Source organism: Pseudomonas sp. ICMP22404, assembly GCF_006227205.1.
Taxonomy (GTDB): domain Bacteria; phylum Pseudomonadota; class Gammaproteobacteria; order Pseudomonadales; family Pseudomonadaceae; genus Aquipseudomonas.
This window is the reverse complement of sequence record NZ_VCNG01000022.1, coordinates 1-57,671: the sequence shown is the minus strand read 5'-3', so window position 1 is coordinate 57,671 and position 57,671 is coordinate 1. Positions and strand designations below refer to the sequence as shown.

Annotated in this window: 44 protein-coding genes (1 of these 44 running past the window's edge); 20 read left to right on the top strand and 24 right to left on the bottom strand. The window is 62.3% G+C overall.

The features are described from left to right. On the bottom strand, nt 1-613 hold the 5' end (the start) of the coding sequence (locus FGE05_RS27630) for an efflux transporter outer membrane subunit (protein WP_139649958.1). Its footprint begins 857 nt before the window's first position; the window shows 613 of its 1,470 coding nt (coding positions 1-613); it begins with the start codon at nt 611-613; the stop codon falls past the left edge of the window. 143 nt (nt 614-756) lie between these two features. Continuing rightward, the gene (locus FGE05_RS27625; protein ID WP_139649956.1) at nt 757-1,146 is read right to left on the bottom strand and encodes a response regulator transcription factor; all 390 of its coding nucleotides are present in this window, start codon (nt 1,144-1,146) and stop codon (nt 757-759) included. 271 nt (nt 1,147-1,417) lie between these two features. Here FGE05_RS27625 and FGE05_RS27620 point away from each other — a divergent pair, with 271 nt between their 5' ends. The 6 genes from FGE05_RS27620 (at nt 1,418) to FGE05_RS27595 (ending at nt 12,466) form a co-directional block, all read left to right on the top strand. Beyond that, on the top strand, nt 1,418-6,889 hold the full coding sequence (locus FGE05_RS27620) for an ATP-binding sensor histidine kinase (RefSeq protein WP_139649954.1): 5,472 nt from the start codon (nt 1,418-1,420) through the stop codon (nt 6,887-6,889). A 126-nt stretch (nt 6,890-7,015) separates the two neighbouring features. Then, nucleotides 7,016-7,624 carry a lecithin retinol acyltransferase family protein gene (locus FGE05_RS27615; protein ID WP_257225735.1) on the top strand — a complete coding sequence of 203 codons (609 nt, stop codon included), beginning with the start codon at nt 7,016-7,018 and terminating at the stop codon, nt 7,622-7,624. A gap of 43 nt (nt 7,625-7,667) precedes the next feature. Further along, the gene (locus FGE05_RS27610; RefSeq protein WP_139649953.1) at nt 7,668-8,318 is read left to right on the top strand and encodes a response regulator transcription factor; all 651 of its coding nucleotides are present in this window, start codon (nt 7,668-7,670) and stop codon (nt 8,316-8,318) included. Between the two features lie 291 nt (nt 8,319-8,609). Then, nucleotides 8,610-9,872 (top strand): serine hydrolase, encoded by a 1,263-nt coding sequence (locus tag FGE05_RS27605; RefSeq protein WP_139649951.1) that lies wholly within the window; start codon nt 8,610-8,612, stop codon nt 9,870-9,872. A gap of 117 nt (nt 9,873-9,989) precedes the next feature. Beyond that, nucleotides 9,990-11,324: an alginate export family protein gene (locus FGE05_RS27600; protein ID WP_139649949.1), complete on the top strand. Its 1,335-nt coding sequence runs from the start codon at nt 9,990-9,992 to the stop codon at nt 11,322-11,324. Nucleotides 11,325-11,362: 38 nt separating this feature from the next. Further along, nucleotides 11,363-12,466 carry a polyamine ABC transporter substrate-binding protein gene (locus FGE05_RS27595; RefSeq protein ID WP_139649946.1) on the top strand — a complete coding sequence of 368 codons (1,104 nt, stop codon included), beginning with the start codon at nt 11,363-11,365 and terminating at the stop codon, nt 12,464-12,466. A 537-nt stretch (nt 12,467-13,003) separates the two neighbouring features. Here the strand turns inward: FGE05_RS27595 and FGE05_RS27590 are convergent. Next, entirely contained in the window at nt 13,004-13,615 is a 612-nt protein-coding gene (locus FGE05_RS27590) for a TetR/AcrR family transcriptional regulator (protein ID WP_047703285.1), read from the bottom strand. 301 nt (nt 13,616-13,916) lie between these two features. Here FGE05_RS27590 and gabP point away from each other — a divergent pair, with 301 nt between their 5' ends. The 8 genes from gabP to FGE05_RS30180 all read left to right on the top strand — a co-directional run bounded on the left by gabP (nt 13,917) and on the right by FGE05_RS30180 (nt 22,516). Beyond that, nucleotides 13,917-15,317: a GABA permease gene (gabP, locus tag FGE05_RS27585; RefSeq protein ID WP_139649944.1), complete on the top strand. Its 1,401-nt coding sequence runs from the start codon at nt 13,917-13,919 to the stop codon at nt 15,315-15,317. 422 nt (nt 15,318-15,739) lie between these two features. Then, nucleotides 15,740-17,461 carry a type I secretion system permease/ATPase gene (locus FGE05_RS27580; RefSeq protein WP_139649943.1) on the top strand — a complete coding sequence of 574 codons (1,722 nt, stop codon included), beginning with the start codon at nt 15,740-15,742 and terminating at the stop codon, nt 17,459-17,461. After that, nucleotides 17,454-18,824, top strand: a complete 1,371-nt coding sequence (locus tag FGE05_RS27575) for an HlyD family type I secretion periplasmic adaptor subunit (RefSeq protein WP_139649941.1) — start codon at nt 17,454-17,456, stop codon at nt 18,822-18,824. The genes FGE05_RS27580 and FGE05_RS27575 overlap by 8 nt, the downstream gene beginning before the upstream one ends. A gap of 2 nt (nt 18,825-18,826) precedes the next feature. Then, on the top strand, nt 18,827-20,176 hold the full coding sequence (locus FGE05_RS27570; protein WP_139649939.1) for a TolC family outer membrane protein: 1,350 nt from the start codon (nt 18,827-18,829) through the stop codon (nt 20,174-20,176). Nucleotides 20,177-20,412: 236 nt separating this feature from the next. Next, a complete protein-coding gene (locus FGE05_RS27560; protein ID WP_139649935.1) occupies nt 20,413-20,709 on the top strand; it encodes a DUF5629 family protein in 297 nt (98 codons plus the stop codon). Continuing rightward, nucleotides 20,702-21,871: a lactonase family protein gene (locus FGE05_RS27555; RefSeq protein WP_176563040.1), complete on the top strand. Its 1,170-nt coding sequence runs from the start codon at nt 20,702-20,704 to the stop codon at nt 21,869-21,871. The genes FGE05_RS27560 and FGE05_RS27555 overlap by 8 nt, the downstream gene beginning before the upstream one ends. A gap of 156 nt (nt 21,872-22,027) precedes the next feature. Continuing rightward, complete coding sequence (locus FGE05_RS27550; RefSeq protein WP_024779691.1) at nt 22,028-22,207, top strand: hypothetical protein; 180 nt, start codon at nt 22,028-22,030, stop codon at nt 22,205-22,207. Nucleotides 22,208-22,390: 183 nt separating this feature from the next. Continuing rightward, entirely contained in the window at nt 22,391-22,516 is a 126-nt protein-coding gene (locus FGE05_RS30180) for a hypothetical protein (RefSeq protein WP_257225734.1), read from the top strand. Nucleotides 22,517-22,702: 186 nt separating this feature from the next. On the opposite strand, the gene FGE05_RS27545 is transcribed toward FGE05_RS30180, so the two are convergent. The 14 genes from FGE05_RS27545 to FGE05_RS27480 form a co-directional block, all read right to left on the bottom strand. Further along, nucleotides 22,703-26,344 (bottom strand): AAA family ATPase, encoded by a 3,642-nt coding sequence (locus FGE05_RS27545; RefSeq protein WP_139649931.1) that lies wholly within the window; start codon nt 26,342-26,344, stop codon nt 22,703-22,705. Further along, entirely contained in the window at nt 26,341-27,585 is a 1,245-nt protein-coding gene (locus FGE05_RS27540; RefSeq protein WP_139649929.1) for an exonuclease SbcCD subunit D C-terminal domain-containing protein, read from the bottom strand. The genes FGE05_RS27545 and FGE05_RS27540 overlap by 4 nt, the downstream gene beginning before the upstream one ends. A 225-nt stretch (nt 27,586-27,810) precedes the next feature. Continuing rightward, a complete protein-coding gene (locus tag FGE05_RS27535; protein ID WP_139649927.1) occupies nt 27,811-29,448 on the bottom strand; it encodes a BatD family protein in 1,638 nt (545 codons plus the stop codon). Continuing rightward, the gene (locus tag FGE05_RS27530; protein ID WP_139649924.1) at nt 29,445-31,178 is read right to left on the bottom strand and encodes a VWA domain-containing protein; all 1,734 of its coding nucleotides are present in this window, start codon (nt 31,176-31,178) and stop codon (nt 29,445-29,447) included. The genes FGE05_RS27535 and FGE05_RS27530 overlap by 4 nt, the downstream gene beginning before the upstream one ends. Further along, entirely contained in the window at nt 31,175-32,254 is a 1,080-nt protein-coding gene (locus FGE05_RS27525; RefSeq protein ID WP_139649922.1) for a VWA domain-containing protein, read from the bottom strand. Before FGE05_RS27525 ends, FGE05_RS27530 begins: the two co-directional genes overlap by 4 nt. Next, a complete protein-coding gene (locus FGE05_RS27520) occupies nt 32,247-32,741 on the bottom strand; it encodes a DUF4381 domain-containing protein (RefSeq protein ID WP_041024973.1) in 495 nt (164 codons plus the stop codon). Before FGE05_RS27520 ends, FGE05_RS27525 begins: the two co-directional genes overlap by 8 nt. Next, complete coding sequence (locus FGE05_RS27515; protein ID WP_139649920.1) at nt 32,738-33,682, bottom strand: DUF58 domain-containing protein; 945 nt, start codon at nt 33,680-33,682, stop codon at nt 32,738-32,740. The genes FGE05_RS27520 and FGE05_RS27515 overlap by 4 nt, the downstream gene beginning before the upstream one ends. Before the next feature lie 9 nt (nt 33,683-33,691). Further along, nucleotides 33,692-34,651, bottom strand: a complete 960-nt coding sequence (locus FGE05_RS27510) for a MoxR family ATPase (protein ID WP_024779683.1) — start codon at nt 34,649-34,651, stop codon at nt 33,692-33,694. Nucleotides 34,652-35,136: 485 nt separating this feature from the next. Continuing rightward, nucleotides 35,137-36,114, bottom strand: coding sequence for a D-glycerate dehydrogenase (locus FGE05_RS27505; RefSeq protein ID WP_139649918.1), 978 nt, complete (start codon nt 36,112-36,114; stop codon nt 35,137-35,139). A gap of 15 nt (nt 36,115-36,129) precedes the next feature. After that, the gene (locus FGE05_RS27500) at nt 36,130-37,428 is read right to left on the bottom strand and encodes an MFS transporter (RefSeq protein ID WP_139649917.1); all 1,299 of its coding nucleotides are present in this window, start codon (nt 37,426-37,428) and stop codon (nt 36,130-36,132) included. 93 nt (nt 37,429-37,521) lie between these two features. After that, a complete protein-coding gene (locus FGE05_RS27495) occupies nt 37,522-38,502 on the bottom strand; it encodes a sugar kinase (protein WP_139649916.1) in 981 nt (326 codons plus the stop codon). Then, a complete protein-coding gene (locus tag FGE05_RS27490) occupies nt 38,495-39,277 on the bottom strand; it encodes a sugar phosphate isomerase/epimerase (protein WP_139649914.1) in 783 nt (260 codons plus the stop codon). Before FGE05_RS27490 ends, FGE05_RS27495 begins: the two co-directional genes overlap by 8 nt. A 237-nt stretch (nt 39,278-39,514) precedes the next feature. Next, nucleotides 39,515-40,540 (bottom strand): LacI family DNA-binding transcriptional regulator, encoded by a 1,026-nt coding sequence (locus tag FGE05_RS27485; RefSeq protein WP_139649912.1) that lies wholly within the window; start codon nt 40,538-40,540, stop codon nt 39,515-39,517. A 393-nt stretch (nt 40,541-40,933) separates the two neighbouring features. Beyond that, complete coding sequence (locus tag FGE05_RS27480) at nt 40,934-41,287, bottom strand: hypothetical protein (RefSeq protein WP_139649910.1); 354 nt, start codon at nt 41,285-41,287, stop codon at nt 40,934-40,936. A gap of 419 nt (nt 41,288-41,706) precedes the next feature. Here FGE05_RS27480 and FGE05_RS27475 point away from each other — a divergent pair, with 419 nt between their 5' ends. Next, nucleotides 41,707-46,575, top strand: coding sequence for an NAD-glutamate dehydrogenase (locus FGE05_RS27475; protein WP_139649907.1), 4,869 nt, complete (start codon nt 41,707-41,709; stop codon nt 46,573-46,575). A 190-nt stretch (nt 46,576-46,765) separates the two neighbouring features. Here the strand turns inward: FGE05_RS27475 and FGE05_RS27470 are convergent, their stop codons facing one another. The 3 genes from FGE05_RS27470 to FGE05_RS27460 all read right to left on the bottom strand — a co-directional run bounded on the left by FGE05_RS27470 (nt 46,766) and on the right by FGE05_RS27460 (nt 49,327). Beyond that, nucleotides 46,766-47,170, bottom strand: coding sequence for a cupin domain-containing protein (locus tag FGE05_RS27470; protein ID WP_139649905.1), 405 nt, complete (start codon nt 47,168-47,170; stop codon nt 46,766-46,768). A gap of 309 nt (nt 47,171-47,479) precedes the next feature. Next, entirely contained in the window at nt 47,480-47,773 is a 294-nt protein-coding gene (locus FGE05_RS27465; RefSeq protein ID WP_139649903.1) for an antibiotic biosynthesis monooxygenase family protein, read from the bottom strand. 120 nt (nt 47,774-47,893) lie between these two features. Beyond that, entirely contained in the window at nt 47,894-49,327 is a 1,434-nt protein-coding gene (locus tag FGE05_RS27460; RefSeq protein WP_139649901.1) for a PLP-dependent aminotransferase family protein, read from the bottom strand. Nucleotides 49,328-49,529: 202 nt separating this feature from the next. Here FGE05_RS27460 and FGE05_RS27455 point away from each other — a divergent pair, with 202 nt between their 5' ends. After that, the gene (locus tag FGE05_RS27455; RefSeq protein ID WP_139649899.1) at nt 49,530-49,970 is read left to right on the top strand and encodes a carboxymuconolactone decarboxylase family protein; all 441 of its coding nucleotides are present in this window, start codon (nt 49,530-49,532) and stop codon (nt 49,968-49,970) included. A gap of 283 nt (nt 49,971-50,253) precedes the next feature. Here FGE05_RS27455 and FGE05_RS27450 read toward each other — a convergent pair whose 3' ends face one another. Then, complete coding sequence (locus FGE05_RS27450; protein ID WP_139649897.1) at nt 50,254-50,547, bottom strand: phage infection protein; 294 nt, start codon at nt 50,545-50,547, stop codon at nt 50,254-50,256. Nucleotides 50,548-51,035: 488 nt separating this feature from the next. On the opposite strand from FGE05_RS27450, the gene FGE05_RS27445 reads away from it, so the two are divergent. Genes FGE05_RS27445 through FGE05_RS27435 form a run of 3 tightly spaced genes read left to right on the top strand, consistent with a single transcriptional unit; the run spans nt 51,036 to nt 53,937 of the window. Further along, on the top strand, nt 51,036-51,584 hold the full coding sequence (locus tag FGE05_RS27445; RefSeq protein WP_139649895.1) for a TRAP transporter small permease: 549 nt from the start codon (nt 51,036-51,038) through the stop codon (nt 51,582-51,584). After that, nucleotides 51,581-52,861 carry a TRAP transporter large permease subunit gene (locus FGE05_RS27440; protein WP_139649892.1) on the top strand — a complete coding sequence of 427 codons (1,281 nt, stop codon included), beginning with the start codon at nt 51,581-51,583 and terminating at the stop codon, nt 52,859-52,861. Before FGE05_RS27445 ends, FGE05_RS27440 begins: the two co-directional genes overlap by 4 nt. A gap of 56 nt (nt 52,862-52,917) precedes the next feature. After that, nucleotides 52,918-53,937: a TRAP transporter substrate-binding protein gene (locus tag FGE05_RS27435; protein ID WP_139649890.1), complete on the top strand. Its 1,020-nt coding sequence runs from the start codon at nt 52,918-52,920 to the stop codon at nt 53,935-53,937. A gap of 174 nt (nt 53,938-54,111) precedes the next feature. On the opposite strand, the gene FGE05_RS27430 is transcribed toward FGE05_RS27435, so the two are convergent. From FGE05_RS27430 to FGE05_RS27420, 3 genes are all read right to left on the bottom strand, one after another. Continuing rightward, nucleotides 54,112-54,903: a transporter substrate-binding domain-containing protein gene (locus tag FGE05_RS27430; RefSeq protein WP_139649888.1), complete on the bottom strand. Its 792-nt coding sequence runs from the start codon at nt 54,901-54,903 to the stop codon at nt 54,112-54,114. A 155-nt stretch (nt 54,904-55,058) separates the two neighbouring features. Continuing rightward, on the bottom strand, nt 55,059-55,691 hold the full coding sequence (locus FGE05_RS27425) for a response regulator transcription factor (RefSeq protein ID WP_139649886.1): 633 nt from the start codon (nt 55,689-55,691) through the stop codon (nt 55,059-55,061). A gap of 31 nt (nt 55,692-55,722) precedes the next feature. After that, entirely contained in the window at nt 55,723-57,084 is a 1,362-nt protein-coding gene (locus FGE05_RS27420) for a cache domain-containing protein (RefSeq protein ID WP_139649884.1), read from the bottom strand. A 374-nt stretch (nt 57,085-57,458) separates the two neighbouring features. Between FGE05_RS27420 and FGE05_RS27415 the strand changes: the two genes are divergently transcribed. Continuing rightward, the coding region (locus FGE05_RS27415) for a carbon starvation CstA family protein (RefSeq protein ID WP_272972540.1) at nt 57,459-57,671 on the top strand (213 nt) is incomplete at its 3' end.

Here is a 57,671-nt window from a genome sequence, read left to right as displayed (position 1 = left end):
GCGCCTGGGTTCCACGCAACTGCAGATAGGTGCGGGCCACTTCGGCGGACAAGGCCACGCGGGCGGCTTCGCGGTCATACACGCTGGCTTCCAGGGCAGCCGCAGCGCCTTCACGGGCACGTCGGGCCCGGCCCCATAGATCGATTTCCCAACTGGCGTCGAAGCCCAGCTGCCAGAAATTGGTGGCGTCGGTAGGCGCTCCCAGGGCGGCGAACTTGCCGTTTTCGCTGTTGGCCTCGCGGGTGTAGCTGGCGTAGGCGCCCACGTTGGGTTGCAACTGCGATGCGGTGATGCCCAATTGCGCGCGGCTCTGTTCTATGCGCTCGGAGGCCATCTGCAGATCGAGGTTGCCGGCCTGGGCTCGTGATTGCAGTTGGGTGAGGACCGCGTCGTTGAACAGGCGCCACCATTGGGATGGAACGGCGGCGCTGGACATGGAGGTGGTGTTGGCATGCTCGGGCCGGGGCGTGAGTTGCAGGGCGTCGAGATTGTTGCCGGGTTTCATGAAGTCGGGACCGACCATGCAGCCCGCCAGGGTCATTGCTCCCACGGCTATAAAGCCAATTCTGAAGCGTCCCAGGATACGTTGGGGTGACTCGAAAAATACCGACATGACCAGTCCCCGCAGGATTCACGGGCGCGTTGCCCGCCGTGAGCCCATGCTATTGAGGGCCGCTTGCGGGCGCACTTCTACATCGGTTCAGAAAAACCATACGTCAGTGGTGGCGGACTATACGAAGGTATGAGCGGGGGGGATCAGTGCCGTTGGGCGAGGGCGGTTTCGATACACGCCAGCAGCCGGTCGGCTTCACATGGTTTGGGCAGGCAGGCAACCAGCCCGGGGGCGTTAGCCGCCAGATGGGAGGCTTTTCCGGGGTAGGCGGTGATGAAAATGGTGGGTATCCTGAAACCCATCGCGCCGAGTCGCTCGTGCAGCTCCACGCCACTCATGCCCGGCATCTGGATATCGGACACCAGGCAGTTCGTCCCGGCGGGGCCAGCGGCGTCGAGAAAGTCCAGGGCGCTGCCATAGGTGCGGACGTCGTAGCCGCTGGAGCGCAACAGGCTTTTGAGGGCTGCCCGAACGGCTTCGTCATCATCGACGACTGCAATGGTTTGCCTGCTGCGTATCTGGGTATCGTCCATAAGGGTCGCTCGTGACAGCGCCTGTCGTGAATCACACGATACGCGGTCTCGCAGGGCACAGAAGTATACCTACGTATAACCTGTTAAGACCAAAGGGTCGTTTCGTTCTGCTCGATGAACCGGCCCAATGCGGCTCAACGGAAATCGCTGTGAAGGGCTTTCGCGGGACGTTAATCTACAGGCTGGTGACACGACTCGTTCCGTTCCCGCCGACAGCTTGCAGCAGCCCGGATAACCAACGATTCACTGTTCCGTGCCGATGGAAAACAACATGCAAATATTATGGGACGATGGTGAGCGTACCTTCTGTCGGCAACTGCGTTCGGGCGCAGACGGCACGTATTCGGTACTGGTTGCCCGGCCTGCGGGGGAACAACCTCCCCCTGGCTGCCTGGGCCGTCTCGCCCATGAATTTGGCCTGAAGGATGAGCTGGAGAGCACCTGGTCGGTGCGCCCGCTGGAGATGCTGCGCGAAGGCGCCCAGATGCAGCTGGTGCTCGAGGACCCGGGCGGCGTACCGCTCATGCAACTGTTGATCGCGCCCATGGAGATTGCCACGTTCCTGCGATTGGCCGTGGGCATTACCGTGGCCCTGGGCAAGCTGCATCAACAGGGCCTCGTCCATAAGGACATCAAGCCCAGCCATATTCTGGTGAACTGCACCGACGGCCAGGCCCGGCTCACCGGATTCGGCCTTGCCTCGCGCTTGCCCAGGGAACGACAGGCGCCCGAGACCTTGGCTGGTACGCTCGCCTACATGGCCCCCGAACAGACCGGTCGAATGAATCGCTCGATCGATTCGCGCAGCGACCTTTATTCCTTCGGCGTCACCCTCTATCAGATGTTGACCGGCTCGCTGCCGTTCACCGCGTCCGACCCGATCGAGTGGGTGCACTGCCATATTGCCAGGAAAACCCTGGCCCCCAGCGAACGGGTCGCAACCGTTCCGGAGATGCTTTCCCAGATCGTCATGAAGCTGCTCGCCAAGACCGCCGAGGAGCGTTACCAGACGGCTGCCAGCGTCGAGCACGACTTGCGCCGATGCCTGGCGGACTGGCAGCAACTGGGCCGCATCAATGCCTTTGCGCTGGGCGAGCACGGCGCGTCGGATCGGCTGCTGATTCCCGAGAAGCTCTATGGCCGTGAACAAGAGGTCGACACCCTGATTGCCGCGTTCTCGCGGATCGTCAACAGCAGCTCACCGGAACTGGTGCTGGTCACCGGTTACTCGGGCATCGGCAAGTCCTCGGTGGTCAATGAACTGCACAAGGCGCTGGTGCCGCCTCGAGGGCTCTTTGCCAGTGGCAAGTTCGATCAGTACCGGCGCGATATTCCCTACTCGACGCTGGTACAGGCATTCCAGAGCCTGGTGCGTACACTGCTGGGCAAGCGTGACGCGGAACTGGCGACGTGGCGTGACGCCTTGCAGGAGGCACTGGACGCGAACGCGCGTCTCATGACCGACCTGATTCCCGAACTCAAACTGATCATCGGCGAGCCGCCACCGGTCACGACCCTTGATCCGCAACAGGAGCAACGCCGTTTCCTGCTGGTGTTCCGGCGCTTTATCGGGGTGTTCGCCCGCGAAGACCATCCACTCGCGTTGTTTCTCGATGATTTGCAATGGCTCGACGCGGCGACCCTCGACCTGTTGGAGGACTTGCTGACCAGCTCCGATGTGCGACACCTGATGCTCGTCGGTGCCTACCGCAGCAACGAAGTGGATGCCGCGCACCCGCTGACCGCCAAGCTCCAGGCCATTCGCAGCGCCGGTGGCAAGGTCAGTGAGATCACGTTGACGCCGTTGGCCAAGGCGCATGTCGAGCAGTTGATCACCGAGGCGCTGCAGGACGAACCCTCACGTATCGAGCCCTTGGCGCAACTGGTGCTGGATAAAACCGCCGGCAATCCATTCTTCGTGATCCAGTTCCTGCACGCGCTGGCCGAGGAACATCTACTGACCTATGACCATGAGGCGCGGCAATGGTGGTGGGACCCGGATCGTATCCATGCCAAAGGTTATACCGACAATATCGTCGACCTGATGGTCGGCAAGCTGGTCCGTCTGCCGGAGGACACCCAGTTGGCGCTGCAGCAACTGGCGTGCCTGGGCAACGTGGCCGGCTTCAAGACGCTTTCGACCGCCCTGGGCATCCCCGAGAAGACACTCAGGGCCGTGTTGTGGGAGGCGATTCGCCAGGAACTGGTCGAACGATTGGACGGCGCCTATCGGTTTGTTCATGACCGCATCCATGAAGCGGCCTATTCGCTGATTGCCAAGGACGCACGTGCCGAGGCCCACCTGCGCATTGGACGTCTGCTTGCCGCTCAGACGTCCGAACAAGAGCGGGATGAGGCGATCTTCGAAATCGTCGGCCAGCTCAACCGCGGCGCCGCGCTGATCACCGATCAGGGTGAGCGCGAGCAACTGGCGCAATTCAACCTGATTGCCGGTCAGCGGGCCAAGGCGTCGACCGCCTATTCATCGGCGCTTAATTATTTCAGTACCGGGATGCAGTTGCTGGACGAGGAGTGCTGGACTCGTCGTCATGGGCTGATGTTCGCATTGGCGTTGAGCCGGGCCGAGTGCGAGCTGCTGACTGGACGGCTGGAGGTCGCGGACGCGTGCCTGACCGCCCTGGCGGATCGCGCCACTACGGTGATCGAGCGGGCCAGCGTCGCTTGCCTGCTGATGGATGTCTACCTGCTGCTGGATCGCAGTGACGGCGCGGTTGCGGTCTGCCTGGCCTACCTGCGACATGTGGGCATCGAGTGGTCTGCCCATCCGAGCGACGCCCAGGTCCGTGAGGAGTACGAGTGCATCGGGGCGTTGCTCGGCGAGCGGGTCATCGAGGACCTTATCGATTTGCCGCTCATGGAGGATCCGACGTCCCTCATGACCCTCAACGCGCTGGGCAAACTCTTCGCGCCGGCCCTGCAGAGCGATGGCAACCTGGCGGATCTGCTGATCTGCAAAGCGGTCAACCTGAGCCTGGAACGGGGCAACTGCGATGCGTCCTGTGTGCTCTACGCCAATTTCTTCCGGGTCGCCGGCCGGCGTTTCGGTGACTACCAAATGGGGTTCCGATTCGGCCAGCTCGGTTGCGCACTCGTCGAACGACGGGGCCTGACGCGATTCGAGGCCAGCACCTACCTGTGCTTCTCCTGTTTTGCCGTGCGCTGGATGAGGCCGGTGGGGGAGTGTCGCGATCTGCTGCGCCGTTCCTTTGCAGCGGCGAACCGGATCGGCGATCTGCCCTACGGTGCCTATGCCGGCAACAACCTCGTCGCCGACCTGCTGTTCGCCGGCGAGCCGTTGCATGACGTGCAAGGTGAGTCCGAACGAGGCCTGGCGTATGCAAGGAAGGTGGGGTTCGGATTGGTGACCGATTTCATCGTCACGCAACTGACGCTGATCCGAGTGCTCCGTGGCGAAACAACTGCATTCGGTCGCCTGGACGACGGTGAGTTGAACGAGTCCGCAACCGAAGCTCATTTGTCCAGTAACCCGGACCTGGTGTTGGCCGAGTGCTTGTATTGGGTTCGCAAACTACAGGCACGTTACCTGGCCGACGATGCCGAGGCAGCCGTTGAGGCGGCCGGCAAGGCCCACCAGTTGCTCTGGGTTTGCCAGGCTTTCTTCGAGGAAGCCGAATATCACTTCTACAGCGCACTGGCCCGGGCCGCCCGCTGCGACAGCGTCTCGGTAGACGAGCAGACGCAGCACTTGATCGCCATGGCGGTCGATCACCAGTGGCTCGAGGCCTGGGCCCGGCAATGTCCGGAGAATTTCGCCAGCCGCGCCGCCTTGGTCGGTGCCGAGATCGCCCGGGTCGAGGGGCGGGTGATCGAGGCAGAGCGGCTCTACGAACAGGCCCTGCAAACCGCTCAGGCCAGCGGTTTTATCCATATCGAGGCGCTTGCCAATGAGTTGGCTTCGCGTTTCTATCGGGCGCGAGGGCTCGGCAAGATCGCCCGTGTCTATTTGCAGGATGCCCGTTACGGTTACCTGCGTTGGGGCGCCGACGGCAAGGTGCGGCAGCTCGAGGCCAAGTACCCCTCGCTCAGGGCAGAAGAACCTGCGCCCGGTCCGACCACTACGATGGCCACACTGGTCGAGCACCTTGACCTGGCCACCGTCCTCAAGGTTTCCCAGGCCGTGTCGGGCGAAATCGTTCTGGAAAAATTGATCGACATGATCATGGCCACGGCTATCGAGCAGGCCGGTGCCGAACGCGGGCTGCTGGTTCTGTGGCAGGACGGTGAGCAGCGGATCGCGGCGCAAGTGACGGCCGGCGGCGCCACCACTCAACTGAGAAATGCGCCCGTGAGTGCGGCATCGTTGCCGGAGTCGGTTCTTTATCATGTCCTGCGCACCCGCGAGAGTGTGGTGCTGGACGATGCCCTGGTCGAAGCGCCGTTCGCCACGGATCCCTATATCCGTCAGCAGCGCGCCCGTTCGATCCTGTGCCTGCCGCTGACGAACCAGGCCAAGCTCGTCGGTGCGCTCTATCTGGAAAACAATCTGGCGGCCCATGTATTCAGTCCTGGCCGGATCGCCGTGTTGAAGCTGGTGGCTTCACAGGCCGCTGTTTCCCTGGAGAATGCCCGCCTGTACCGCGAGGTCGCCGAGCGCGAAGCGAAGATCCGCCGCCTGGTGGATGCCAACATCATCGGGATTCTCGTCTGGCACGCCGATGGACACATCATCGAGGCCAATGATGCGTTCCTGCGCATGTTGGGTTACGAGCGCACAGACCTTGCCGCCGGGGGGCTGCGCTGGAGGGACCTGACCGTACCGGAGTTTCGCGAACTCAGCGACCGCTCGCTGGCGCAGGCGTTGTTGACCGGGCACACCCGGCCTTACGAGAAGGAATACTTCAGGAAGGACGGCAGTCGCTTGCCGGTCATTGTCGGCCTGGCCTTGTTCGAAGCGGGTAGCAACGAGGGCGTCGCCTTTGTCGTGGACCTGACCGAGCGCAGGCAGGCGGAAGAAAAAATCCGTGAAAGTGAACGCCGCTATCGCGAGGTGCAAGCCGAACTGGCCCATGCCAACCGTGTGGCGACCATGGGGCAATTGGTGGCCTCGATCGCCCACGAGGTCAATCAGCCGATCGCCGCGGCCATCCTCAATGCCAATGCGGCGTTACGCTGGTTGAACGCCGAACCACCGGAAATCGAAGAGGTCCGCCCGGTACTGGAACGCCTCATCCTCGATGCCAATCGGGCGGCGGACGTGCTTGGCCGGATCCGTGGACATATCCGCAAGGCGCCGCCACAGAAGGGGCCGGTGGACATCAACGCAGCCATCGAGGAAATGATCGAGTTTACCCGCGGCCAGATCATCAAGAGCGGTGCCTCGATACAGACGCAACTCATGGACGGTTTGCCCCTGATTGAAGGTGACCGCGTGGAGCTGCAGCAGGTGCTGCTCAACCTGATCATGAATGCATTGGAGGCCATGGGCAGTGTCAGTGCCGGCGAGCGGCGGTTGGGGATCTGCGCGACGTTGGTGGAGGCAGATTGCGTACTTGTCAGTGTGAGCGATACCGGCCCGGGGTTCGCCTCACAAAGCACTGACCTGGTGTTCACCTCGTTCTACACCACCAAGCCCGCCGGCCTGGGGTTGGGACTGTCGATCTGTCGCTCGATCATCGAGGCCCATGGCGGGTGTCTGAGTGCCGTCGCCAACCCGCCGCGTGGCGCCACTGTGCAATTCACGCTGCCCATCGCGCGCCCTTGAGGGCGCCGGTTTAATACTTAGGTTTAGGGGCTGTATATCAATCGGTCACCCGAACCAACCCACGTACAACTGAAACGCGATAACCCCGGCGATATATTCCCCATCAAGGACTGCGGAGAATGTGTCGTGAACAACTTGACCGCCAGAGCAGCAGAGCAACTGTCATCCCTTCGTTCGATCGCGCTGATTTGCATGGCGCTCATCACGACGAGCGCTTTCTACCGCTTGAGCATGCCAGTCGCCGAGGGTCACAGGCTCGCCGAACCAGGTCACTGCAAGCCGAGTGCGGCGCGCCTGGTGGATGTTTCGTTACGACCGGTCGATATCGAAAAACCTGCGGATCACCTGCCGATAGGCGCGCACCTGATCAGCCCGCGCCGGTTCTACCTGCACCATGGGATCTACCTGGGTGGGGCAGACGTTGCCCATTACTCGGGGTTCAGCGGTTCGCTCCGGCCGGGGCCCATCGAGGTGACCAATCTTGAGCATTTTGCCAATGGCAAACCGGTCTGGATGCTTCATGAACTCTGCAAATACTCCAGCGACGAAATCGCTGATCGGGCGCGTTCGAGATTGGGTGAAAAGCAGTACCGGGTATTCTTCAACAATTGCGAGCACTTCTGCAGTTGGTGCGTCAGCGGGGAAAGCTACAGCGCCCAGGTCTACGCCTGCTTCCATCGCCCCCATGATCTGTTCGCTATGATTTCGGCGCTGGAACCCCGCTGGGTGGCCTAGTGGCCTGTGCTAGAATTTTTCCGTCCACCCAAGAGGATCGTGCATGAACGGTAGTCCCTCGTCCCATGAGCCGGGCAGCAAGGATTCCATGGTGTTTGTGGTGGATGACGATGCCTCCATTCGCAACGCATTGAGCAATCTGTTGCGCTCGGTCGGGATCCGCGTCGAGACGTTTGCGTCCACCGCGGAGTTTCTCCAGCAACCGAAGGCGGATTGCGCCAGTTGCCTGGTCCTCGATGTGCGACTGCAGGGGAGCAGTGGCCTGGACTTCCAGCGCTGGTTGGCGGAGTCGGATTCGAATATTCCCATCATCTTCATCACCGGCCATGGCGACATCGAAATGTCGGTCAAGGCCATGAAAGCCGGTGCCGTGGATTTCCTGGCCAAACCCTTCCGCGAACAGGATCTGCTGGATGCGGTGACCGCCGCACTCCAGGCAGACACCCAGCGTCGCGAAATCCGGCGGCAATCTGCCGACCTCCGTGCCCACTACCAGACCCTGACCGCCCGCGAAAAAGAGGTGATGGCTTTTGCGGTCAAGGGCTTGATGAACAAGCAGATCGCCGGGCAGATGAACCTGAGCGAAATCACCGTGAAAATCCACCGCGCCCATGCGATGAAGAAAATGCACGCCAAATCTTTCGCCGACCTGGTTCGAATGGCTGAGTCGCTGAGCGCCGGGCCGAGTCGCTGAACCCCGATTTTCGCACCTTCCCAGATATCCTGAATACCCGAATAACCCTGTGGGAGCCGAGCTTGCTCGCGATAGCGGTAGGTCAGCTTGCGTCCATGCTGAATGTGCCGCCGCCATCGCGAGCAAGCTCGGCTCCCACAGGTTCGATGTATTCCCGGAGGTGGTGATGGGGTCGCGTCCCCCACAGCAAAAAAGTAATCGCTGTAAAAACATTTATTGACTAAAGAATATCATCGGGTAATTATTTCCCTGCATCTGCTGTCACGCAGAGTCATTTCCAGGGGCAACCCGATGAATCAGAACACCGTGCCTTCACTGGCCTGTCTTTATGTCGAGACGCATGAGTCGTCATCCGGCACACGCTTTACCTCTTCGCTCATGCAAGGCTTTCCGGCCGAACCTCATCGTCGCGTCACTTGGCACAACTGGATGCGTCCGCCCTTCAATCGATGGGGCTTCCGCAATCTGGCGCGCCTGCGGCCTTCTATCGATGTGCAGGCGGGGGCAGGGCCGGTCAGCGTCTTGAAGCAGGCGCCACTCGCACTGGATGAGCTGCACTTCAACAGCGAGTGCGGCTTGAGCATCAGTGTGTTCGAGCACCTGGTGGCCAGCCAGACCGACGCATTCCTGGTCATGCAGGGCGACACCGTGCTGTTCGAGCGCTACTTCAACGGTCAGGCGCCCCAGGACCGACACGTGATGTTTTCGGTGACCAAATCGCTGATCGGCACCCTCGGTGAACAGCTGGTCAGTGACGGTGTGCTGGATCCAGCGCTGCCCGCCGCCCACTACGTGCCGGAATTCGAAGGCAGTGCATACGCCGACGCGACCGTGCGCCAGTTGTTCGACATGGCCGTGGGCATCCACTACAGCGAAGTGTACGAAGACCCGGACTCGGAGAGTTCCCAGTACGGCTATGCCTGCGGTTTCCAACCGGCACCCGCGCAGTACGCCCAGTTCGAGTCGCTGTACCAATTCCTGCCGTCGCTCCGCAAGCAAGGCGAGCACGGCGGTTTCTTTCACTACGTCACGGCCACCACCGAGGCCTTGGCCTGGGTCATGGAGCGCGCCAGCGGCAAGGCCTGCCATCGCTTGCTGGAAGAGATCTGGAGCCAGTTGGGGTGCGAGCGCGACGGCTACTTCATGGCCGACCCCTGGGGGCGTAGCGTGGCCGGTGCCGGTTTCAACGCCACCTTGCGCGACATGGCGCGCTTTGGTCGCCTGTTGGCCAATGACGGTTGTCACGACGGGCGCCAGTTGCTGTCGCCCGAAACGGTCGCGCGCATCGTCGCCGGCGCCGACCCGGCGATCTACGCCACATCCCCCGACTTTGAGGCCTGGACCCCGGGCGCTTCCTACCGCAGCCAGTGGTACGTCTTCAACGACCACAGCCAGGCGCTCATGGCCGGTGGCATCCATGGCCAGTACCTGTTCGTCGACAAGCCATCCGGCGTGGTGATCGTCAAGCAATCGTCCCTGAACGAGGCCGTCAGCCCGTTCGATGGGGACAGCGTGCGCATGTTGCGCGCCATTGCGGCGCACCTCGGCGACTGACCACGCATCCCGATTACAAGAATCACGTTCCATTCACCTGGCCTCGCCAGGTGTTGGCGACGTTCTGCGCCGCCATTCACTGCCCTGTAACAACAATAAATCACACAGGAGCTTCACATGGTTTCCACGACGCGTTTCTCTCGAACGCTCTTAGCGCTCGGGTTACCCCTGAGCGCCCAGGTCGCACTGGCGGGCTACACCTTCGAGGATGGCAACCTCAAGGGTGAGGTCAACGTCACCGCCGGTGGTGCAGCCATTTTCACCCGCAACGTCAACTTCGGCGCTGGCCGTGTCGACATGCGCAGCCGCAAGAATGGCGGCAGTAAAATCGATTGGCAGGAGTTCTACGTCAAGCCGGGCGTCAAACTGGAGTACGCCTTGCAGCCGGACTTCAGCCTGCTGGCCGGTGGCTCGCTGGTCGGGGCGACGACCTTCGGCGATGGCGATGCCGGCGGCTTCACCCGCAGTTCCGATGGCGAGGTGGCCACCGAAGAACTCTACGGTGGGTTCCGGGCCGGGGAGTGGACGTTCACCGCCGGCCGCCAGAACTACATGATCGGCACCGGCTTCATCGTCATGGACGGTAACCTGGATCAGCTCAAGGACGGCGCCTACTGGCTCGCACCCAGGAGCGCTTTCAAGGATTCGGCGGTGCTGGCCTGGGATCACGGCGCCTTGAAAACCCAGGCGTTCACCTTGCGCACCGACGATGACCTGGGTGACTTCCGGATGACCGGGGCCAACCTCGATTACAACCTCGACGATCAAGTGACGCTCGGGGCCATGGCCATGAAGCTCAACGCCCTCGGCCCCAAAGGCGCCACGCCGCTGCGCCGGGACGGCATGCAGGTGTATAACCTGCGGGCGCTCAATGCCAAGGTCCCGGGCTTGCCGGCCTTGACCCTCAACGCCGAGTACGCGTTGGAACGCGGCAACGGCGAAGGCGTCGAGTATGATGCCAAGGCCTGGTATGGCCAGGCGGACTATGCCTTCGATACCTTGCCGCTGACGCCGGTCGTGGGTTACCGCTACGCGAGTTTTTCCGGCGATGACAACCTGACGGACAACCGCCAGGAATCCTGGGATCCGCTCAGCAAGGGCTATGTCGATTGGGGCACCTGGCTGGTAGGAGATGTTGTCGGCAACTACCTGCTGTTCAACAGCAACGAAAAGGTTCAGCAGTTCTCGATCAAGACCCACCTCAACGAAACCCTCAACCTGGGGGCCATCCACTACCAGTTCTGGCTGGACGAAAAGAACTACATGGGCACGGCCGTCAGTGACCGGCGTTTTGCCGACGAAAGCGTTGTCTTCCTGGATTGGGCGCCGTCGAAGGCGTTGGTTTCTTCGCTGTCCTATAACTGGGTCAAGCCGATGGCCGCGGCCAAGCAGGTGTTCGGCAACGACCGGAAATTCAGCGCGCTGGAATTATCGTTCACCTATCGCTATTGATGCCGCGAGCCTTCGCGGCCGCGCTGGAGTGTTTTGCCATGAACAAGTCTTTGCGTAACACGGTGTTGGGTGCTCTCGTTTCGTTACTGGCCAGCGGTGCATGCATGGCTGAGGAGCGGACGGTGCGAATCTATAACTGGATCGAGTACCTGCCGCCGGAAATCCTCAAGAGTTTTCAGGAAGAGACCGGAATCCGCCCGATCTATGACGTGTTCGACAGTGTCGAGACCCTGGAGTCCAAGCTGCTGACTGGCAACTCCGGGTATGACGTGGTGTACCCGGGCAGTTCCAACGTCAGTCACTTGATCGCCGCCGGCGCCGTCCAGCCCCTGGACCGCAGCCAACTGCCAAGCTGGCAGCAACTGGACCCGGAGTTCATGAAAGGCCTGGAAGCCGTGGGTGACCCGGGCAACCGCTATGCGGCGCCATACCTGTGGGGCACCACGCTGATTGGCTATAACGTCGACAAGGTTCGGCAGGCGCTGGGAGCCGATGTGCCGATAGACACCTGGGACATCATCTTCAAGGAAGAAAACCTGGCCAAACTGGCGAGTTGCGGGGTCGGTTTTCTCGATGCCGCCAACGAGATCGTGCCCATCGCCTTGCATTACAAGGGATTGGACCCCAACAGCCAGAAACGTGAGGACTACCCGCAGGCGCAGGCGGCGATGGTCAAGATCCGGCCGTTCATCTCCTACTTCAATTCGTCACGCTACGGCATGGACCTGGCCAATGGCGACGTCTGCATCGCCGTAGGCTGGTCGGGCGGCGTGGCGCTCGCCAAGCGTCTGGCCGATGCCGCTGGCAAGGGTGTCAAAGTGGCAATGGCGCTGCCCAAGGAAGGTGCACCGATGTGGTCGGACGTGATGATGATTCCCACCAACGCTCCCCATACCCAGGAGGCCCATGCGTTCATCAACTACATCATGCGGGCCGACGTCATCGCCCGTATCAGCAATAAGATCGGTTACCCCAACCCGAACAAGGACGCCACCGCGCTGGTGAACCCCGAGATCCGTGACAACCCCGCGATGTACATCCCGGACGACGCACGCAAGACGCTGTTCGCCCTGGAGCCCGTGCCGGCGGCAATCGAGCGGATCCGCACACGGACCTGGACGGCGATCAAGACCAACCGCTGATCCGGGCTATACGAACTGTGGGAGCGAGCTTGCTCGCGAAGGCGGTTGATCAGTCGACTCAGCAGTGACTGATCCACCGCCTTCGCGAGCAGGCTCGCTCCCACATTGGTTTTTCAGTGAACACACATTCTGCGTCCGACGCCGATCCCCTGTGGGAGCGGGCTTGCTCGCGAAAGCGGTTAATCAGTCGACTCTGCAGTGGCTGATCCACCGCCCTCGCGAGCAGGCTCGCTCCCACATTGGTTTTTCAGTGAACACACATTCTGCGTCCGACGCCAATCCCCTGTGGGAGCGGGCTTGCTCGCGAAAGCGGTTAATCAGTCGACTCAGCAGTGACTGATCCACCGCCATCGCGAGCAGGCTCGCTCCCACATTGGTTTTTCAGTGAACACACACTCTGCGTCCGGCGCCAATCCCCTGTGGGAGCGAGCTTGCTCGCTCCCACATTGGTTTTTCAGTGAACACACATTCTGCGTCCGGCGCCGATCCCCTGTGGGAGCGGGCTTGCTCGCGATGGCGATCTGTCAGTGTCCTCCTTCAGGCACGCATGCCCTGGAACAGTAGCGCGGTAATCCGCTTGACCTGGGCGGAGTGCGCCTCGATATCCGGTTGTTCCTGGTTGACCAGCCTGAACAGCTGCAAGTGTGAATAGTCGTTCAGCAGAAAGGCGGCGAGCTCGACGTCGAGGTCGGCGCGCAGCTTGCCGGCCTGCTGCAGTTCCTTGATCAAGCCGCTGATTTCAGCCCTGAGCGCATCGTTCATGGCGCGATAACCATCCGGCAGCCCGCCGTCGCCGCCAAACAGAATCAAGGGCAGCAATTCACGCCAGAGGCTGGGGTGCATGACTTCCAGCGCGTAGCCCGTCAGCAGCCGTTCCAGGTAACACAGCGCCTCGACTGGATCCTCTATTTCAGGGACCTGCAACCGAGTGTCCTTGAGCGCGCGCTGGTCGGCCTCGTGGAGGATTTCCAGGATGATCTCCTGCTTGTTGCCGAAGTACTTGAACACGGTAGGGGCTGACACGCCGGCCTGGCCAGCGATCTGCTCGATGGTGGTGTTCTGGAAGCCCTGGCGCTCGAACAGTTCGATCGCTGCCTTGCTGATGGCTTGGCGTCGTTCGGCTTTTTGACGTTCACGCAGTCCGCTCACGGGAGGTCCTTTGTCACTGGAAAAGAGGGCATACAGTGCCCGGGATTCATGCAAAATACTTAACTCGATAAAATATTTAAAGCGTTTATTTAGATACTGGCTTTTTAGTGCGAACGCTCTGCAATGCCCCTTGGATGAAGAGTGCATGGCTAAATGCTACGTAATTTATGACGAGATCAGGCACAAAAGGAGCGCTTACAGATAATTCAGCGAGCAAGTGAGACGGGTAACGTGGCGCACCGTTTCTTCGTAGCGTCTGTTCCTCGGTACGTTCAATGTCGATTAAAAAGAGAACAAGAAAATGACCAGCCCCAGTTTCAAGGATTCGAACGGCCATCTGGCACAGGGCTTCAAGCCTCGTCACGTCACCATGCTATCCATTGCCGGAATCATCGGTGCAGGCTTGTTCGTGGGGTCGGGGCATGCCATTGCGGCAGCGGGCCCGGCAGTGCTGCTGGCTTATCTGTTCTCCGGCCTGTTGGTAGTACTGGTCATGCGCATGCTTGGTGAAATGGCGGTGGCCCGCCCGGACACCGGCTCGTTCTCCACCTATGCCGACCAGGCCATCGGGCGCTGGGCCGGCTTCACCATCGGTTGGCTGTACTGGTGGTTCTGGGTACTGGTGATTCCCATTGAGGCACTGGCCGCCGGGCATGTGTTGAACCAGTGGTTTCCGTCTGTTGATGCCTGGCTGTTTGCTTCGGTATCGATCGTGGCCCTGGCCGTGACGAACCTGTTCAGCGTCTCCAAGTACGGCGAGTTCGAGTTCTGGTTCGCGATGGCCAAGGTCGTCGCGATCATTGGTTTCATTTCCCTGGGATTCGCGGTCCTGATGGGCTGGATTCCCGAGCGGGAAGCCAGCGGACTGAGCCGCCTGATGGACGAACATGGCGGTTTCGCCCCCAACGGTTTGTCGGCGGTGGTCGGGGCCTTCATCACCATCATGTTCAGCTTCATCGGAACCGAGGCGGTGACGATTGCGGCGGCCGAATCCGATAACCCCGCGCAGAACATTGCCAAGGCGACGCGTTCGGTGATCTGGCGCATTGGCGTGTTCTATCTGTTGTCGATCTTCGTGGTCATCTCCGTGGTGCCATGGAACGATCCGCAGTTGGCTTCGGTGGGCTCCTACCAACGAGCGCTGGAACTGATGAACATTCCCCATGCCAAGTTCCTGGTGGATGCCGTGGTACTGATCGCGGTGGCCAGTTGCATGAACTCCTCGATCTACATCGCCTCGCGCATGCTCTATTCGCTGGGGCGGCGCGGTGATGCGCCAAAGGCCCTGAAGGTGACGTCGGGGGACGGCGTCCCGCGCACAGCGGTGATTGCCAGTACCGTGTTGGGCGCGGGTATCACGCTGTTCAGCTACTTCATGCCCGCCGGGCTGTTCCAGTTCCTGCTCGCCAGTTCCGGCGCCATCGCGTTGCTGGTGTACCTGGCGATTGCCATTTCCCAACTGCGCATGCGCCGGTTGCTGCGTCAGCAGAACGTCGAGCTGACCTTTCGCATGTGGCTGTTTCCCTGGCTGACCTGGCTGGTCATCGTGTTCATCTGCGCGGCGCTGGCGGTGATGATGGTGACGCCGGAGCACCGTAGTGAAGTCAGTTCGACCCTTGGCCTGGCGCTGATCATTTCCTTTATCGGACTGGTCACGTCGCGGCAGCAGCCGCAGGGGGAGAGGGCGGCTTCCCTGGGATAGCCCCAGGGAGAGCTAGATGAAACACTTGTGGCGAGGGGATTTATCTGTGGCGAGGGGATTTATCCCCGCTGGGCTGCGCAGCAGCCCTCATGCAGAGCATTCATTTGCCGGCGATTTTAAATTGTCTGGTTTGGGGCTGCTTCGCAGCCCAGCGGGGATAAATCCTCTCGCCACAAGAGGCGTTCCATTCCCGATCTGTTTCACCCCTGAAACACCCTCCTGAAGTCAGACCCTCCGCCTGTCACCCTGCCTGCAAACCCTTTCTGCCGATCTGGCACTAACCCGTTCGAGCGTTGTCATTAATTGGCGCCTTGGCGGCGTCACGTCAGCTGTATCGATGGACTTATCGAAACGCCTTCGGGCAAAAAAACTCGCGATGGATTGCGTCCTGGACCGACTATATTTTTGCGGGTTGCCATTCTATGGGGCTGCTTCTCGATCCTCGTCACGACATCGATGCTGCGTTATTGAGCTATCGCCGGGTGTTCTGGTCCCTGGCGCTGTTCAGCGGCGTAATCAATCTATTGGTGCTGGTGCCCTCGCTCTACATGATGCAGGTGTACGACCGGGTGCTGACCAGTCGCAACGAAACCACTCTGTTCATGCTGACCCTGATCGCCCTGGGGCTGTTCATGTTCAGCGCGTTGATCGAGTGGGTGCGCGGCGAGGTGATGATTCGCATGAGCGCCGGGCTGGACGAGGCCTTGGGCGAGCGGATTTTCGATGCCGCTTTTGCCCGCAGCCTGCGCGAGCACAACGCCAACCCGGCGCAGGTGCTCAGCGATCTGGCGACACTACGGCAGTTGATTACCGGGCAGGGGCTGATCGCTTTGCTCGATGCGCCGTGGCTGCCGATCTTCCTATTGGTGGCATTCATTTTTCATCACTGGTTCGGGGTGTTGACCCTGGTACTCGCCCTGGTGCTGGTCGGCCTGGCGCTGTGGGGCGAACTGGCGACCCGCACGCGCCTGGGCGAAGCCAACCGCCTGGGCGTGCAATCGGCAGCCTACGTCAACAGCACGCTGCACAACGCCGAAGTCATTCAGGCGCTGGGCATGCTCGGGCCGTTGCGCCAACGTTGGAGCCTGCTGCAGCAGCGCATCATTGCTGCCCAGGCCCATGCCAGTGATCGCGGTGCCCGTATCAGCTCGATGACACGGTTTGTACGCATTTCGGGCCAGTCGCTGTCGTTGGGGCTGGGGGCGTTGCTGGTACTGGAAGGCCAGTTGTCGGCGGGCATGATGATCGCCATGTCGCTCCTGCTGGGCCGGGCCCTGGCACCCGTGGAGATCGCCATCGGTTCGTGGAAGCAATTCAATGCCGGGCGCCAGAGCTATCAGCGTCTGAGCCTGCTCCTTGCCCAGCATCCCCGTGATCGCCTGCGCATGCCTTTGCCGCCGCCCACCGGTGCGGTGCGCCTGGAGCAGCTGTACGTCGGCCCACCCGGCGCTTCACAGCCGATTCTGCGGGGGATCAATTTCCATCTGGACAAAGGGGAGGTGCTCGCGGTCGTGGGCCCCAGCGCCAGTGGCAAGTCAACCCTCGCCAGGGCGTTGGTCGGTGTATGGCCCCCCCTGGGCGGATCGGTGCGCCTGGACAACGCCGAGATCAGCCAGTGGTCCCATGATGCCCTGGGCCCCCACCTTGGGTATCTGCCCCAGGACATCGAGTTATTCGACGGCAGCGTGGCCGACAACATCGCCCGCTTCGGCGAGCAGGATGCCGACAAGATCATCGCCGCCAGCCGTCACGCCGGCATCCACGAAATGATCCTGAGGTTTCCCAAGGGCTATGACACGCCACTGGGGCCTGGAGGGCTCGGTTTGTCCGGCGGACAGAAGCAACGCCTCGGCCTGGCCCGCGCGCTCTATGGGCGCCCGGCGCTGATCGTGCTCGATGAACCCAATTCCAACCTCGATGAAGCCGGTGAGCTGGCCCTGGTGCAGGCCATCGCCGTGCTCAAGGCCGCCGGCAGCACGGTGGTGCTGATTACCCACCGGCCCAGTGTGCTGGCGATGGTCGATCACATCCTTGTGCTCAAGGACGGAACCCAACAGGCATTCGGTCCCCGCGACCGGGTACTCAAGGCGCTGATGCCGGGGCCGCGAGCGGCTGCGGTGAGGGAGGCTGGCGAAGATGCATGATCTGACTCCAAGTCCACACGCGTATAGCGAGCCGGGGAGGAGCCTGCGCAGCGTCAGCCCGTTGCCTGGCGCCAGTACCGATGCCGGCGGTGCGGCGCGTTATGGTGTGGGTTTCCTGGTGCTGGCGTTGGGCGGCGCATTGCTCTGGGCCTGCCTGGCGCCGCTGGATCAGGGGGTTGTCGGCAGCGGCACCGTGGTGGTGGCGGGCGAGCGCAAGGCGGTGCAGTCGCTGGTGGGAGGCGTGGTGGAAAAGCTGCTGGTCAGTGATGGCGATCGCGTCAGCCAGGGGCAGTTGCTGGTGCAGCTCAATACCGTGCAGGCGCAATCGCAGCTGGACGTGACCCTGGGCAAGTTGCTCAACGACCGCAGCATCGAGGCCCGCCTGATTGCCGAGCGTCTGGGCAGCACCGAGATCCAGTGGCCGGAGGACCTGCTGGCCCGTGCTGACGAGCCACGGGTCAAGGCTGCCATGGCATTGCAGAGCCAGTTGTTCCAGAGCCGTCGTGCCGAGTTGGGCAGCCGCTTGCAGATCATCGAGCACGAAGTGGCGGCGCTGGAGCAGCAACTGCTCGGCTACGAGGGAGTCAAGCGCAACTACGACGAGCAGATGCGCTTCCAGCGCCAAGAGTTGGAGGGATTGCGGGACCTGGCGCGTGAAGGCTATGTCCCGCGCAACAAACTTTTCGAGGCCGAGCGCAACGCCGCTCAACTGGCCGGTCAGATTGCTTCCGGGATCGGCGATGTCGGCAGAACCCGTCAGTCGATCAACGAAAGCCGGCTCAAGGCCTTGCAGGCGCAGCAGGAGTTCCGCCGCGATGCCGAGACCCAACTCAGCGAAGTGTCCGCCGAGGCGGCGGGTTACGCCGATCAGATCCGCGCCTTGCAATTCGAAGTCGACAACGGCGCCATCCGCGCACCGGCGTCCGGGCAGGTCATGGACGTGAACATTCACACCGTCGGTGGCGTCGTCCAGGCCAGTCAGACCCTGATGCAAGTGGTCCCGCTGGATGCGCCGATGGCGATCACGGCGCGGTTCGAGCCGCTGATGGCCAACAAGCTGCGGCCGGGGCTGCCGGTGCACGTGCATTTCACGGCGCTGCAGCGTGTGGATACACCGACGGTCACGGGCACGGTCAGTACGGTGTCGGCGGATCAGTTGATCAATGAGCAGACGCACCAGCCGTACTTCTCCGCCAAGGTCGAAATTCCCGCCGACACTGTTGCCTCGCTGCAGGCCGCCGGCTTGTGGGTACGTCCCGGCATGTTGGCGGATGTCACGGTGGTAACCGGCGAACGGACCTTGATGAATTACCTGATGAAACCTTTGCGCGAACGCTTGCTGGCTGCCTTCAAGGAGGAATGAGCATGACTGACCGGCGCCTCTATCGCTCCCGCGTCCTGCTGAGTCTGTATACCGGTTGGGTGGCGATCAGCCCCGCATGGGCTGCCGAGGGTGGCCTGAGCCTGACCGCCGCGTACGATGCCTCACGCCTGAATGATCCGACCCTGCAATCGGCCACCCATGCCTTCGATGCTTCCCGGAACGAAGAGGCCATTGGTCGCGGTGGCTTATATCCGCAGGTATCCCTGACGTCGCGCTACGGTTACGGCGGACGTACCGACGGCGGCGACGACAGGAACTACGTCAACAGCAACGACTACCAGGCGAACAGCGTCACCCTCGCGGCGCAGCAACCACTTTATGACAAGGCTCGCTGGGCGGCCTATCAGGAGGGCAAGGCTCGCGGGCAATTGGGCAGCCAGCAGTTCGATGTCGCCGGCCAGGCCTTGTTCGACCGGGTTGCCAAAGGGTATTTCGACGTGGCCCGGGCCGAGAACGAAATCAAGTTGATCGCCCAACAAAAGGCGGCCATCAATGGGTTGGTCATCCAGAGCAAGAAGCTTTACCAGGGCGGCCAGGGGGCGATCACCGACATCGACGAGGCCCAGGCGCGGCTCGATCTGGTCGAGGCCCAGGAAACGGAGGCCCAGGCCCGCCGGGTAGCAGCATTGCGAGCCCTGTCCGGCCGGGCCAGCGTGCCCATCGACGACATCCAGCCGATGCGCGAGGAACTGCCCCCCGGCAGTCCGATTCCGTCGGAACAGGACCTGGGTTACTGGACGGCCATCGCCCGTGACGCCAGCCCCGAGCTGGCGGCCCGTCTGGCGGCGGTGAAAGTGGCCGAGGCCCAGGCCGACAGCCAGCGTGCCGGGCACTATCCGAGCCTGTCGCTGACCACTCAGTTGACCCGCCGCGAAACCCGTCAATATCAGGAGCTCGATCCGCGCCAGGACACCTATTACGTGGGGGTGCAACTGGATATCCCGTTGTATCGCGGCGGTGCGGTGCGTGCTTCGGTGGCCAAGGCCGAAGCGCAACTGGCCGGTGCCCAGTCGGACTATGACGTGCAGCGTCAACAGTTGGCCGAGAACATCGAAACCGATTACCTCGGCGTGGTGGCCGGGTTCGCCAAGAGCAAGGCGATGCAGCGCGCGGTGGAGTCCAACCAGCGCGCGCTGACATCGACGGAGAAAGGCTTCCAGGGCGGCGTGCGCTCCACGGTGGACATCCTCGATGCCCAGCAGCGGGTGTTCCAGGCCCGTCGGGATCTGCTCAATACCAAGCTCGACATGCTGCAAAGCTATGTCAGCCTGCACACCCACACCGGCCAGATGAACCGCGCGGTGCTGGAGCAGGTGCAGCGGTTGTTCTGATGTTCCGGGTGGGCAGGTTTGTCGAAGGTGCCTGGGTTGCCGTCATCGCGAGCAGGCTCGCTCCCACAAGGGTTCCGGGGTGGCCGCGAGACTCATGCCCACCGCCAATCCCCTGTGGGAGCGAGCCTGCTCGCGATGACGATCTGCCGGTCAGCACCGCTTCCGGACTTGATAGCCCAAGGCCAACCCGGACATTGAGCTATGATGCACACTTTCCCAGCGACCGACCGATTCCCATGACTGCCGTAACCGACACCCTGCTGCACGCCCTCGACACCTGCGACATGCTGATCATCGACGGGCTGCACGCATTCGATTTTTCCCTCGACGAGCAGGACCAGTTGCACGTCGAGTGCATGAACGGCCGCACCCTCGCGCATTGGCGCTTTACGCCTGCGCAGATGCAGGCCGCGACATTCGACCCGGCGTCGAAACACTGGATCATTTCCAGCGATTCGGGCGACCACCACCTGGAGTGCGTGGAAGCGACCAGCGGCCACGACGATGAGGACGACGAACATGAAGATGCGTAGCCTCTGGCCATTGTTGATGGCCGGCAGCGTGGGCGCCATGGGCATGCAGGCCAACGCCGATGAGCACTACCAATTGCTGGTGGGTTCCTACACGGCGGGCCAGAGCCAGGGCGTCTACCGGCTGCAGTTCGACAGCCGTACCGGCCAGCTCGATGCCAAGCCGTTGCAGGTGATCAAGACGGACAACCCTTCGTGGTTGACCCTTTCCCCCGACATGAGCCGCCTGTTCGTGGTCAACGAAAACGGGCCAGGGCAGAAGGATCCGGTGGGCAAGGTCAGCAGTTACGCCATCGACCCGGCTACCCACGCCCTGAACTTGATCAATCAGGTGCAATCCCTGGGCAATGAGCCGACCCATTCCAGCCTCAGCGGCGATGGCCGGCATCTGCTGGTCAGCAACTATTCGGTGGTGGAAGATCCGGGCGGTACGCTTGCGGTATTGCCCGTGGGGTCCGATGGCAAGCTGTCGTCCGTCGTGCAATTGAGCAGTCACCAGCCGAGCCGGGTCAATCCCGAGCGGCAGATGTCGGCCCATGTGCATTCGGCGGTGTCGTCGCCCGATGGCAAGTACGTGTTCGCCAACGACCTGGGGGCGGACAAGGTGTTCGTCTACCACTACGACCCCAAGGCCAATCCCGAGCTGCCGCTGACCGCCGCCGCCCCGGCATTCGTGCAACTGCCCCCCGGCAGCGGACCGCGTCACCTGCTGTTCAGCGCCGACGGCAAGCACGCCTGGCTGACCCTGGAAATGACCGCGCAAGTGGCGGTGTTCGATTACCAGGACGGTCGCCTGGTCCAGCGCCAACTGGTTGACCTGGCGGCGGGCAAGCCTCAGCCGGCGAGGGCGGCTGCGGCATTGCACGCCTCGAAGGACGGCAAGTTCCTGTACGTCAGTAACCGTGGCACTAGCAACGAAGTGCTGGTATTTGCCATCGATCCGGCGGCCGGCACGCTGAAAGAACTGCAACGCCGCTCCGTGGAAGGCGACCATCCGCGGGAATTCAGCCTCGATCCGAGCGGGAAGTTCCTGTTGGTTGCCAACCAGAAGAGTAATCAGATCGTGGTGTTCGAACGTGATCCAAAGACCGGCCTGCTGGGTAAATCGGTACAGAAACTGCCGATGGATGCGCCGAGCGATGTGAAGTTCATCCAGCGTCAATAGGTCGCAGGCCCCGTTTTTCGGGGCCTGCGCGTTTATATCAACGGGAGTGATATTCGCTAGCATTGCAAAGCATTTCTAGACGAGACGCCTCGGCGCGTAAGTTTGCTTCACGGCCCAACCGGGCAAGCCAGCCAACTGAATCCGAGGAATACCGCCATGAACCTGAACCTCTTCTCCATTATCGCCGCTTCCGCCATCTCTGCCACCGTGGCACTGCCGGCCAATGCCAGCATCGAGATCAGCGACAAGAAGAATCGTACCCAGAGCTACACCGAGAAATACCTGCAACAGAGCGCCAACTTCTACGCCGCTCTGGATCACAAGACCCAGCACTGAGCGCGCCGGAACGACTGAAGCCTGCGATCTTTTCGTCTCGACAGGGAGAGAAAAGATCGCAGGCTTCGTCATTTTCATCAGGCGCTTCAGCGTGTTCTGAAAATCCCACTGTAATATCACATAGCCATGTGTTTAAATTTGACGCTGAAAAATTGACTCCTTTCTTCCATAAGGATCGACACCATGGCGATGCGTCTGGCGATGATGCTGCTGTTTCTCTATTCCACCCCGATCGTCTCGGCTGCCCAGCCGGTCCCCGACGAGCCGGAAGCGGCGCGTGAGCGACTGCTGAGTTTGCTTCAAGACTGATCGGGTCAGCAAACCACCGACCCCTGTGGGAGCAAAGCTTGCTCGCGATTGCGGTAAGTCTGCCAGCCACAATATTGACTGGCCCACCGCTATCGCGAGCAAGCTTCGCTCCCACAGGTTTTGCGTCGTCTGATCGTTAACTGACTGGCGTTAGAGCAAACCTTGCTCCTGCAGAGATCACTTGTTTCATTTCACCTCCACCGTACTCAACCCATTCCCCTGACGCTGGACCCGAATCTGCACCGGGATCCGTTCGTGCATTTCCTGCACATGGGAGATCACCGCGACCTTGCGGCCCTGGGCCTGCAAGCCGTCGAGGGCGTCCATCGCCAGTTGCAGGGACTCGGGGTCGAGGCTGCCAAAGCCCTCGTCGATGAACAGCGACTCGATCCTCAGGGTACTGGACGCCATTGAGGCCAGGCCCAGCGCCAGGGCGAGCGAAACCAGGAAGGTTTCACCCCCTGACAAGGAATGCACCGAACGCAGTTCATCGCCCATTTCCGTATCCAGCACCAGGAGCCCGAGCATGCTGCCGCCGCGCTTGAGCCGGTAGCGCCGCACCAGTTGCCGCAACTGGACGTTCGCGTGGTGCACCAGCAAGTCGAGGTTGTAGGCCTGGGCCAATTTGCGGAAGCGATCGCCGGTGGCCGAACCGATCAGTGCATCCAACCGGGCCCAGCGTTGGTACTCGGCATAGGCCTGCTCGATTTGCAGGGCCAGAGCCTGGTTGGCGCTTTGCCGGCGTTGGTCTTCAGCCTGTTCGGCGCGCAGTTCGGCACAGCGTTGTTCGCTGGCGGAAAATTGCTGTTGCAGTTGGGTGAGGGCCTTGGTCAGTTGTTCGGGCGACAGGTTGCCGTTGTGCTGGGCCTGATGATTCTGCAGGCGCTTTTCCCGTTCGGTCAGCAGTACGCGGGCCTGTTCGATGGCTTTTTCGCTATTGAGCAATCGCTGGCGCAACTGGCCGACCTGTTGCTCATCGAGAGCGAGCAGAGCTTCAAGGGAGGCGTCGTCCAGTTCGGGATGGGAAGTGCGCCATTGGGCGATACCGGCGGCCAGTGCCTGATGTTCAGCTTCCAGGGACTGTGCCTGCTCTTGTCGGGCTTTGAGTTCGGCGGCCAGTTGCACCAGGCTGTTGCGTAACTCGTGCAATTGCTGATTGGCCGTTGCCTCGGCAGTGCGCGCCTGTTCCAGGGCCTGGTCGAGTTGTTGCTGCCACTGTTCGGCGCTGCGGTGTTCGCCGAGTAATTGCGTGAGGGTCTGCTGGCAAGCCTGTTGTTGTTCGGTCAGGCCCTTGAGTTGTTGTTGCGCCGACTCCAGTTGCTGGGCGCGAGTCTGTTGGCGGTCCTGCTCCTTTTCCAGGGTCTGCTGACGCTGGAGCTGTTCGCTGAGCTCGTCGCGCTGCTGTTCCAGTTGTTCCAGGCGCTGGGCAATCTGCTGGTCGAGCTGCATGAATGTCGCGGCCGGCTCGGTGCGCAGGGCTTGCAAGGTGTCGGCCGGCAACAGGCTGCTGAAGTGGCTCAGTTCGTCGTCCAGGCGTCGGCGATCCCGGTCCAGTTCTTGTTGCTGATTGCTCAAGTGCAGTGACGCCTGTTGGCTCGCCGTTTCAGCATTGCGCAGGTGCTGGGTCAGGCGGGCTGCGTCCTGCTGCAGGGTCATTAGGGCGGTTTGTCGCTGCTCGTCCTGGGTGATGCGCTGGTGCAGTTGGGTGTTTTGCTGGATCAGCCAGGCATCGCGCTTGACAGCGTCCTGCGCCAGCAGTTGCGCGGACAGTGGATGGGCTTCCAGGCTGGGGGCCAGGTCCTGTTGCTGGGCTGCCAGTTGTTCCTGTTGCTGTTTCAGCTCCTTGAGCTGGGCCATGACACCGCTGTACTGCGCACGTAGGTCGATGACTTTTTCATTGAGCAGGTCGACGGTTTTGCGGGCGCTGGCCTCTTCGTGTTCATCGTGGCGGCCGAGGCTTTGCAGCAGTGCTTCAGGCTGATGATAGGGATGCTCGACGCTGCCGCACACCGGGCAAGGCTGGTCGTCCTGTAGCTGTGCACGCAATTGCTCGACGCTTTCGCTACGGGCCAGTCGTTGGCGCGCCAGCAGTTCGCGGGTCACGGTCAGGGTCTGTTCGGCAACCGCCAGCTCGGCCTTGGCTTCGCCGCCTTCGCGCACCAGTCGGTCGCGCTCTTGCAACGCCTGCTGTTGGCGTTGTTCAAGCTCGGCGCCACGTTTGTCCAGCGCTTGCTGGCTGGACCACAACCGCGTGAGGTCCTCGAAGGCCCGTTGTTGCTTGCGATTATCTTGCAGCAGAGTGCCGAGCAGTTGGATCTGTTCGGCCACGGCTTCGGGTTCGGCGCCGGCTTCCTTGTAAAGCACCTCGAGCTCTTGCCGACGGGCCACCAGTTCCTCGGCGGCGCGGGTGGCATTGTGTTCCAGCGCAGCGAGTTCGGCCTGGCCCTTGTTCAGGCGATTGCCGATCAGCATCAACTGTTGGAGGCGATCACGGTAGGCGTTCCAGGCATCGCTCAGTGGCGCGAGGTGGGTGCTCTGCTCAAGCTCGCCGGCGATGCGTTGCAAGCGCGCGGCCACTTGGTTTTGCTGTTCGAGCAGGGTGTCGATCGTACGCTGGCCATCCGTGCAGGCCAGTTGTGCCTGCGTCTGGCGCTCGGCGGCCTGATTGGCCTCCTTGATCAGGCGGGCGAGGGTGTTCTGTTCCTCAAAGGCCTGGCGCAGCAACGGCGCGTTGTCCGTGCTTTGTTGACGGGCTGCGGCCAGCGCCTGTTGTGCTGCGGCCAGGCATTTTTCCAGTTGCGCCTGCTGTTCATTCAGGTCGATCTGCTGCTGGTCGAGCTGTTGGATCTGGATCGTCAGCGGCGCCAGGAGCCGGGTCAGTTCCGACTGGCGAATGAACTGATGACGCTGGGGAGCCAGTTGCTCCAGACGGGTCAGCTTCAGGCGCTCGTCCGCCAGGGCGTTCCAGTCGGCCTCGGCTTGCTGCAGTTGTTCGGCGGCGCTGGCGTGCTCTTCCTGCAACTGTCGCAGGTCCTTGAGCCAGGTGTGTTGCAACTCCAGTTGCTTGAGTTGTGCCTGTTGGGTCTTGAGCTGTTGCTGGGCTTCGTCGAAGCGCGCGTCCAACTCGGCCCGGGCCTCGGGGGACAGCGGCGTGACGCCGGTGGCCTGGTCCTGCAACTGCTTGTGGCTTTCCTTGGCCTGCTTGGCCTTGTCGAATGCGCGGCGGCCGAGGCGGGTATACAGAGCGGTGTCGGTGAGTTTTTCCAGCAGTTCGCTGCGGTCGTTGTCGTCGGCCTTGAGGAATGCGCTGAACTCACTCTGGGCCAATAACACGGCGCGGGTGAACTGTTCGAAGTTCAGGCCCAACGCAGCTTCGAGCTGAGCCTTGTACTCGCCTTTCTGACTCGCCAACAACTGGTCGTTGTCCAGGTCCCGCAGGCTCTGGCGACTGGCCTGTAACTTGCCACCGGCCTTTTCCCGGGCGCGATTGGCTTCCCAGCGGGCGCGATAACGGCGCCCGTCTATGCCGCGGAAATCCACTTCCGCGTAACCATCGCCGGTGCCGCGGCGCAACAACGTGCGGGGGTCACCGGTGGCGATTTCACCGTCGGCGTCCGGCACCTTGGCATCGCGCCCGGTGTTGTTCAGGCGCGGCACGGCACCGAACAACGCCAGGCACAGGGCATCGAGCAAGGTGCTTTTGCCGGCGCCAGTGGGGCCGGTGATGGCGAACAGGCCGGCGCTGGCCAGGGGCTCGGCGGTGAAGTCGATGTCGAAAGGACCGGCCAGGGAGGCGAGGTTCTTGAGGCGGATCGCGAGGATCTTCATGGTTGCTCGCTCTCCATCTGGACGTCTTGCAGCAGCACGGCAAAATCCTTGAGGGTCTGCTCATCCACTTCGTCGCCATAGGTGTCCTGCCAGGCCCGGCTGAACAGTTCCTGTGGGCTCAGTTGATCCAGCTCGATCAAGGCCGCGTCGTCATCGGCACTCGCAGCACTGCCGTGGCCCGCGTATTCGGCGGCGATCCGCACCAGCCGCACCGCCTTGCCTTGCAGCGCGGTTTCCACCTGATTGCGCAGGTCCGGCTGGGGTTCGTCGAGGCGCACCCGGACTTCCAGCCAGGGTTGCCGCTGGACGTCGGCCAGCAGGTCGACGTCCGGCAGGTCCTTGAGTTGCCCGAGGATCTCGGCCAGTGGTGCCGGGCCCAGGCGTTGCAGGTTGACGGCCCGGGGAATCAGTCGCGGCTCGACCTTGACCAGGGTGTCGCCGTCCAGGGTGACGTCGAGGATCTGATGCGGGTAGCCGATTTCCGAGAACGACAGCGGAATCGGCGAGCCGCTGTAGCGGATGCGTTCCTCGCCGTTGACCTTCTGCGGCTTGTGCAGGTGGCCGAGGGCGACGTAGCTGATGCTCGGACCGAAGAGACTGGCGGGCAGGGCTTCGGCATTGCCGATGATCAGGCTGCGCTCCGAGTCTTCGGACACCGAACCGCCGGCCATGTGCGCATGGCTGACGGCGATCAGCGCCTGGCCCTTCTTGCGCTTGCCGTTGGCGGCGGCGATCAGCCATTCGTGGACCTGGCCGATGCCCCGCAGATAGTCGTCGCCCAGTTGCGCGCCGGTCACTTCGGCGGGGCGCAGAAACGGCAGGGCGAGGCACCACGCCTTGATCTTGCCCTTGGCATCGGGCAAGGGCAGCAGCAGGCGTTCGACGTCCAGTTGCCCGTCGTCCAGCCACAACACCCGGCCGAGGGCGTGGGTACGCAGCCGTCGCATCAGTGGCGCGGGCAGCTCGATCCTCGAGCCGGAATCGTGGTTGCCGGCGATCATCACGATGGTCAGGTCGGGGTGCTGTTCATGGGCGCTGACGATGAAGTCGTACAGCCGCTCCTGGGCTTTGACCGGCGGGTTGACCGTGTCGAAGATATCGCCGGCGATCAGCAGGACATCGGGCTTTTCGCTGGCCAACTGGCGCAGCAGCCATTCGAGGAAGCACGCGTGTTCGAAATCGCGCTCCTGGCCATGCAGGCTTTGCCCCAGGTGCCAGTCGGAGGTGTGGAACAGACGCAAGGCAAACTCCAGAAAACAGGTGATGGCCGCGGGTGAAGACGGCGGCTGGAAAAGTACAGAGTTTACTGGGAAGAACCGATCCTGTGGCGAGGGGATTTATCCCCGCTGGGCTGCAAAGCAGCCCCAGAACAGGCGACTCAATCTGTCTGGTACATCCAGGCGTAAGTATTTAGGGCCGCTTCGCAGCCCAGCGGGGATAAATCCCCTCGCCACAAGGGCCGGTGATTATTTCGGGTAGAGCGGTGGCAACCCACTGTCACCCAATGGGTCCTGGGAGCGCTCGGCGGCGGGAATGGCCCGAATGGCGCGCCACAGGTCTTCGCCTTGCCAGTGCTGGCCGGTCTCGCTGTAGAGTGCGCCGTTGAGGCCATCCAGGGCGTCGGACAGCGGCACGAAGCGCGCCGCCATGTCGGCCAGGGTTTCCGGCTGCTGGCGGGCCCAGGCGTCGAGTGCCTGGCGGGTGGCGTGGGGGTCGTTGGCCAGGCAGGTACGCTTGAGGTCGTCCAGCAGGGTGCGTGGGCTCGGTCCGGCCTGGGCCGCGCGCAGGATCGCCGGCTGCGAGCGGGCGCGCCACCAGAGACCGAAGCCGAGCAGCGTGGTGCAGGCCAGGAGAAACGAGCTCAGTTGCCAGTACCACAAGGTTTCGTTGTCGACAGTGGTCACGATCTGCGGCGTGCCCGTTGGTGTATCCACCATCAGGCTCGGGTTGTTTGCCACTTGCAGGGTTCGCGCCGGGAGGCTGGTGCGGTCCAGGTGATTTTCCAGGGTGTTCCACCAGATCACTTCAACGGGCGGCAGCTCGATGGTGCCGCTGCGGTTCGGCACCAATGCCTCGCGGTCTTCACGGCTGCCCACCAGCCCGCGTTCGCTGCTGCGGCTGCTCAGCACCGGCTGGTCGGGATAGCGCCGCAGGCCGTTGATTTCCGTGGCCGGCAGGGGGGGGAGTTGGGCGCTGGCCAGGCCTTCGGCTTCAAGGGTCAGGCTGCGGGTCAGGGAATCACCGACCTGGCTGTGGGTCGGCTCCGGGCTCCAGCTCTCGCTCAAGGACAGGCTGCGCGCCGGCAGCCATGGCACATTGGCCGGGTAGCTGGCCGGCTTGGGGTCGACGGTCAGCCGCAGTTGTGTCGAGCTGACGCGCATCAACTGGCCGGGCTTCGGCCCCGACGGCGCCGAGTCCTGGGTCACGGGCTCGACCAGGGTGGCGCTGAACGTCTGGGCCGGGATCGTCAGTTCGCCGCTGCGTTGCGGATAGATGCCGTAACGCAGTTCGATCACGCCGTGGCGCACGTCGTTGATGACTTTTTCATAGGTGCGGGACTCGCCCAACTGTTCGGCGCGTGCATCGGGAATGTGCAAGGGCGTCAGGCTGCTGTCGTCGTACAGCGACACCGAATGGTAGATGCGCAGGGTCAGGATCGCCTGGGCCTGTACATACACGTGACTCTGGTCGAGGCTGGCCTCGATGAATATCGGTGCCAGGGTTCCGGCCGCGTTGCGGGTCTCGCTTTCGATCACTTGCAGGGTGATCGGCTGGCTGGACACTTCGCCCAGATGCACGGCGGGAATCACCACGGTGCCGCTCTGGCGTGGCAACAGGGTCACGATCCAGCGCGTGGTTGCGCGGTTTTCGCCGTCCAGGGTGGTCAACTGGTTGACCTGGCGGGTGCCGCGCACATCGAACAGCGACTGCAGCGGGCTCAGGTCAGGCTTGCCGAACAGCGTGGCATCGGTGGATTCCAGGGTCAGCTCTACCGTTTCCCCGGAGTTCAGGCGGCTGCGATCCACGCTGGCCGTCAACTGCGCTGCCTGGGCGGCGCCGATCCAGAACAGCAAGACAAGGAACTGGGCGGTGAAGCGAATCATTGGGTTTTTCCCTGGGCCTGATGGCTTTGCTGTTCATACCAGAATTTTCGCCTGAGCAGCTCGCCCGGATTATCCGGGATCTGGCGCAGCCATTGCTCCAGCGCTTGATGCTGTTCTTCTTCGTTGCGCTGGCCGGCGGCGGGACGCAACGGTGGGGTGGTGGTCTGCTCGTCGGGCAACTCGCTGCCCGGTACGTCCTGTTCGCCCACCGCAGGCTTGTGGGGCGCCTGGGTTTCATCCTGCGCCGTGGTTGTCTCGGCAGCGGGCGATTCGGTTTCCGAAGGTTGGGATGGCGTACCGGCGTTCGGCGATTGCTCGACGGGGCCCGGCTCTTCGCTTTCGGCTGGCTTGGATTCATCCGGTGGCGGTGTCTGTTCCTTCAACAGGCTTTCCACCAGGGCTTTGTTGGTTTGCGCCGGGCGCAGGTCCGGTTGCAACTCCAGGGCCTGTTCATACGCATCCAGCGCGGCCTCCAATTCGCCACTCTTGGCCAACGCGTTACCCCGATTGTAATGCGCGCGGGCATCGTTGCCTTCGGCAAAGCGTCGGGCGGCCTCGCCATAGGCGCCGGCTTCGTACAGGGCGACCCCTTGCCACTGGCTGTCTTCGAAGTGCTCGGCGGCTTCGGCCGGGCGCTTCTGTTTGAGCAGATGCTGGCCCTGCTGGTCGGGGCGTAACCACAGGTCCTGGAATTCGAAGGCATGGCCGGTCTGCGGCAAGGCGAACAGCAGCGGCAAGCAGAACAGCCAGCCTCGACGCCCGGCACAGGCGGCCAGCAGCAACAGTGGCAGGAGCAACCAATAACCCTGATCGGCCCAGGTGTCCAGGCGCAGGGTCTGGCCGTCGCTGCGCAGATGGCGCGGGCCGGCCAGCAGTCCAAGGCCTTTCAGGTCGCTATCGTCCAGGCGTGCCGGGCGGTAACGGCCGTCCAGTTCGTTGGCGAAGGATTTGAGGCTTGGGCTGTCCAGGCGCGGCAGCAGGATCGCACCTTGGTCATCCTTCAGGTAGCTGCCATCGCTCTGGGCTATCGGAGCGCCTTCCCGGGTACCGATGCCCAGCATCAACAAGCGCGTGGCGGAGCCATCGAGCACCTGGTGAATGCCTTGGCGTTCCTGCTCGTTCAACGACGAACCGATCCACAGGATCCGACCATGGCCCAGCCCGCCCTGGTCCAGCAGAGCCATGGCTTTGTTGATCGCCAGGTCAGCGCGATGGCCGCTTTGCGGCATGATCGACGGCGCCAGGGCTTCGAGCAGGTTGGTGCTGGTGGACAGGTCGTCGGACAGCGGCACCAGGGTATGGGCGCTGCCGGCATAGACAATGATCGCCGTCTGCGCATCGCTGCGGTTATGCAGCAGGTCCAGCAGCTTGCGCCGAGACTGCTCCAGGCGGGTAGGTGGAACGTCGGTGGCGAGCATTTCCGGCGTCAGTTCCAGCACCACCACCAGCGGGTCGGCGGGTTTCTGGCTGGTCTGTTCGACCCGCGCCCAGCTTGGCCCCAGCAATGCCAGCACCATCAGCAACCAACCCAGGCCCAGAGCGATCCAGGGCAGTCGGCTTTCCCGGCCGCTGCCGCCACTGAGTAGCACGGCATGGAACGCCGGGGGCAGGATCATCTGCCAACGGCCCACCCGTTTCTGCCGATGCCACAGTTGCCAGAGCAACCAGCCCAGCAGGGGCAGCAGCAACACGAAAGCGGGGCGCAGCCAGTGCGGCCAGAGCGCGATCATCGGCGCCTCCGCAAACGCAGGCGCTTGAGGCGTTGGCGCCATTCGGCGTGGTGGGCCGGTTGGAACAGCGGCTGGTTGAACAGGCGTTGCAACGGGTTGTCCGGCCAGCGTTCCCGGGCCACCAGCAACACGCTCAACAACAGCGCAACGGCCAGCGGCCACTGATAGAGCGCCTGGGCGGGACGGGCCTGGGTCGGTTGCTGGGTCACCGGTTCGAGTTGATCGAGGGTGTTCTTGATCGCCAACAGTTGCTCTCCGTCCTGGGCGCGAAAGTAGCGGCCGCCAGTGGCGTGGGCGATGTCCTTGAGTGTCGGCTCGTCGAGGTCCAGGCTCGGATTGACGCCGAGAAAACCCGCGGTGCCGCTTTGCTCCGGATCGGCACCGATGCCGATGGGATAAATTTTCACGCCTTCATCGGCGGCCAGCCGGGCGGCGGTCAGCGGGTCGATCTCGCCACCGTTGTTGGCGCCATCGGTGACCAGGATCAGCACGCGGCTGTGGGCCGGGCGCTGGCGCAGGCGTTTGAGGGCCAGGCCAATGGCGTCGCCGATGGCGGTGTTCTTGCCGGCGATGCCGATGCGCGCTTCGTCGAGCCAGCGCCGTACCGTGTGGCGGTCGAACGTCAGCGGGGCCTGCAGATAGGCCTGGCTGCCGAACAGGATCAGGCCGACCCGGTCGCCTTCGCGGCTTTCGAGAAAATCCCCGAGCATGTGCTGGACCAGCGTCAGGCGGCTGACTTCTTCGTCCTTCCACTGCATGTCGGGGAAGTCCATGGAACCCGAGACATCCACCGCCACCAGCAGGTCACGGCCGCTGGCGGCAATCGGCAGCGGCTCTCCCAGCCATTGCGGGCGAGCGGCGGCAATCAGCAACAGCAGCCAGAGCAGGATGAAGGGCGCCTGCTGACGCCAGCTCGGCAAACTGGTCCGGGCCCGACGTCCGACGAGGCCTTCCAGGTCTTCGAGGAAGCTGACCTTGAGCATCGACTCGCCGCTGTCGGCCGCCGGCAGCACCAGGCGCATCAGCCAGGGCAGCGGCAACAGGGCAAAAATCCACGGCCAGGCGAACTCAAACATGCTTGCGAATCCAGATTTCAACGGCTTGGGTCAGGCCGGCGATAGCCTTGTCATCCAGCTTGCATTCGGGTTTGTAGGCGCCTTCGACCAACACCATCCAGCGGGTCAGGCCGGCCGCCGGGCAGCGGTTATCCAGGAAGGCCAACCACTTTCGTCCATTGAGGGTGTGGCTCTGGCTGTAGGGATAGTGGTTGCGGCACAGGCGCTTGAGCAGTCCGTTGAGTTGTTGCAGCCAGGCACCGGCCGGTGCGCCGTCATAGGGTTTGGGCAGCAGCGCCAGTTCGGCCAGGGCGGCCAGGCGCACCGGGTCCAGGGGCTGCTCGGTGCGGGCGGTGGTGCGCTTGACGGGAAGGAACCGGCGCAGGTGCCATAGGCCCAGGCCCAGCAGCGGCAGCAACACAAGCAGTAGCCACCAGCCGGGCGCGGGGGGCCAGAACCCGACGGGAGGGGGCGCTATCAGCGGCTGCAACTGATCGAGGCTGCTCATCGGCTTTTCCCCGTTCGGCCGGGATTCAGGTATTCGCGCAGTTGTTCGACCATGTCGCCCTGGGTGCTGAGGGGCAGCATAAGGATTCGCAACTTCTGCGCCAGCCACTCCCAGCGCGCCTGGCGTGCCTCGGCCTGGGCCCGATAGGCCTGGCGCAGTTCGACGTTCAACGTGTCGAGTTCCAGCTGCGCGCCGCGCTGGGCGAAACGCAGCAACCCGGCAGCGGGGAGGGCGTGGTCCAGCGGGTCCGACAGCGGCAGCAGCAACAGGTCGCAGTGACGGGACAGCAGGCTCAGTTGCTGCTCGGCGCTGTCGGACAGCGCACGTTCGTCGCAGATCACGATGACCAGGCTGCCGGGGCGCAGTACCTCGCGGGCCCGGCGCAGGGCAACACCGAATGAATCGCGGTCCGGCTCGCTTTCGGTGTGCAGCGACTGATTGACCCGCACCAGGCGGTTGAGCAGTTGCAACAGGCTCTGCTTGCTGCGCCGTGGCTTGACCTCGTAATGGGTATTGTTGCCGAACACCAGCCCGCCGACCCGGTCGTTATGCCCCAGCGCGGCCCAGCCGATGAGGCTGGCGGCCTGGGCGGCAAGCACGGACTTGAACACCTGCCCCGAACCGAAGAACAGGCGATGGCTCTGCTCGATCATGATGAAGATCGGCCGCTCCCGCTCTTCATGGAACAGTTTGGTGTGGGGCTCCTGGGTCCGGGCAGTGACGCGCCAGTCGATGGTGCGCACGTCGTCGCCGGCCTGGTAGACCCGCACCTGGTCGAAGTCCACCCCGCGCCCGCGCAGCTTGGAGTGGTGCAGGCCGATCAGCGGGCTGCGCTGGCCCGGCGTCGAGAACAATTGCACTTCGCGCACGCGATGGCGCATCTCGATCAGCTCCGAAAGGCTGACGCGGATGCCCGGTGCAGGCGCGAGTGGGTTATTCATGACTCATGCTCAAGCGACAGCGACGACGTCGAGAATCCGCTGCACGACCCGGTCCTGATCAATGCCCGCGGCTTCCGCTTCGAACGACAGGATGATGCGATGGCGCAGCACGTCGAACAGCACGGCCTGGATGTCCTCCGGGCTGACGAAGTCCCGTCCGGCCAGCCAGGCGTGGGCGCGGGCGCAGCGGTCCAGGGCAATCGAGCCCCGTGGACTGGCGCCGTAGGCGATCCACTCGGCCAACTCCGGGTCGAACTTGGCCGGGGTGCGGGTCGCCATGACCAGCTGTACCAGGTATTCCTCCACGGCGTCGGCCATATAGAGGCCGAGGATTTCCTTGCGGGCAGAGAAGATCGCCTGTTGGCTCACCCGACGCTCCGGCGTGGTTTCGCCGTGCAACGCTTCGCCCCGGGCCTGTTGCAGGATGCGGCGTTCCACGGCGGCATCCGGGAAACCGATCTTGACGTGCATCAGGAACCGGTCGAGCTGGGCTTCGGGCAGCGGATAGGTGCCTTCCTGCTCGATCGGGTTCTGCGTGGCCATGACCAGGAACAGCGGTGACAGCTCATAGGTGCTGCGCCCGACACTGACCTGCCGTTCGGCCATCGCTTCGAGCAAGGCCGACTGGACCTTGGCCGGGGCACGGTTGATTTCGTCCGCCAGCACCAGGTTGTGGAAGATCGGGCCCTGCTGGAACACGAAGCTGCCGGTTTCCGGACGGTAGATTTCCGTGCCGGTGATGTCGGCGGGCAGCAGGTCGGGGGTGAACTGGATGCGGTGGAATTGCGCCTCGACGCCTTCGGCCAACTCCTTGATGGCCTTGGTCTTGGCCAGGCCCGGCGCGCCCTCTACCAACATGTGGCCGTCGGCGAGCAAGGCGATGAGCAGGCGCTCGATGAGTTTTTCCTGGCCGAGGATCTGCGTTGAAAGAAAGGTTCGCAGCGCAAGCAGCGCTTCACGATGTTCCATCGGTGACGGTTCCTGGAAAGGGTGGCCCAGGGCGTTCGGATAACGCCGGGGCTGGGGGCGTTACTTTAATGCATGGCGGGGGGTGGCGACTAACGGGATTTTGATCGGGTGTTCACAATTGTGATCGGCTCGTAGTCATCGCGGCAGCGAGCGTGCTTGAGATGACGGCCGTTCATCCCGCGTCTTTGCCTGCGGGTCTTGCGTCTTGGTGGGCTGGCTCGCGCCTGCGAAGGGGCGGACGGGGCTAATGCCAGTCAGTTAAGCCACAGCCCTGTGGGAGCAAAGCTTGCTCGCGATTGCGGTAAGTCGGTCAGCAGCAATGTTGACTGATCTGTCATTATCGCGAGCAAGCTTTGCTCCCACAGGTTTTGCGCCGTTTGATCCTTAGCTGACTGGTATTAGGGAGGGGGCCCGTTTTTTGGTGGTTCTCAAACCCTGTCGGCGCAAGTCTGCTGGCGATGATCGTGATGCCGGTGACAAACGACTCAACCTTTCCAGGCTTCCCGGTTCACCAGGTTCATCGGCCGCTCTCCCGCCAATGCCGCCAGCAGGTTGTCCACCGCGCAGCGCGCCATTGCTTCTCGGGTCTCGTGGGTAGCCGAACCCATATGCGGGGTGGCCACCACGTTGTCCATGTGCAGCAGCGGCGAGTCCGGGTCCAAGGGTTCGCGTTCGAACACGTCCAGTCCCGCGCCACGGATCTGGCCGTTGCGCAGGGCGTCGATCAGCGCCGCTTCGTCCACCACCTTGCCCCGGGAGATGTTGATGAACAGGGTCTCGGGGCGCATCTGCGCAAATGCTCGTGCATCGATCAAGCCTTGGGTCTCGGCCGTCAACGGCAGGGTCAGGCAAACGAAGTCGGCTTGGCGCAACAGCGTTTCCAACGAACAGTAGCGGGCATTGAATCGCTGCTCGACGGCAGGTTTGGGCGAGTGGCTGTGGTAGAGCACCGGCATACCGAAGCCGAAGTGGCCGCGCTGTGCCAAGGCCTCACCGATACGGCCCATGCCGATGATGCCCAGGGTCTTGCCGTGGACATCGGTGCCGAAATGCCGGGGGCCGATGCTTTGTTGCCAGCCGCCTGCGCGAACCAGGTTGGCCAGTTCCACCACTCGGCGGGCCGTCGCCAGGATCAGCGCGAACCCGGTGTCGGCCGTGGTCTCGGTCAGCACGTCCGGGGTATTGCTCAGCAGGATCCGGCGTTCGGTCAGGTAGTCGATGTCATAGTTGTCGACCCCCACCGAGACGCTGGCGATGGCTTGCAGGTTCGGCGCCAGGTCCAGTAGCGAAGCGTCCAGCTTGAGGCTCGCGCCCAAGAGGCCATGGGCGCCGGGCAGGGCGTCGCGCAGGTGCGCCAGGCCCTGGGCATCCAGGCGGTCGATGAGGGTGACGTCGGCCTGGGCTTGCAAACGGGCCATCAGTGACGCCGACAGCGCCTTGTACAACACCACGTGCTTTTTCATGAGCGGGGTCTCGATTCAGGAATGGGCGGGCGCCGGGTGCGGCGTCGCGGAATGAGGGGTGGCGCGGTCGCTGGCGCCGGGTTTGAGGGCAAGGGTCAGCACCACTGACAGCAGCAGCGCGCCACTCATCAGCAGGAAGGACATGCCCGGGGAGCCGGTGGAGCCATTGAGGTAGCCCACCAGGTACGAACCACCGAAGGAGCCCAGCGCGCCCATGCTGTTGATCAGCGCCATGGCGCCGCCGGCGACGTTGGCCGGCAGGATTTCCGGAACGATGGCAAAAAATGGCCCGTAAGGCGCGTACATGCAGGCGCCGGCGATCACCAGCAGGCTGTAGGACCACCAGAAATGTTCAGGCCCCAGCAGGTACGAGGCGTAGAACGCGATGGAAGCCACCAGCAGCGGCGGCCAGACGAAGCGCTTGCGCTTCTGTGCCTTGTCCGAGGCCCAGGACACGCCGAGCATGGCGACGACGGCCGCCAGGTACGGCAACGACGACAGCCACCCGGCCTCGACCATGCTCATTTGCAGGCCGGCCTTGAGGATGGACGGCAACCACAGCACGAACCCGTAGACCCCGATGCTCCAGCAGAAGAACTGCAACGCCAGGATGATGACTTTGGGCGAGCGGAAGGCCTCGGCGTAGTTCTTCACTGCCTTGATGCCGACTTGTTCGGCTGCCAGCACGCTTTCCAGGTCCTGCTTTTCCTGAGCGCTGAGCCACTTGGCCTCGGACGGACGATCGTCCGCCAGGCGCCACCAGATGAAGGCCCAGAGAACCGCCGGCAGTCCTTCGATGATGAACATCCAGCGCCAGTCGAATTGCTGCACCAGGTAACCCGACACCACCGACATCCACAACATGGTCACCGGGTTGCCGAGGATCAGGAAGGTATTGGCGCGCGAGCGTTCGGCCCGGGTGAACCAGTGGCACAGGTACACCAGCATGGCCGGCATCACGGCGGCTTCGACCACGCCGAGCATGAAACGGATCACGATCAGCCAGTAGGCGTTGGACACCACGCCGGTCAACGTCGCCAGCGAGCCCCAGAGGATCAGGCTGACGAAGATCAGTTTCTTCACGCTGTGCTTCTGCGCGTAGATCGCTCCCGGCACCTGGAAGAAAAAGTAGCCGAGGAAAAACAGTGCGCCGAGCAGTGACGACAGCCCCGGGGTGATCATCAAGTCCTTGGCCATGCCGGAGGCTGCGGCGAATCCATAATTGGCTCGGTCCAGGTAGGCCAGGCTGTAGGTGATGAACACGATGGGCATGATGTACCACCAGCGGCGGGTGGCGAGGTTGAGCGTTTGCATGTCGTTGACTCCTGAGCTTGTTGTTTTTGTTGCAGCAGGTGTATTTGCGGTGTACTTCAGGCCTTTATCGCGAGCAGGCTCGCTCCCACGGATTTAACGGCAACCCATGTGGGAGCGAGCCTGCTCGCGAATGGCGCCCTCAAATTCGGCCGATAACTCGGTTCGGGTCGGCAACCCCTCCATGTCTCCTCGGTTCTGCACCGCGCGACTGCCAATCCAGTTGGCGCGCTGTACGGCCTCGGTGATATCGCGGTGTTCCAGCAGCGCGCTGATCAGGCCGACGGCGAACCCGTCCCCGGCGCCTACCGTGTCCACCACCCGGGCCACTGGCACGCCAGCCACGAAGCCCTGGGCCTGCGGCGTGCGGTAATAGGCGCCTTGTGCGCCGAGCTTGATCACCACGGCGTTGGCGCCTTGGTCCAGGTAGAAGGCGGCGATGTCGGCCGGGTCGTCGAAACCGGTCAGCAACCGGCCTTCCCCGAGCCCGGGCAAGACCCAGTGGGCGAGGGCGGCGAGGCGATTGACTTCGCGGATCATCAACGACTCGCTGGACCACAGGCTGGGTCGCAGGTTGGGGTCGAAGGACAGGCTGCGGCCGGCCTCGCGCATGCGGGTCATCAACTCAAAGGACATCTCGCGGGCCGTCACCGACAGCGCTGGCACAATCCCGGTGGCATGCAGGTGTCGGGCGCCCAGCAGCGCCGGAGCGATGGCGTCGATCGACAAGTGGCTGGCCGCCGAGCCGCGGCGGAAATATTCCACCTGCGGGTCGCTGCCATCGTCGTTACGGGATTTGAACTGGAACCCGGTAGGGTGCGTTGGATCGACCGCCACGTGACGACAATCCAGGCCTTCCTGCTCCAGCGTCTGCACGACAAAGCGTCCCAGGGAGTCGGCGCCGACCCGGCTCAGCCACGCCACGTTGAAGCCCAGCCGTGCCAGGCCGATGGCGACATTGCTGTCGGCCCCGGCGATACGCTTGCTGAAATGGTTGACGTTGGCCAGGTCGCCGCAGCTGTCGGCCACCAGCATCGCCATGGTTTCGCCGAACGACAAGATATCGAATTCAGACATGGGCGGGCTCCCGGTGTGCCTGCCCGAGGCCTGCAAGAATGGTGACGTGTTCAGTGGTCAATTGCAGCAGGTCATCGCCTTGGAGCGGGTACTCGGCGGCGCGCATCACGCCGGCGGGCATCTGCTTGAACAGCTGTTCCCACAGATGCAGATCAGCCTGCGCCGGCGGCACCGCAATCAGTTTGCCGTCGTCGCGACGGGCCACAGCCTTGCAATGCACATACCTCACATGGCGTCCGAGCTGCCGGGCCGCTTGGGTCGCCGATTGGTCCTGCCACTGCCAGTTGCCAATGTCGAAGGTCATGCCAATGGGCAACTCTTGTCGCTCAGTGGCGGCGAAGAACCGTTGGAAGGGTTCGATCCGGCCGCCCTGCAACGTCTGGTCGTTCTCTACCAGCAACTGCACCGGGCTGACGGCGAGCATGTTCGCCAGGACGGCCAGGTCATGGGACGCGGTGAAATGCCCGAGCGAGACTTTCAGCCATTTCGAACCGAACGCCTCGGCACGCTGCAAGGCCAGCGACAGGGCGGGATTGGGCTGGACGCAGTCGGCAAGCCACAGTTCGAGGGGCGATGAAAAAATACTTTGCAGGCCTTGGGCCTGGGCGCTGGCCGCCAGCTCGGCGGGCTGCTCGTGGGTAAGCAGTTCTTCGCGCCATTCGATCCGCGAGGCGCCGGCGGCAGCCAATAGCAGGGTGAAACGGCCTTGACCTTGCTGCCGCACCAAGTCGGCGCCGTAGCTGGACAGGCTGATGGAAACGGGTGGTTTATTCATTGTTCTACACCTCTGAAACCGGTTTCAGTTTTGTTCAAAAAAAGGGGAGCGCTTGGGGCAATGCAGTCAGTTAAGGATCAAACGGTGCAGAATCTGTGGGAGCAAAGCTTGCTGGCGATAGTGGCAGGCCGGTCAACATTATTGCTGACTGACTTACCGCTATCGCGAGCAAGCTTTGCTCCCACGGGCTTAACTGACTGGCATTAAAGGCTTGGGGGGCCCTTCGTGAGCAGGCCATCATTGATCCAACCCCCGGGTCGACCCACGCTCAATCAGCTGCGCCGCAAAATCCAGGGTCTGCACCGGCCCGTTGTCGCCGCGCAAGCGCTTGAGCAGGCACTCGAAGGCTCGGGCGCCGATCTCCGCGGTCGGTTGGGCCAGGGCGGTGATGCCGCTGCCCACCAACGGGTACCAGTCCAGATCATCGAGGGCGATCAGGCCCACGTCGTCGAACAGCTGGCAGCCCAGTTCGCGCAATACTTGGGTGGCGGCCAGGGCGGCAATGCCGTTGGCGCAGAACAGCGCCTTGGGGCCAGGGCCCGGCTGGGCGAGGAAGGTCTTGATCCGGGTCGTCAGTTGATCGCGGATTTCCACCACGGCGCCGGCCAGGGCCGGGCGTCGTTCGATCTCCGACTTGAAGCTGTCGACCCGCTCGATCCGTGAACTGGTGCCGTCGAACGGTTCAGTCACCAGCAGCAGGTCGCGGTAGCCGCGCTGTTCGAGATGATCGAGCGCCATCTTCACCGCTGCGGGGTTGTCCAGGCCGACCAAGTCGCTTTCGAGCCGATCGACCTTGCGATCCACCAGCACCAGGGGCATCTCGCTTCGCAGTTCAAGCAGTTCGTCCCGGTGATGACCCAGGGTGTTCACGATCAGCCCTTCGATGTTGTAGGCACGCAACAGGGCCAGATGCTGACGTTCCTGTTCATCGTCGCGGTCGGTGTTGCACACCACCAGGCTGTAGCCGTGGCGGCGGCAGGCGGTCTCCACACCGTGCATCACGGCAATTGAATAGGGGTTGCGGATATCGGCCACCAGCATGCCGATCAGGCGGGTACGGCCGCGCTTGAGGCCTCGGGCCATCTGGTTGGGGCGATAGCCCAGCTCGCTGATCGCCTGCTCGATGCGCCGGGCGATGGCCTCGGAGAGCAGGGCGCGGTCCTCGCCGATGAACCGCGAGACGCTGGCCTTGGAAACCCCGGCGCGTTCGGCGACATCGAGCATGGTCACGCGGCTGCGCTGGGCGGCGGAGAAAGAATTCACGGTTGGAAACCTGCCTGTTGGATTTATTAGCGGCTCTGAAACCGGTTTCAGGAAACCTCAGAACCCGGTGAGTCGTCAAGGGCGTTGTGCGGGAGGGGCGACCGACGGTGGATGTCGATCAGGGGGCAGGTGGCTGGACCGCCGCTATCGCGAGCAGGCTCGCTCCCACAGTGGGGACGAGGTGTTCTCGGGAATAGCGGCCGCCACAGGTCCCTGGTGAGAGCGGGCTTGCTCGCGATAGCGGTGGATCAGTGGCGATGAGGTTGGCTGACACGCCGTCTTCGCGGGCAAGCCCGCTTCCACAGGGTTGTGAGGTGGCATCGGAATAGTGGCCGCCACAGGTCCCTTGTGGGAGCGAGCCTGCTCGCGATAGCGGCCGCGCTGACGCTGAAATCAATTCTGTCTGACGTAGGTCCCTACACCCCTGAGGATGTTCTGCAACGTCAGTTCCACCTCCGCCAAGTCGGCTTCATCGGTGTCATGGCTGATTTCCAGCACATCGTCGCCATTGAGCGCATCGGCATCGGCCGCAGCGATTTCGATTTTCAGCAATGTCGGGCTGAGGGTGACTTTCACGCCGTCCAGGGTCGACGGCTCGCCATCGAGGGCGATTTCCAGTTCGTCTTCGTCGGGGTAGCGGGTCATCAGGAACATTTCGCCCTGGGCGCTGTGGCAGCAAAGCATGGCCATGTTGTCTTCTTCGTCATCGCACGGGTTGGCGATCAGAAGGGCGGTGGTCATTTGCATCGGGACGGCTCCTGGCTCGATGAGCCTTGCGGGTGCGAAGAAGCGGAGTTTGCCAGCCTGGGGGATTTACTGCGACCACAGCCGTCATCTGTGCACGATTTCACATCGCGGGGTGCCGATTGTTCCCCAGGCTGCTAGGGTTGTTCGATGCATACGCTAGTCGATGTCCGAATATGTCGCAGCGCTGCAAGCAGGGGCCTTATCGCACTCGTTAAGCTGCGCAACGGATGCGCACTTGCACGGGCATTTCCTGTAGATGCCCGTGACATGGAAATGGAATGTGACCTGCGGGTCTTGTCCAGCTTCACCCACCTGTCGTCCTGTTTCCTCTGCCCGAGAATCAGGAACAGGATGGCCGGCAGCCCGAAAGGGGCTGCATGACGCTTCCATCAATAACAAGCCCAAGCGGAGTACCACAGATGGCGTTCTTCACCGCAGCCAGCAAAGCCGACTTCCAGCATCAACTGCAAGCGGTACTGGCGCAGCACATCAGTGAACAGGCACTGCCACAAGTGGCGCTGTTTGCTGAACAATTCTTCGGCATCATTTCCCTCGATGAACTTACCCAGCGCCGGTTGTCCGACCTCGCCGGCTGCACCTTGTCCGCCTGGCGCCTGCTTGAGCGCTTCGACCACGCGCAATCGCAGGTTCGCGTCTACAACCCCGATTACGAACGCCACGGCTGGCAGTCGACCCATACGGCCGTAGAAGTGTTGCACCACGACCTGCCGTTCCTGGTGGACTCGGTACGCACCGAGCTGAACCGCCGCGGCTACAGCATCCATACCCTGCAAACCACCGTGCTGAGCGTGCGTCGTGGCAGCAAGGGCGAGTTGCTGGAAATCCTGCCGAAGGGCACCCAGGGCGAGGGCGTCCTGCAAGAGTCGCTGATGTACCTGGAAATCGACCGCTGCGCCAACGCCGCCGAACTCAACGTCCTGAGCAAGGAACTCGAGCAGGTGCTGGGCGAAGTGCGCGTGGCCGTGGCCGACTTCGAGCCGATGAAGGACAAAGTCCAGGAGATCCTCACCAGCCTGGACAACAGCGCCTACACCATCGATGCCGACGAAAAAAGCGAGATCAAGACCTTCCTGGAGTGGCTGGTGGGCAACCACTTCACCTTCCTGGGCTATGAAGAGTTCGTGGTCCGTGACGATGCCGATGGCGGCCATATCGAGTACGACCCCGAGTCGTTCCTCGGCCTGACCAAGCTGCTGCGCGCCGGCCTGACCGCCGATGACCTGCGCATCGAGGACTACGCCGTCAACTACCTGCGCGAACCGACGCCGCTGTCGTTCGCCAAGGCCGCGCATCCGAGCCGTGTACACCGTCCGGCTTACCCGGATTATGTGTCGATCCGTGAAATCGACGCTGACGGCAAGGTCATCAAGGAATGCCGCTTCATGGGCCTGTACACCTCCTCGGTGTATGGCGAGAGCGTGCGCGTTATTCCGTACATTCGCCGCAAGGTCGCCGAAATCGAACGTCGTTCGGGCTTCCAGGCCAAGGCGCACCTGGGCAAGGAACTGGCCCAGGTGGTCGAAGTGCTGCCCCGCGACGATCTGTTCCAGACCCCGGTGGATGAGCTGTTCAGCACCGTGATGTCCATCGTGCAGATCCAGGAACGCAACAAGATCCGCGTGTTCCTGCGCAAAGATCCGTACGGCCGTTTCTGCTACTGCCTGGCCTACGTGCCGCGCGATATCTATTCCACCGAAGTGCGCCAGAAGATCCAGCAAGTGCTGATGGATCGCCTGAAGGCCTCGGACTGCGAATTCTGGACGTTCTTCTCCGAGTCGGTACTGGCCCGCGTGCAGTTGATCCTGCGAGTGGACCCGAAGAACCGCATCGACATCGACCCGCTGCTGCTGGAAAAAGAAGTGGTGCAGGCCTGCCGCAGCTGGCAGGACGACTACGCCAGCCTGGTCATCGAGAGCTTCGGCGAGGCCCAGGGCACCAACGTGCTCGCCGACTACCCGAAAGGCTTCCCGGCCGGCTACCGCGAGCGCTTTGCTGCGCATTCGGCGGTGGTCGACATGCAGCACCTGCTGAGCCTGAACGAAAAAAATCCGCTGGTCATGAGCTTCTACCAGCCGCTGGGCCAGGTGTCCGGCCAGCGTGAGCTGCACTGCAAGCTGTATCACGCTGACACGCCGCTGGCGCTGTCCGATGTGCTGCCGATCCTGGAAAACCTCGGCCTGCGCGTGCTGGGTGAGTTCCCGTATCGCCTGCGCCATACCAATGGCCGCGAGTTCTGGATCCACGACTTCGCCTTCACCGCCGCCGAAGGGGTGAACCTCGACATTCAGCAGCTCAACGACACCTTGCAGGACGCCTTCGTCCACATCGTGAGCGGTGACGCCGAGAACGATGCGTTCAACCGCCTGGTGCTGACCGCCGGCCTGCCGTGGCGCGACGTGGCACTGTTGCGTGCCTACGCCCGCTATCTCAAGCAGATCCGCCTGGGCTTCGACCTGGGCTATATCGCCAGCACCCTGAACAACCATACCGACATCGCTCGCGAGCTGACCCGGTTGTTCAAGACCCGCTTCTACCTGGCCCGCAAGCTCACCGGCGAGGACCTGGAAGACAAGCAACTGCGTCTGGAGCAGGCGATCCTCACGGCACTGGACGACGTCCAGGTGCTCAACGAAGACCGCATCCTGCGTCGCTACCTGGATCTGATCAAGGCCACCCTGCGGACCAACTTCTACCAGACCGACGCCCACGGCCAGAACAAGTCCTACTTCAGCTTCAAGTTCAACCCGCACCTGATCCCGGAACTGCCGAAGCCGGTGCCCAAGTTCGAGATCTTCGTCTACTCGCCACGGGTTGAAGGCGTGCACCTGCGCTTCGGCAACGTTGCCCGTGGCGGCTTGCGCTGGTCCGACCGTGAAGAAGACTACCGCACCGAAGTCCTGGGCCTGGTAAAAGCCCAGCAAGTGAAGAACTCGGTGATCGTGCCGGTCGGCGCCAAGGGTGGTTTCCTGCCGCGTCGCCTGCCACTGGGCGGCAGCCGGGACGAGATCGCGGCCGAGGGCATCGCCTGCTACCGCATCTTCATCTCCGGTCTGTTGGACATCACCGACAACCTCAAGGATGGCGCCCTGGTGCCGCCGGCCAACGTCGTGCGGCATGACGACGATGACCCGTACCTGGTGGTGGCTGCCGACAAAGGCACGGCGACTTTCTCCGACATCGCCAACGGCATTGCCATCGACTACGGCTTCTGGCTGGGCGACGCCTTCGCCTCCGGCGGTTCGGCTGGCTATGACCACAAGAAAATGGGCATCACCGCCAAGGGCGCGTGGGTCGGCGTGCAGCGCCACTTCCGCGAGCGCGGCATCAACGTCCAGGAAGACAGCATCACCGTGGTCGGCGTGGGCGACATGGCCGGCGACGTGTTCGGTAACGGTTTGTTGATGTCCGACAAGCTGCAACTGGTCGCGGCGTTCAACCACCTGCACATCTTCATCGACCCGAACCCGGAACCTGCCAGCAGCTTCGCCGAGCGCAAGCGCTTGTTCGACCTGCCGCGTTCGGCCTGGACCGACTACGACACCAGCATCATGTCCGAAGGCGGCGGCATCTTCTCGCGTAGCGCGAAGAGCATCGCCATCACCCCGCAGATGCAGGCACGCTTCGACATCAAGGCCGACAAGCTGACCCCGACCGAACTGCTGAACGCCTTGCTCAAGGCGCCGGTAGACCTGTTGTGGAACGGCGGTATCGGCACCTACGTCAAGGCCAGCACCGAAAGCCACGCCGATGTCGGCGACAAGGCCAACGATGCGCTGCGCGTGAACGGTAACGAACTGCGCTGCAAGGTGGTGGGCGAGGGCGGCAACCTGGGCATGACCCAGTTGGGTCGTGTCGAGTTCGGCCTGCATGGCGGCGCCACCAACACCGACTTCATCGACAACGCGGGCGGCGTGGACTGCTCCGACCATGAAGTGAACATCAAGATCCTGCTCAACGAAGTGGTGCAGGCCGGCGACATGACCGACAAGCAACGTAATCAGTTGCTGGCGAGCATGACCGACGAAGTCGGTGGCCTGGTGTTGGGCAACAACTACAAGCAGACCCAGGCCCTGTCCCTGGCGGCCCGTCGCGCATTCGTGCGGATCGCCGAATACAAGCGCCTGATGAACGATCTGGAAGTGCGTGGCAAGCTGGACCGTGCAATCGAGTTCCTGCCGACCGAAGAACAGCTGGCCGAACGTGTCGCGGCGGGCCATGGCCTGACCCGTGCAGAGCTGTCGGTGCTGATCTCCTACAGCAAGATCGACCTCAAGGAAGCGCTGCTCAACTCCCTGGTACCGGACGACGACTACCTGACCCGTGACATGGAGACCGCGTTCCCGGCGACGCTGGTGAACAAGTTCTCCGAGGCCATGCGTCGCCATCGCCTGAAGCGTGAAATCGTCAGCACCCAGATCGCCAACGACCTGGTCAACCACATGGGCATCACCTTCGTTCAACGGCTCAAGGAGTCCACGGGCATGAGCCCGGCGAACGTGGCGGGTGCATATGTGATCGTGCGGGACATCTTCCACCTCCCACACTGGTTCCGTCAGATCGAAGCCCTGGACCACCAGGTGTCGGCCGACGTGCAACTGGAGCTGATGGATGAGTTGATGCGCCTGGGCCGTCGTGCGACCCGCTGGTTCCTGCGCAGCCGCCGTAACGAGCAGAACGCTGCTCGCGATGTGGCTCACTTCGGTCCGCACCTGGCGGCGTTGGGCCTCAAGCTCGACGAACTGCTGGAAGGCCCGACCCGTGAAGGTTGGCAGACCCGCTACCAGGCCTACGTGGCCGCCGGTGTGCCGGAGCTGCTGGCGCGCATGGTTGCAGGCACTACGCACCTGTACACCTTGCTGCCGATCATCGAGGCCTCCGACGTCACCGGTCAGAACGCCGCCGATGTGGCCAAGGCCTACTTCGCCGTGGGCAGCGCCCTGGACATCACCTGGTACCTGCAGCAGATCAGTGCCTTGCCGGTGGAAAACAACTGGCAGGCCCTGGCCCGCGAAGCGTTCCGCGATGACGTCGACTGGCAGCAACGGGCGATCACCATCTCGGTCCTGCAACAGGGCGACGGCAGCCAGGACGTGGAAACCCGTCTTGCGCTGTGGCTGGAGCAGCAGCAGGACATGGTCGAGCGCTGGCGTGCCATGCTGGTGGACATTCGTGCCGCCAGCGCCACCGATTACGCCATGTACGCAGTCGCCAACCGCGAACTGCTGGACCTGGCGTTGGCAGGTCAGGCGGTCGTAACGGCCAACTGATTCGGCGTTGAATGAAAAGCCCCGCATCGAGAGATGCGGGGCTTTTTATTGGGCGCGGTTCATGCGCAGCACCGATTTTCCTTGTGGGAGCGAGCCTGCTCGCGATGGCGGCGGGTCAGTCGAGGATGATGTTGGTTGTACCACCGCTATCGCGAGCAGGCTCGCTCCCACAAGGGGATTGTGGTGTTAGTCAGTTTTTCAGCGGAATCAACACCGCCTCCTTCTCACCCATCACCATGAAGACCAGCAGTTTCGCCGGCGCGGTCGCGCTGGCGTTTTTCGAGACCAGGTGCTCGGAACCCGCCGCCTCGTACCAGAACTCCCCGGCCTTGTAGGTGGTCGCCGGCTCGCCTTTGACCTGGGAGGTAATGGCACCTTCGAGCACATAGGCCATGGCCGTGCCTTCATGTTTGTGGGCGATGGATGACTGGCCTGGGGCGTAGTCAACGGTCAGCATCATGGCTTTTTTGCCCGGTAGGTTCTTCAGCATTTTCTCCTGCAACACCTGGACCTTTTCCGAAGGTGCGGCTTCGTGGGCGTAGACCTGGGCGACAGGCAGCAGGCTGAGGGCGGCGATCAGGCAGAGGGTTTTCATGGCAGTGGCCTTCGTGGGTTTGGAGTGGGTCCGCGCTGTTGCGGCGATGGATCCACCCTATGCCCGCTGGCGGGGCAAGCAAACGTCCAATCTTTCGGAAGGCCGGTAGACCAATTGGCCTACTACGGATTTGCAACTGACTGGACCGTAACCCTGTGGCGAGGGGATTTATCCCCGCCGGGCTGCGCAGCGGCCCCAAGATATTCGTGACGGAGCCTATCTGGCGAGTGCTGCGCACTCGAGCGGGGCGGTGCGACGTTTCGCTAAATCCCCTCGCCACATGGGGCACGGCCCAGGAGTGCGGGCAGCTCAGACAATCGGGAAACTATTGAAGTCCACGCTCCGGGCCAGGCGACTGTCGATCAGGCCGATAAAGCCCTGCACTTCGGGGCAGTTGAAGTGGGCTTGCATGGCTGCTTCCGATTGCCAGCGGGCGCTGACGGTCCAGCGGTCGCCGTCCACCGGACACCGGTCGACCATGTAGGCGTCGCAACCGGGCTGGGTGCGCAGGGTTTCGACGATTTGCTGCAACTGTCGGCCCAGCTCTTCCGAGCGACCGGGGGTGGCTTGCACCTGGACGGTATTGATCACTTGGCGAGACATCGTTCAGGCTCCTGAATCAAGTCGGACGGGATGTTCACAATCAACGGTACCCGTGCAGGATAGGCCTGCATGGGCGAGGCTTAAACAGCCAATGGGCGGATAAGCAGGCAGTCCAATCGTTCAGGCGACCTGCTGCAGGATGTCCCGCAAGCGATCCAGGGCAATGTCGATGTCCAGGACTTCGATGGCACCAAAACCGAAGAACAGCCCTTGTCGCGGTGGTGCTTCGTTGAAAAAACCATCAAGGCGGTACAGACCGACCTCGACTCTTTTCGCCAACTCGACCACCAGCGGCAGATCGATCGGTACTTTGCACAATACCGCCAGGTGGAAGCCGGCGGTGGTGGGCACGGCTTCGAACCAGGGCGACAGGTCACCGGCCATGCGCGCCAGGATCCGCTCGCGACGTCCGGCATACAAGGTGTGGCAGCGACGAATGTGCTTGAGCAGGCAACCTTCGGCGATGAACTTGGCCAGCGCCCATTGGGGCAGGGTGGACGTGTGTTGGTCGGTGAGGCGCTTGGCCAGGATCACCGCTTCGAGAATCGCTGGCGGCAGGATGGCGTAGCCAAGCCGCAACTCCGGCAACAGGGTCTTTGAGAACGTCCCGACGTACGCCACGATGCCTCGTTCGTCCATGCTCTGCAGCGAGTCGGCAGGCCGGCCTTCATAACGGAACTCGCTGTCGTAATCGTCTTCGATGATGATCGCGCCGAGCTCATAGGCCCGCGCCAGCAGGGCCTCGCGGCGTGCTTGGCTCAGGGGCATGCCCAGGGGGAACTGATGGGAAGGCGTGACGTAGATCAGCCGCGTACCGTCCGGAATCAGGTCGACCCGCATGCCTTGCTCATCCACCGGGACCCCGACCACCGTGGCGCCGTGGGAGCCGAACAGCAGTCGCGCCGGTGGATACCCCGGGTCTTCCATCGCCACCAGGCTGCCGGGCCGGGTCAATACCCGTGAGATCAGGTCCAGGGCTTGTTGCGCGCCGTTGCACACCACCACATCATCGTCCTGGCAATTGACCCCCCGGGAAAATGCGATGTGCCGGGCGATGGCATTGCGCAGGGCCGGCAGGCCCCCGGGTTGGCTGTAGAGCCCCTTGGCATTGGCGATCTGGCGCAGGGCGTGGGCAGTGCAACGACGCCAATCGTCCAGGGGAAACTGCCCCTTGCCGGTGGCACCGCCGATGAAGTCGTAGCGTAATGCGCTTTCCGGCGTCGGATGGCGCAACAGGTCCGGCATGTTGCGCCAGGCCTCGACCACGTCGGCCCCGGCCAGCTCCCGATGGCTTTGCTTGCGCACGATCTTGGCTGGCCGCGCATTGACGTAGGTGCCTTTGCCGATGATGCCGGTGAGAAAGTTTTCGTAGGTCAGCTGGGCGTAGGTGTCGGAAACGGTCTTGCGCGAAACGCCCAACTGTTCGGCGAGCAGGCGGCTGGGGGGCAGTTGTGTGCCGGCAGTCAGGCGACCGCTTTCGATGGCGCTGCGCAACTGCTGGTACAACTGACTTGTCAGGTCCTTGCGGCCATTGATGACGACATGAAGTTCCATACCCGCGGGCTCCCGGACAATCGCCTGGCGGCAGCGTCAAAGCTGCAAGATTACCTGCATTGTGCGTCTGGATAGAAGTTGCGTGGAGAAAATCCGGCAGATTGGTCTGGCGTTGGATGGCCCTGGTTTTTTCGGCCAATTGGATCTGTCGCCGATGGCCTTCAGGTTCTACCGTGAAGGGATCACTGCCACGGAGCCCGTCATGAACCAGCGTCTGGATTACTACAGTGCGTCCCCAGGGGCGATGAAAGCGATGATTGGCCTGGAAGCGCTGACCAGCCGCCTGAGTATCGAAGCGGCGCTTCTGCACCTGATCAAGATCCGCGCTTCGCAACTCAACGGGTGTGCTTTCTGCACCGACATGCATTCGGTGGATGCACGACGTCTGGGTGAAACCGAACGGCGTCTGTTCGCAGTGGCTGTATGGCGCGACAGTTGCTTTTTTACTGACCGTGAGCGCGCCGCCCTGGCCTGGACCGAAGCGGTGACGCTGTTGGCCCAGAGCCAGGTACCCGACGATGTCTATGCCCAGGCCCGTACCTGCTTCAGTGAGGAGGAGCTGGTGGACCTGACAATGGCGATCAGCACCATCAACAGCTGGAATAGGCTGGCGGTGAGTTTTCGCCAGAGCCCTGTTGATTGAGTCAGGAAGTGGGGGGGCTGGTCGGCCGCTTTCGCGAGCAGGCTCGCCCACAGGGAATCGGTGGTGGACACAGAACCTGAAGTTGCCCAAAAACAACTGTGGGAGCGAGGCTTGCACGCGATGCAGGCGCCTCGATCTACAGTAATACCGGGGCGATGCTATCGCGGGCAAGCCTTGCTCCCACAGGCTTGCCCACACAGGAGTGAGCGCTACAGGGTGATATCGGGACCGCAGTGAATAACACGGTCCCGGCGGGCGTCGCAGCGCTGAGTTTCGAGACGATCTAGGCGACTGCCGCGGCGTTGCGCTCGCGCAGCTCCTGCAAACGATCAGCCCCGCCCTCAGCGACACGATTCTCAAGCAAACGATCAGCCCCGCCCTCAGCGACGCGATTCTCAAGCAGACGGTCGGAGCCGCCTTCGGCCACGCGGTTCTGAATCAGGCGATCGGAGCCGCCTTCGGCCAACTGATGCGCCGCGGCGCTGCTGTCTGTTGCCGAAGCGACATTCGACAGGCCGAAGCCGCTAACCAGTGCCAGTGCGATTACCAGGGACAAAGCTTTTGGGAAACTGAACATGGTGGTTCTCCTTGCGGTTAATGGATCAATTGCGCAGCAGCGAAGGGGTGCTGCTGTCCGGTGATCACAGTTAAACGCACGGATGTATCTGGGCCGTGTGTCGGAAGAAGGGGAAGTCGACAGTTACGTATCAATCGGCGGTTCATACACAGACTGATACAAACCCTTGGGACGTGGCGGAGTGGAGGCTCCGGATTAGCCGATAATCGCACCCTTTGTTATGCGCATGCGCTTGGGTTATTGACCGTACTAACCGGTTGGTACATTTTAGGCGCAGTACGTCTTGTCGGTACGAACAAGACCCATAATAAAAACAGAGGAATACCCATGCGTAACTGTCTGCGGGCACCCGACGCCATCCCTTCGCCCCTTCGCTTCAATCCCGAAGCCATTCTCTTGATCTCCGATCCGGCCCAGTAGCAGGCCTATGCGGCTGCGGCTCCATCGCGCCATGTGCCGGTATTCGACAAACCTGAGAGGTCTTCAAGATGACCAAAGTCGTCGATCTGTATTTCAAGCTGCTGAAGCTGCTGATTGTCTTGTGCATGGTTGCGATGACCGTGCTGGTGTTCGGCAATGTGGTGCTGCGTTATGCCTTCAATTCCGGAATCAGTGTGTCCGAGGAGCTTTCACGCTGGTTCTTCGTCTGGATGATTTTTCTCGGAGCCTTGGTGGCGCTCAAGGATCGTGCGCACCTGGGGATGGACAGCCTGGTCAAGCGCTTGCCGCCTTTGGTCAGGCGCGCCTGTCTGGTCATCGGGCATTTGCTGATGCTGTACATCTGCTGGTTGATCTTCATGGGCAGTTGGCAGCAGGTGGTGATCAACCTGCACGTGGTCGCACCGGCCTCCGGCTTGTCGATGGCGGTGTTTTACGCTGCCGGCCTGGTGTTTGGCGCCAGCGCAGCCTTGATCCTGCTCTATGAGCTCTACCTGGCTTTGTCTGGCAAGCTCGGCGACGACGAGTGGGTCGTGATCCAGGACCATGACGCCGTCGAGGCGATGACGCATAACCCCATCAAGAGTGATCGACCATGACGCTGGTTATTTTTCTCGGCTCTTTGATAGGCAGCATGGCGCTGGGCATTCCCATTGCGTTTGCGTTGCTGGTGGTCAGCGTGGCGCTGATGTTTTACCTGGATCTGTTCGATGCGCAAATCATCGCCCAGAACCTGCTCAACGGCGCGGACAGCTTCCCGCTGATGGCCGTGCCGTTCTTCATGCTGGCCGGCGAGGTCATGAATGCCGGCGGCTTGTCCAAACGCATTGTCAACATCGCCATGGCGCTGGTGGGACACAAGCGCGGCGGTCTCGGTTACGTGGCGATTATCGCGTCCTGCCTGCTGGCGTCGCTCTCCGGCTCCGCCGTGGCCGATGCCGCGGCACTGGCGGCGTTGCTGGTGCCAATGATGGTGTTGGCCGGGCATAACCGGGGACGGTCGGCCGGCCTGATCGCGGCCGGTGGCATCATTGCACCGGTCATCCCGCCGAGTATCGGTTTTATTGTGTTTGGCGTGGCATCCGGGGTGTCGATATCCAAGCTGTTCCTGGCCGGCATCGTGCCTGGACTGATGCTTGGGGCTTCGCTGGCCTTGGCCTGGTGGTACATCTCGCGCAGTGAGCATGTCGAGACGCCGCCGAAGCGTTCCCGTGCCGAAGTGCTGCGTACATTGCTCGACGGCAGTTGGGCGATGGGTCTGCCACTGATCATCGTCCTGGGTCTCAAATTCGGCATCTTCACCCCCACTGAAGCCGCGGTGGTCGCGGCGGTCTATTCGCTGTTCGTGTCCCTGGTGATCTACCGGGAGATGAAAGTCAGCCAGCTATATGAAGTGATCCTGTCCTCGGCCAAGACCACCTCGGTGGTGATGTTACTGGTGGCGGCGGCCATGGTTTCGTCCTGGCTGGTGACCATCGCCGATCTCCCGGGCCAGTTGGCGGAATTGCTGTCACCGTTCATGGACAACCCGACCCTGCTGCTGATGGTGATGATGGTGCTGATCATCCTGGTGGGGACGGTGATGGACATGACCCCGACCATCCTCATCCTCACTCCGGTATTGATGCCTGCTGTCGTCCAGGCGGGTATCGACCCGGTGTACTTCGGCGTGCTGTTTCTGATCAACACGGCCATCGGCCTGATCACGCCGCCCGTGGGGACGGTGCTCAATGTGGTTTGCGGGGTGGCAAAGCTGGACTTCGAAGAAGTTGTCCGCGGCGTATGGCCGTTTCTGCTCGCGCAGCTTGTGGTGCTGTTCCTGTTGGTGATGTTCCCGCAATTGGTCCTTGGGCCGTTGAAATTCTTCACCGGGTGACACCGGTGTAAGCCTTTGGTAGCTCGACCTTAAAACAATAATGATTGGAGAGTGAAATGCAAAAACTGATGAAAGCCCTGGTGGCCGGGGCGTGTGCAACGGGGTTGTTGTTGGGCAGCATGGCGAGCCACGCGGAGGAGATCCGCGAACGCACCCTGCGATTCGCGTTCCAGAACGTCAAGGAGCATCCACAGGGCCAGGGTGCGCAGAAATTCGCTGACCTGCTCAGCGAAAAAAGTGGCGGCAAGATCAAGGTCCGTCTGTTCCCTGGCGGGACATTGGGCGGCGACGTGCAGACGGTCTCGGCCCTGCAGGGCGGCACGCTGGACATCACCGTGCTCAACTCCGGCATTCTGGCGGCCCAGGCCCCCGATTTTGCCATGCTCGACTTTCCTTTCCTGTTCAACAACGCCGAAGAAGCCCATGCAGTGATCGATGGCCCGGTCGGCCAGAAGCTCGCGGCGCAGTTGGACAGCAAAGGGCTGGTGGGCCTGGGCTATTGGGATCTCGGGTTTCGTAACCTGACCAATAGCAAGCACCCGGTGACCCGGCTTGAAGACATGCAGGGCTTGAAGATTCGCGTCATTCAGTCGCCGATCTATCTGGAAACCTTCTCCGCACTGGGGGCCAACCCTGTGCCGATGGCGTTTCCCGAGGTCTACACCGGCCTTGAGCAACACACCATCGACGGCCAGGAGAACCCCTTCACGGTGATCGAAGGCAACAAGTTCTACGAGGTGCAGAAGTATCTTTCGGTAACGGGCCATATCTTCAACCCGCAGTCGTTGATCATCAGCCAGAAAACCTGGAGTCGCCTCAACGACGATGAGAAAGCGATGATTCGCGAGGCCGCTACCGAGGCGCAGAAATTCCAGCGAGATGCCACCGCAGCGAGCATGGACAAGGCAAAAGCGACGCTGGCCGGCGCGATGACGGTCAACGAAGTCAGCCCAGCCGAGAAGGATCGCTTTCGCGAGCGGGTGCAGCCGGTGATTGATAAGTTCGCCAAGTCCCTGGATGCCAACCTGGTGAAAATGATGTACGACGAGATCGCCAAGGTACGGGCTGCGCAGTGAGTTGACACGCCGCCATCGCGAGCGGTGAACCCGGGGTAGACAACGTTCTTCGGTCATCCTCGATTATTGTGGGAGCGAGCCTGCTCGCGATGGCGTCGGCACAGTCAATCTTGCTGTAACCGACACCTCCATCACGAGCCTGCTCGCTCCCTCAACGTTCAGCACATCAAGCGGTCATTGAGCGTCCGGAACCGCCAGCCATTGCCCAATGACTTTCTGGTAGCTGCCGTTCGCCTTGCTCAGGTGCAACCACTGATCGACATACATCTTCCAAGTGGTGTCGTCCCGGGGCAGCAGGTAGGCCTTCTCGCCATATTGCAGGTAACGGCTCGGGTTGACGGCGCACAGGCCAGGCTTGAGTTTCTGCTGGTAGAGCGCTTCCGAGGCATCGGTAATCATCACGTCGGCTTTCTTGTCCAGCAGTTCCTGGAAGATGGTCACATTGTCATGAAGACTGAGCTGGCCCTTGGGCACGAAGGCACGGACGAAGGCTTCGTTGGTGCCGCCGGCCGGTTCCACCAGGCGCACCGAAGGCTGGTTGATCTGTTCGAGGGTCTGGTAGCGCGACTGGTCTTCGCAACGGACCAGCGGGATCTTGCCATCCACGTCCAGCGTGTTGCTGAAGTAGGCTTTCTTCTGGCGCTCGAGGGTCACCGAGATCCCGCCCATGCCGATGTCGCATTTGCCCGCGATCATATCCGGCATCAGGGTTTTCCAGGTGGTCTGTACCCATTGCACTTTGACGCCCAGGCTTGCTGCCAGGGAGCGCGCCATGTCGGTGTCGATGCCTTCGTATTCTCCGGTTTCAGTCTTGTAGGTGTAGGGCTTGTAGTCGCCGGTGGTGCACACCGTCAATTCACCCCGTTGCAGGACCAGGTCCAGATGCGAAGGCGCCGGCTCGGCCTGGGCGCCGCAGGACAGTGCCAGCAGGCCGCAGAATGTCATTGTGCTTGTTATATTTTTCATCGGGGCACACGTCTCGCAAGGGAAGGGGACAAGACGGGGCAGTGTAGTAAAAGTCTTCGCGGGCTGTCACGGGGGCGGGGCGCTGGCGACTCATCGCGCGGCCGCGTCGGGCAGTCGCTGGGGGCTTTCGTCGGTGCAGCGGTGCGCTTCGCTGTCTAGTGGGCAATGATCCCATGGTCGATCGCGTACTTCGCCAGGGCCGCGGGTTTGTCGATGTTGAGCTTGCGGCGGATGCTCAGGCGGTGGGTTTCGACGGTGCGCACGCTGATGTCCAGCTCGCGGGCCATCTCCTTGTTGTTCAGACCCTGGACCATTTTGAGTAGCACCTGGCGCTCGCGGGGTGTCAGCTCGTCATCGGTGTTGGGAGCGGTGGCGAGCCGCTGGGCGATCTCTGCGCTGTAGAAGGTGCCGCCGCTGATGATGGCCTCGATGGCGGCGATGATTTCCCGTGAAGGCGCATTCTTGAGGACGTAGCCGCTGGCGCCGGAACGCACCGACTCGCTCACGTACTCATGGTTATCGTACATGCTCAAAACCAGGATCTTGAGGTTGGGGTACTGTTTGCCCAGCAGCCGGGTCAATTCGAGCCCGTTCATGTCCTTGAGGCCGATGTCCATCAGCAGCAGGTCTGGCTGGCAGCGCCCGACCATCTCGATCGCCTGCGCGCCGTTCTCGGCTTCGCCCACCACATCCAGTTGGGGCATGACGGACAGCAAGGCCCGGATGCCATCGCGGACCAGGGAGTGATCGTCAACCAGCGCGACGCGGATCGCAGGGGGCAGGTTCATCGGCAGGTGCTCTCGGTATAAAGGGCGCGCATCAGCTTTCGGTGGCCGACAGGGCCATGGGCAACAGGACGTCCAATTCACTTCGACCCGGCGTCGACGTCAGTTCCAGTCGTCCGCCGAAATGCTCGACCCGTTCACGGATGTTACGCAGGCCGATGCCGGCATGGCCACGTTCGACTTGCGGGACATTGAAGCCCATTCCGTCATCCACCACCGTCAGGCGCAAGGATTGAGCGGAGCCAAACAAGGTGATAGCGACACGTTTCGCCCCAGCGTGGCGTTCGATATTGGTCAGGGCTTCCTGGGCAATGCGGAATAGCGAGACCGGGGCGCCATTCTCCAGCCGGCAATCGAACTCATTGCTTCGGTAGGATACCTCCAGGCCGCTGCGCTGTTCGAATTCGGCCGCGAGCTGGCCGATGGCGGCGGGCAGGCCCAGGGTGTCGAGCAGGGAAGAGCGCAAGTCGTGGGAGATGTTGCGGATTTCACCGATGGCTTCTCCCAGTCGATCCGTTGCGTTCTTGAGGATGCCCAGGCCGTTTTCCTGGCCGTTTTCGAGCACATGACTGGCCAGCTCGAACTGGAATTTGATCGACACCAGCAGTTGGCTGATGCCGTCGTGGAGCTCGCGGGATACCCGCGAGCGTTCCTCCTCCTGCAGGCTGACAATGCGCTGGTTCAACCGCTGCAGTTTTTTGTCGGCCAGGCGATGTTCGCTCACGTTGAGGGTCATGCCGCCAGCGAAGACCAGCAGGACCGCCACCAGTGCGATGGCGGCAATGGCCAGCATGGTGGTGTGGATGCCTTGGGCGACTTCATCCCGTGCCTGCTGGGTGGCGCGCTCGACATCTTCCAGGTAGATCCCGGTGCCAAGCATCCAGCCCCACCGATCCAGCATCACCACGTAGGCCAATTTTTCGGTCACCTGGCCGGAGGACGGTTTGTTCCAGGCGTAGCGCTGGAAACCTTCGCCGGTCTCGGCGCTTTTGATCAATGCCTGGATGACAGGCAGGCCGTGAGGATCCTTCATGTCCCAGAGGTATTTGCCCACCAGCTCCGACTGGCGCGCGTGCATCAGGCTGCGGCCCTGGCGGTCATACACGAAGAAATAGCCGTTGATGCCGAAGCTGAGCTTGCGCAGTTCTTCGAGCACCTGCTGCTGTGCGTGTTCGTCGCCAAGGCCACCGTTGTACAGCGGAGCGATCAGGCTCTGCGCCATCTCGACGTAGTTCTTCAGCTCGGCGCGCTTGCTGGCCAGGATGCTGTCTTCGATCAGTTGTGCCTGTTGGTCGCCCAACTGGCGGTTGAGCGAGATCACCAGCGCGCAGATGACAGCAATCGCCAGGACCAGGGGCAGGATCCCGAGGGCGACGATTTTGTGTTTGAGCAGCATCTGTACTCCTGTCAGGGCCTGACGGGGGGAGGTGGATGGTCGGCATCATATGCCAAACATCGTACCGGATTGGAGATAAAACCTGTGGGAGCAAAACCTGTGGGAGCAAAGCTTGCTCGCGATTGCGGTCAGTCAGCAATGATGTTGACTGGTCTGTCGCTATCGCGAGCAAGCTTTGCTCCCACAGGTTTGCACCGTTTGATCCTTAACTGGCATTAGGGCAAGCCTTGCTCCCGCAGGGGCAGGGGGCATCTACGTAGTACTACGGATTTATTTATTGACGATGTACAGGGATATTGGGCCCGCTCCGAATAGCCGGGGCATACTATAAAAACAATCGCCGCAGTCCACTGGACCTCGGCAGGAGACACGCAATGACAACCCGTCTGGTTAAACACCTTGCCTGGTTTGCCGTGGCTGTTCTGGGAGCCTGTGCGTTGAGTGTCGTGGCCTTGCGCCGCGGCGAACCCATCAACGCCCTCTGGATCGTCGTCGCAGCCGTGGCCATCTACCTGGTCGCCTACCGCTACTACAGCCTCTTCATCGCCAACAACGTGATGCAACTCGATGCGCGCCGGGCCACCCCT

Bases quoted from the DNA above. Each gene is read 5' to 3' on its own strand.
- FGE05_RS27625 (WP_139649956.1), bottom strand. From the start codon at position 1,146: ATGGACGATACCCAGATACGCAGCAGGCAAACCATTGCAGTCGTCGAT.
- FGE05_RS27620 (WP_139649954.1), top strand. From the start codon at position 1,418: ATGCAAATATTATGGGACGATGGTGAGCGTACCTTCTGTCGGCAACTG.
- FGE05_RS27610 (WP_139649953.1), top strand. From the start codon at position 7,668: ATGAACGGTAGTCCCTCGTCCCATGAGCCGGGCAGCAAGGATTCCATG.
- FGE05_RS27605 (WP_139649951.1), top strand. From the start codon at position 8,610: ATGAATCAGAACACCGTGCCTTCACTGGCCTGTCTTTATGTCGAGACG.
- FGE05_RS27600 (WP_139649949.1), top strand. From the start codon at position 9,990: ATGGTTTCCACGACGCGTTTCTCTCGAACGCTCTTAGCGCTCGGGTTA.
- FGE05_RS27595 (WP_139649946.1), top strand. From the start codon at position 11,363: ATGAACAAGTCTTTGCGTAACACGGTGTTGGGTGCTCTCGTTTCGTTA.
- gabP (WP_139649944.1), top strand. From the start codon at position 13,917: ATGACCAGCCCCAGTTTCAAGGATTCGAACGGCCATCTGGCACAGGGC.
- FGE05_RS27580 (WP_139649943.1), top strand. From the start codon at position 15,740: ATGGGGCTGCTTCTCGATCCTCGTCACGACATCGATGCTGCGTTATTG.
- FGE05_RS27575 (WP_139649941.1), top strand. From the start codon at position 17,454: ATGCATGATCTGACTCCAAGTCCACACGCGTATAGCGAGCCGGGGAGG.
- FGE05_RS27570 (WP_139649939.1), top strand. From the start codon at position 18,827: ATGACTGACCGGCGCCTCTATCGCTCCCGCGTCCTGCTGAGTCTGTAT.
- FGE05_RS27560 (WP_139649935.1), top strand. From the start codon at position 20,413: ATGACTGCCGTAACCGACACCCTGCTGCACGCCCTCGACACCTGCGAC.
- FGE05_RS27555 (WP_176563040.1), top strand. From the start codon at position 20,702: ATGCGTAGCCTCTGGCCATTGTTGATGGCCGGCAGCGTGGGCGCCATG.
- FGE05_RS27550 (WP_024779691.1), top strand. From the start codon at position 22,028: ATGAACCTGAACCTCTTCTCCATTATCGCCGCTTCCGCCATCTCTGCC.
- FGE05_RS30180 (WP_257225734.1), top strand. From the start codon at position 22,391: ATGGCGATGCGTCTGGCGATGATGCTGCTGTTTCTCTATTCCACCCCG.
- FGE05_RS27545 (WP_139649931.1), bottom strand. From the start codon at position 26,344: ATGAAGATCCTCGCGATCCGCCTCAAGAACCTCGCCTCCCTGGCCGGT.
- FGE05_RS27535 (WP_139649927.1), bottom strand. From the start codon at position 29,448: ATGATTCGCTTCACCGCCCAGTTCCTTGTCTTGCTGTTCTGGATCGGC.
- FGE05_RS27530 (WP_139649924.1), bottom strand. From the start codon at position 31,178: ATGATCGCGCTCTGGCCGCACTGGCTGCGCCCCGCTTTCGTGTTGCTG.
- FGE05_RS27525 (WP_139649922.1), bottom strand. From the start codon at position 32,254: ATGTTTGAGTTCGCCTGGCCGTGGATTTTTGCCCTGTTGCCGCTGCCC.
- FGE05_RS27520 (WP_041024973.1), bottom strand. From the start codon at position 32,741: ATGAGCAGCCTCGATCAGTTGCAGCCGCTGATAGCGCCCCCTCCCGTC.
- FGE05_RS27515 (WP_139649920.1), bottom strand. From the start codon at position 33,682: ATGAATAACCCACTCGCGCCTGCACCGGGCATCCGCGTCAGCCTTTCG.
- FGE05_RS27510 (WP_024779683.1), bottom strand. From the start codon at position 34,651: ATGGAACATCGTGAAGCGCTGCTTGCGCTGCGAACCTTTCTTTCAACG.
- FGE05_RS27505 (WP_139649918.1), bottom strand. From the start codon at position 36,114: ATGAAAAAGCACGTGGTGTTGTACAAGGCGCTGTCGGCGTCACTGATG.
- FGE05_RS27500 (WP_139649917.1), bottom strand. From the start codon at position 37,428: ATGCAAACGCTCAACCTCGCCACCCGCCGCTGGTGGTACATCATGCCC.
- FGE05_RS27495 (WP_139649916.1), bottom strand. From the start codon at position 38,502: ATGTCTGAATTCGATATCTTGTCGTTCGGCGAAACCATGGCGATGCTG.
- FGE05_RS27490 (WP_139649914.1), bottom strand. From the start codon at position 39,277: ATGAATAAACCACCCGTTTCCATCAGCCTGTCCAGCTACGGCGCCGAC.
- FGE05_RS27480 (WP_139649910.1), bottom strand. From the start codon at position 41,287: ATGCAAATGACCACCGCCCTTCTGATCGCCAACCCGTGCGATGACGAA.
- FGE05_RS27475 (WP_139649907.1), top strand. From the start codon at position 41,707: ATGGCGTTCTTCACCGCAGCCAGCAAAGCCGACTTCCAGCATCAACTG.
- FGE05_RS27470 (WP_139649905.1), bottom strand. From the start codon at position 47,170: ATGAAAACCCTCTGCCTGATCGCCGCCCTCAGCCTGCTGCCTGTCGCC.
- FGE05_RS27465 (WP_139649903.1), bottom strand. From the start codon at position 47,773: ATGTCTCGCCAAGTGATCAATACCGTCCAGGTGCAAGCCACCCCCGGT.
- FGE05_RS27460 (WP_139649901.1), bottom strand. From the start codon at position 49,327: ATGGAACTTCATGTCGTCATCAATGGCCGCAAGGACCTGACAAGTCAG.
- FGE05_RS27455 (WP_139649899.1), top strand. From the start codon at position 49,530: ATGAACCAGCGTCTGGATTACTACAGTGCGTCCCCAGGGGCGATGAAA.
- FGE05_RS27450 (WP_139649897.1), bottom strand. From the start codon at position 50,547: ATGTTCAGTTTCCCAAAAGCTTTGTCCCTGGTAATCGCACTGGCACTG.
- FGE05_RS27445 (WP_139649895.1), top strand. From the start codon at position 51,036: ATGACCAAAGTCGTCGATCTGTATTTCAAGCTGCTGAAGCTGCTGATT.
- FGE05_RS27440 (WP_139649892.1), top strand. From the start codon at position 51,581: ATGACGCTGGTTATTTTTCTCGGCTCTTTGATAGGCAGCATGGCGCTG.
- FGE05_RS27435 (WP_139649890.1), top strand. From the start codon at position 52,918: ATGCAAAAACTGATGAAAGCCCTGGTGGCCGGGGCGTGTGCAACGGGG.
- FGE05_RS27430 (WP_139649888.1), bottom strand. From the start codon at position 54,903: ATGAAAAATATAACAAGCACAATGACATTCTGCGGCCTGCTGGCACTG.
- FGE05_RS27425 (WP_139649886.1), bottom strand. From the start codon at position 55,691: ATGAACCTGCCCCCTGCGATCCGCGTCGCGCTGGTTGACGATCACTCC.
- FGE05_RS27420 (WP_139649884.1), bottom strand. From the start codon at position 57,084: ATGCTGCTCAAACACAAAATCGTCGCCCTCGGGATCCTGCCCCTGGTC.